33 protein-coding genes and 1 riboswitch (1 of these 34 only partly in view) are annotated in these 52,434 nt (G+C 61.3%); of the genes, 20 read left to right on the top strand and 13 right to left on the bottom strand.

The features are described from left to right. Positions 1-1,580 (bottom strand): fibronectin type III domain-containing protein (locus BUB62_RS16775; protein WP_200799943.1); only part of this gene is annotated, 1,580 nt, incomplete at its 3' end. 314 nt (positions 1,581-1,894) lie between these two features. On the opposite strand from BUB62_RS16775, the gene BUB62_RS16770 reads away from it, so the two are divergent. Beyond that, a complete protein-coding gene (locus BUB62_RS16770) occupies positions 1,895-4,489 on the top strand; it encodes a T9SS type B sorting domain-containing protein (RefSeq protein WP_084539153.1) in 2,595 nt (864 codons plus the stop codon). A 216-nt stretch (positions 4,490-4,705) separates the two neighbouring features. Here BUB62_RS16770 and BUB62_RS16765 read toward each other — a convergent pair whose 3' ends face one another. Further along, positions 4,706-5,698 (bottom strand): cation diffusion facilitator family transporter, encoded by a 993-nt coding sequence (locus BUB62_RS16765; RefSeq protein ID WP_073112091.1) that lies wholly within the window; start codon positions 5,696-5,698, stop codon positions 4,706-4,708. A gap of 166 nt (positions 5,699-5,864) precedes the next feature. On the opposite strand from BUB62_RS16765, the gene BUB62_RS16760 reads away from it, so the two are divergent. The 3 genes from BUB62_RS16760 to BUB62_RS16750 all read left to right on the top strand — a co-directional run bounded on the left by BUB62_RS16760 (position 5,865) and on the right by BUB62_RS16750 (position 10,774). Further along, entirely contained in the window at positions 5,865-7,229 is a 1,365-nt protein-coding gene (locus BUB62_RS16760; RefSeq protein ID WP_073112089.1) for an Nramp family divalent metal transporter, read from the top strand. A gap of 90 nt (positions 7,230-7,319) precedes the next feature. Next, positions 7,320-9,830 carry a TonB-dependent receptor gene (locus BUB62_RS16755; protein ID WP_073112087.1) on the top strand — a complete coding sequence of 837 codons (2,511 nt, stop codon included), beginning with the start codon at positions 7,320-7,322 and terminating at the stop codon, positions 9,828-9,830. An 89-nt stretch (positions 9,831-9,919) separates the two neighbouring features. After that, positions 9,920-10,774: a transporter gene (locus BUB62_RS16750; protein WP_073112085.1), complete on the top strand. Its 855-nt coding sequence runs from the start codon at positions 9,920-9,922 to the stop codon at positions 10,772-10,774. Between the two features lie 132 nt (positions 10,775-10,906). Here the strand turns inward: BUB62_RS16750 and BUB62_RS16745 are convergent, their stop codons facing one another. The 3 genes from BUB62_RS16745 to BUB62_RS16735 form a co-directional block, all read right to left on the bottom strand. After that, positions 10,907-12,118, bottom strand: coding sequence for a DUF1501 domain-containing protein (locus BUB62_RS16745; RefSeq protein WP_073112083.1), 1,212 nt, complete (start codon positions 12,116-12,118; stop codon positions 10,907-10,909). Positions 12,119-12,252: 134 nt separating this feature from the next. Continuing rightward, positions 12,253-13,710 (bottom strand): DUF1800 domain-containing protein, encoded by a 1,458-nt coding sequence (locus BUB62_RS16740; RefSeq protein WP_073112081.1) that lies wholly within the window; start codon positions 13,708-13,710, stop codon positions 12,253-12,255. Positions 13,711-13,906: 196 nt separating this feature from the next. Continuing rightward, a complete protein-coding gene (locus tag BUB62_RS16735) occupies positions 13,907-17,317 on the bottom strand; it encodes a lamin tail domain-containing protein (RefSeq protein ID WP_143164237.1) in 3,411 nt (1,136 codons plus the stop codon). Positions 17,318-17,497: 180 nt separating this feature from the next. Between BUB62_RS16735 and BUB62_RS16730 the strand changes: the two genes are divergently transcribed. Together BUB62_RS16730 and BUB62_RS16725 are read left to right on the top strand one after the other, a co-directional pair. Beyond that, entirely contained in the window at positions 17,498-18,499 is a 1,002-nt protein-coding gene (locus BUB62_RS16730) for an aspartate-semialdehyde dehydrogenase (protein WP_073112077.1), read from the top strand. Between the two features lie 169 nt (positions 18,500-18,668). After that, on the top strand, positions 18,669-19,346 hold the full coding sequence (locus BUB62_RS16725; protein WP_159437484.1) for a TonB family protein: 678 nt from the start codon (positions 18,669-18,671) through the stop codon (positions 19,344-19,346). Between the two features lie 63 nt (positions 19,347-19,409). On the opposite strand, the gene BUB62_RS16720 is transcribed toward BUB62_RS16725, so the two are convergent. Beyond that, entirely contained in the window at positions 19,410-20,165 is a 756-nt protein-coding gene (locus BUB62_RS16720) for an alpha/beta fold hydrolase (protein ID WP_073112073.1), read from the bottom strand. A gap of 138 nt (positions 20,166-20,303) precedes the next feature. Then, entirely contained in the window at positions 20,304-20,837 is a 534-nt protein-coding gene (locus tag BUB62_RS16715; RefSeq protein WP_073112071.1) for a YceI family protein, read from the bottom strand. Positions 20,838-21,172: 335 nt separating this feature from the next. Here BUB62_RS16715 and BUB62_RS16710 point away from each other — a divergent pair, with 335 nt between their 5' ends. The 3 genes from BUB62_RS16710 (at position 21,173) to BUB62_RS16700 (ending at position 26,494) form a co-directional block, all read left to right on the top strand. Then, positions 21,173-24,583 (top strand): PAS domain S-box protein, encoded by a 3,411-nt coding sequence (locus tag BUB62_RS16710; protein ID WP_073112068.1) that lies wholly within the window; start codon positions 21,173-21,175, stop codon positions 24,581-24,583. Positions 24,584-24,674: 91 nt separating this feature from the next. Continuing rightward, the gene (locus BUB62_RS16705; protein WP_073112066.1) at positions 24,675-25,958 is read left to right on the top strand and encodes an AAA family ATPase; all 1,284 of its coding nucleotides are present in this window, start codon (positions 24,675-24,677) and stop codon (positions 25,956-25,958) included. Then, entirely contained in the window at positions 25,958-26,494 is a 537-nt protein-coding gene (locus BUB62_RS16700) for a hypothetical protein (protein WP_073112064.1), read from the top strand. The genes BUB62_RS16705 and BUB62_RS16700 overlap by 1 nt, the downstream gene beginning before the upstream one ends. Positions 26,495-26,553: 59 nt before the next feature. Here the strand turns inward: BUB62_RS16700 and dxs are convergent, their stop codons facing one another. Next, positions 26,554-28,494 (bottom strand): 1-deoxy-D-xylulose-5-phosphate synthase, encoded by a 1,941-nt coding sequence (gene dxs / locus BUB62_RS16695; protein WP_073112062.1) that lies wholly within the window; start codon positions 28,492-28,494, stop codon positions 26,554-26,556. A 329-nt stretch (positions 28,495-28,823) separates the two neighbouring features. Between dxs and BUB62_RS16685 the strand changes: the two genes are divergently transcribed. Then, positions 28,824-29,942, top strand: coding sequence for a lysylphosphatidylglycerol synthase transmembrane domain-containing protein (locus tag BUB62_RS16685; protein WP_234988794.1), 1,119 nt, complete (start codon positions 28,824-28,826; stop codon positions 29,940-29,942). On the opposite strand, the gene BUB62_RS16680 is transcribed toward BUB62_RS16685, so the two are convergent. Beyond that, positions 29,923-32,508 (bottom strand): erythromycin esterase family protein, encoded by a 2,586-nt coding sequence (locus BUB62_RS16680; RefSeq protein ID WP_084539148.1) that lies wholly within the window; start codon positions 32,506-32,508, stop codon positions 29,923-29,925. The genes BUB62_RS16685 and BUB62_RS16680 overlap by 20 nt on opposite strands. A gap of 211 nt (positions 32,509-32,719) precedes the next feature. Next, complete coding sequence (locus BUB62_RS16675) at positions 32,720-33,133, bottom strand: hypothetical protein (RefSeq protein ID WP_073112054.1); 414 nt, start codon at positions 33,131-33,133, stop codon at positions 32,720-32,722. 230 nt (positions 33,134-33,363) lie between these two features. Between BUB62_RS16675 and BUB62_RS16670 the strand changes: the two genes are divergently transcribed. The 6 genes from BUB62_RS16670 to BUB62_RS16650 all read left to right on the top strand — a co-directional run bounded on the left by BUB62_RS16670 (position 33,364) and on the right by BUB62_RS16650 (position 41,247). Further along, a complete protein-coding gene (locus tag BUB62_RS16670) occupies positions 33,364-33,654 on the top strand; it encodes a LysM peptidoglycan-binding domain-containing protein (protein ID WP_073112052.1) in 291 nt (96 codons plus the stop codon). A gap of 429 nt (positions 33,655-34,083) precedes the next feature. After that, entirely contained in the window at positions 34,084-35,712 is a 1,629-nt protein-coding gene (locus BUB62_RS19180) for a hypothetical protein (RefSeq protein WP_143164236.1), read from the top strand. Positions 35,713-36,056: 344 nt separating this feature from the next. After that, positions 36,057-36,169, top strand: a riboswitch (SAM riboswitch). 377 nt (positions 36,170-36,546) lie between these two features. Beyond that, complete coding sequence (locus tag BUB62_RS16665) at positions 36,547-37,926, top strand: O-acetylhomoserine aminocarboxypropyltransferase/cysteine synthase family protein (protein ID WP_073112050.1); 1,380 nt, start codon at positions 36,547-36,549, stop codon at positions 37,924-37,926. A 7-nt stretch (positions 37,927-37,933) separates the two neighbouring features. Beyond that, entirely contained in the window at positions 37,934-38,965 is a 1,032-nt protein-coding gene (gene metX / locus BUB62_RS16660; protein WP_073112048.1) for a homoserine O-acetyltransferase MetX, read from the top strand. After that, entirely contained in the window at positions 38,943-40,235 is a 1,293-nt protein-coding gene (locus BUB62_RS16655) for a homoserine dehydrogenase (protein WP_084539147.1), read from the top strand. Before metX ends, BUB62_RS16655 begins: the two co-directional genes overlap by 23 nt. A gap of 106 nt (positions 40,236-40,341) precedes the next feature. Continuing rightward, on the top strand, positions 40,342-41,247 hold the full coding sequence (locus BUB62_RS16650) for a S66 peptidase family protein (RefSeq protein ID WP_073112046.1): 906 nt from the start codon (positions 40,342-40,344) through the stop codon (positions 41,245-41,247). 72 nt (positions 41,248-41,319) lie between these two features. On the opposite strand, the gene BUB62_RS16645 is transcribed toward BUB62_RS16650, so the two are convergent. From BUB62_RS16645 to BUB62_RS16635, 3 genes are all read right to left on the bottom strand, one after another. Continuing rightward, positions 41,320-42,336 carry a M28 family peptidase gene (locus BUB62_RS16645; protein WP_073112044.1) on the bottom strand — a complete coding sequence of 339 codons (1,017 nt, stop codon included), beginning with the start codon at positions 42,334-42,336 and terminating at the stop codon, positions 41,320-41,322. Next, positions 42,326-43,828 (bottom strand): cysteine--tRNA ligase, encoded by a 1,503-nt coding sequence (gene cysS, locus BUB62_RS16640; protein ID WP_073112042.1) that lies wholly within the window; start codon positions 43,826-43,828, stop codon positions 42,326-42,328. Before cysS ends, BUB62_RS16645 begins: the two co-directional genes overlap by 11 nt. A 254-nt stretch (positions 43,829-44,082) precedes the next feature. After that, a complete protein-coding gene (locus BUB62_RS16635) occupies positions 44,083-45,216 on the bottom strand; it encodes an endonuclease/exonuclease/phosphatase family protein (protein ID WP_073112040.1) in 1,134 nt (377 codons plus the stop codon). A gap of 114 nt (positions 45,217-45,330) precedes the next feature. Between BUB62_RS16635 and BUB62_RS16630 the strand changes: the two genes are divergently transcribed. From BUB62_RS16630 to infB, 4 genes are all read left to right on the top strand, one after another. Further along, a complete protein-coding gene (locus tag BUB62_RS16630; RefSeq protein ID WP_073112038.1) occupies positions 45,331-48,801 on the top strand; it encodes a DUF7948 domain-containing protein in 3,471 nt (1,156 codons plus the stop codon). Positions 48,802-48,969: 168 nt separating this feature from the next. Next, positions 48,970-49,443 carry a ribosome maturation factor RimP gene (locus BUB62_RS16625; protein WP_200799942.1) on the top strand — a complete coding sequence of 158 codons (474 nt, stop codon included), beginning with the start codon at positions 48,970-48,972 and terminating at the stop codon, positions 49,441-49,443. Positions 49,444-49,542: 99 nt separating this feature from the next. Continuing rightward, positions 49,543-50,850 carry a transcription termination factor NusA gene (gene nusA / locus BUB62_RS16620; RefSeq protein WP_073112036.1) on the top strand — a complete coding sequence of 436 codons (1,308 nt, stop codon included), beginning with the start codon at positions 49,543-49,545 and terminating at the stop codon, positions 50,848-50,850. Positions 50,851-50,973: 123 nt separating this feature from the next. Beyond that, a protein-coding gene (gene infB / locus BUB62_RS16615) for a translation initiation factor IF-2 (protein WP_073112034.1) crosses the window boundary here: on the top strand, positions 50,974-52,434 show its 5' portion. 1,644 nt of this gene lie beyond the right edge of the window; 1,461 of the gene's 3,105 nt are visible here — the first part of the coding sequence; the start codon lies at positions 50,974-50,976; the stop codon falls past the right edge of the window.

Below are 52,434 nucleotides of genomic sequence, written 5' to 3'. Positions count from 1 at the left end.
GGGTTGGTGTAGCCGCTCGGCGTGGTAGTGGTGGCACTCACGTTAGAGCCCTGCGTGGGCGAAGTGCAGCCGGCTGCTACCGGAATCACAACGGCTCCGCAAGGGTCGTCGTTGGCCGGCGGTGGGGTGGGCGTGGTCACGCAGATGGTGAAGGCCGCCGCCGCCGTGGAAGGAATCGTGGCCGAATACGAGTACACCCGCACGTAGTACGTGGTGCCCGCCGTCAGGCCGAAGTAGGTTTTCACGTTCGGGTCCGAATAGGCCACCGACGTGAGGCCGGCGCAGGTGCCGGAGAGCAGCTCCTGCACGTAGTCGCCCGTGCCGGTGAGCGTGACGGTGTGGGCCGTGGAGGTGGCCACAAACTTGTACCACACGTCATCGTCGGCCGTGCCGACCGGCGTGGCCAGGCCTGTGGTGGCCGTGGCCCCGTCCAGCGTGCCGCTGGTGGCCGCCGTGCAGGCCGCGTTGATGGCGGCGGGCACCAGCGTGGGAGCCGCACTGCAGGCATCGTTGGCGGGCGGTGCCGGGCGCGTAGTAAACGAGGCCGGCCCGCCGACGGTGCTGTTGCCGTTGGTGCCGCCGCAGAGCTGCGTGACGTAGAACTGGTACTGTGTGCTGGCCGTCAGGCCGGTCAGGGCCAGGGTTGGAGTAGTGGACGTAACGGTCGTGCCCTGGCCGGGCGTGAAGCCCTGCGGGCCGTACTCGATACGGAACGTGCCACCGCCACCGGCTACCGTCCAGGTCAGGTCGGCGGTGGTGTTGGTCAGGTTGGTGGCGGTGAGGTTGCGCGGGGCGGGGCAGGCAGCAGGCGGGGCCGGCAAAAACGTGTACACCTGCCCGGTGGCGGGCTTGGTATTCAGCGTGGTGGTGGCCGTGGTGGAGCTGGCCGCGGGAGTGGCGGTCGTGTTGTCCAGCGTCAGGTACGAGCCGGCTCCGGTGCCGGTGCCCACCAGCCCGATAGAAGCGCTGCCCGAGTTGACGGGTGCCGCATCGGCGCGGTAGAAAAATTCTATTTTATTGGTGCCTTCATACAGCCGCGCCTGAAAGGAGATGACGGGGCCGGTAGCGTTATAATTCCATTCCCAGTTCAGCCACTCAAAGGTGAAGGTGCGGTTCGGGGCCGTGCCTTCTACCAGGTAAGAGCCCGAAGCAGTGGCCCCGGTCGGGCGGCCATCCAGGTCGTCCCAGAGCGGCGCTACCAGCGGCCGGTTGGCGGCGGCGGTAGCCGCCGGGTCATTGATAAGAGAGCTGCCCGTAGCCGTTCCGAAGGTGAGGTAGCCATCGGAAGAGGCCTTCACGCTCGTGTAGGGGGCACCATCCATCACGAAGGTGAACCCCAGCGGAATGCTCGGCGACAGGTAGGTATCGGCCAAAATCAGGGGCACCGCCGTGGCTCCTGTCAGCGGCGTGAACGTGGCCTGCCGGGCGCTGAAGGTGTAGGTATTAACCTGGGCCGCAGCCTTATGGCTCAGCCCAAGCCACAGGCTCAGGAGCAGCAGGGCCGTAGCCCGCCACCCGGCCGGCACGCGGCTCCGCGCCGGCTGGCCCTGCCCGAAATCAGTGAGTAAGTGTTGTTTCATCGGCAATAGGGTGGAAAAATGGGTGAAGAAAAACAGAGAAAAATTTAAGCGACGCCAACAAGGCCAAAGCCCGCCCGCCGGTCGTCGGTCACGGGCTCGCAGAAGTTAGCACGGTCCTAAAGCTATGACTCTGACGATAATAATGGAAGCATCTAAGAGAATTTAACACAGACTACCCGAAAATCCTGCGCCCTGAGGCGCTTGCTGGCGAACAGGCAACTTTCTTTACTTCACAAAAAGCAAAAGATTTATATATTACGGCTACGTTTTCCCACCACCCCGCTCCTCACTCCTCATCACACACGTCTCATTGTATGAAGAAACTCTTACACACCACTTGTATTCTGGTCATTGCCTGGTGCCTGTCGCTGGCCGGGATGCAAAGCGCCGCGGCCTCGCACTTACAGGGCGGGCAGCTCACCTACATTTCGCTGGGTGGCAATCAGTACAAGTTCCAGCTGACCGTGTTCCGCGACTGCAGCGGCATTGCGTTTTCCAACATTGCCCCAAAACTGGAATACCGCACTACGGGCTGCATTGGCCCATGGCCCGCACCAGTGCCCATGACGCTGGTGCCGGGCTCCCAGAAGATAGGCGACCCGTATTGTGCCACCGCGCCGGGCGGGGCCAGCCCCTGCGGCACGGGTCTGGCCACCAACTACGAAACCGGCATATTCGAAGCGACCCTCACGCTGCCCCCAGCCGCGGAATGGACGATGAGCGTATCCCTGAGTGCCCGCCCCGAAGTGGGCAACCTGGTAAGCGCCGACTCCAAGAACCTGTATTTTGAGGCCAAGCTCAACAACCTGGTGGGTGGCCGCACCATTGTTAATACGTCGCCCCAGTACGAGCAGCTAAACGCCGCCACGCCGTTTGTGTGCTGGAAGCAGGATACCCAGATTTCGTTCGCTACCACCGAGCCCGACGGTGACTCGCTGGTATACAGCCTGGAAACCCCACTGAATACCTGCAGCGACCCACTGACGTATGAGCGCTACACTTCCACCCGCTTCATTCTGGTGTCGGAGCCGCCCGTGTGCGTAGCCGACTTGGGTCCTAATACGAGCGGCCTCTACTCGTCCACATTCCCGCTGCCATCCTACTCCTTCACCGGTCCGGCCTGTCCAGCCATCCGGACCGCCGTGCCCACCTTCGCCTTCAACCCCACGCTGGGCACCATGACGTTTACGCCCGCGCTGTTTACGCCCGGCAACACCACGGCCCTGCAGGCCAAAAACAAATATGCCGTGGTGGGCAAAGTGACGGAGTGGCGGCGGCTCACCAATGCCAACGGCACCACCACGGCCTATAAAGTAGGGTCCGTGCGCCGCGACATGTTCATTGTAGTTATCGACTGCAACAGCAACCTGACTCCCGGCCCTCCAATCGCTACCGGCGGCCCCAAAACCGGCGTCACGATTGTGAACTCCCGCGACTCTACCTTCATCACGGCCTATACCTGCAACTACACCGAAGTGCGCCTGCGCTTCAGCGACCCCAACCCGACCGACCTGCTGAAGGTGACCTATCCGGAGCTGGACCCACCGGTGCCCACGCCGCTAAAGCCAACCTACCTGCCCGAAGACGTAGCCACGTTCCAGCTGTTGGGCAACAACACCAAAACGCCCGCCGCTATTCTGCGCATTCAGCCCGATGTGGCGTTCATTGGCCGCACCTTCCGGATTCCGGTTAAGATTGAGGACAACGGCTGCCCCGTTAAAGGCACTACGTACCGCACCATTGTGCTGAAGATTGAGAAGGGCAACTTTGCCAAAGTGGTGCCTTCTACTTCCAATCCGTTCGTCTGCGCGGGTTCCGGCGCGGCCGTCACGCTCAGCGCCTCGCCCTTCCGCCCTGATTCCGTGGGCAATATGCCGGCCCAATATGGCTACCGCTGGGCCGCCGCCAACGGCCTGAACCCCGCCGACAGCACCAAACAGACGCTCTCGGTGCGGCCCACCCAAACCACGCGCTACAAAGTGCGCATTCTGGGGTTGAGCTTCCGCGCCGGCACCTGTCAGGATACCGCTTCCGTACTGGTGCGCGTAGTGCCGCTGCCCGTGGTGCGGGCCGTAGCGAGCAAAACGCTGGTCTGCGCGGGTGAGCCCGCCGTGATTTCGGCCACGGCTACCCGCACCGACAATAATCAGGCAGTATACTCCTACCAGTGGCAGCCCGCCAATGGGCTCACGGCAGCTGATCTGGACAAACAGAACATCACGGTGCGCCCTACCGCCACCACCCGCTACAAGCTGACGGTGAGCAGCCTGAACAACCTGGGCTGCGGCGATACTACCTCCGTGGTGGTGCGCGTGGCCCCCACGCTGAACGTGGCTTTCAAAGCAGATTCGGCCGCTACCAGTGGCCGCAGCATCATGGAGCCGCCCATCCAGTTCACCTTCACCAACCAGTCGCGGGCTACGGGTGCTTTGCCGGCCGGCACTGTAAGCCAGTACAAGTGGTCGTATCAGCGCCTGTTCGATAGCAAGGGGCAACCCGTTTTCGATAAGGAAGTTACCTTCTCGACCGATGCCGCCCAGGCCCCGCTGCTGCTGAGCATTGCCGGCGTGTACCGCATCAAGCTGACGGCCGCCGTGGCGCTGGGCACCCAGACCGGTGCAGAAAGCTGCAAGGAAACGGTGATGATGCTGAACGTGCGCGTGCCCGACGTGAAAACGCCCAATGTCTTCACGCCCAATGGCGACGGCCTGAACGACACCTTCGTAATTCAGACCGAGCAGACCGGCAACAAGATGCAGATATTCAACCGTTGGGGCCGCAAAATCCGCGACTACGAGAACTACAAGAACGAGTGGAACGGCGACGAGCAGCCGGCCGGTGTGTACTATTATCTCATCACCGACCGCAACGGCAACACGTCTAAAGGCTGGGTTGAGCTGGCCCGCTAGATTCTAGGCGTATTCACCCACAAAAAAAGCGCTGCCGGATCCGGCAGCGCTTTTTTAGTGGGTGCTAATCCTGGAGCGTGTTTGCAATTTGTCGTGCTGAGCGAAGTTGAAGCATCTCGCGTGCTGACTTCTGATTACTACTTCAGCAAAGCGGGAGAGATGCTTCGACTTCGCTCAGCATGACACGTTCTGATTGCTTACCTACTCCCCCATTTCTCAGCCGGGGGGCAGGCGGTGGCGCTCGTTTTTCACGGCGTTGGCTACCGTCCAGGGCACTTCGTGATTGAAAGCGTGCTGGCGCACCGGGCAGTCGGGCAGCTGGCACAGGGAGCAGGCCGCGAAGGTGCAGGGGTCGGCGTGCACGAACATTTCCACTTCCACGTCGAAGCGGTTTTTGATGAGGCCCTCAATGGCATTCAGCTCGTTGTGGGTTTCCTCCAGGCTGAAATAGTAGGGCATCTGCATGTGGCAGTCGATGTGCAGATTGGCCCCGTAGCGCAGCACGCGCAGGTTGTGCACGTCAATCCAGGCGGGGCGGCGCTGGCGCTGCAGCTCGGCAATCACCTGCTCCACCGTGGCCACATCCGACTCATCCATCAGCCCCGACACCGAGCGGCGCACCATCCGAAAGCCGTTCACCACGATGAAAGCGCCCAGCACCAAAGACGCGCCGGCATCAAACAGTACGTTGCCCGTGACGAGTACCAGCACCAGGGCCACGCACGAGGCCACCGTGCTCAGCGCGTCCAGGTACAGGTGCTGCCCGTCGCCGACCAGGGCCACGGAGTTGAGCCGCTTGCCCGAGCGCACCAGCACAAAGCCCACCGCCAGGTTGATGAGCGCCGTGAGGCCCAGCAGAATCATGCCCGAATCGAGCTGACCCACGGCGTGCGGATGCAGGAAGGCAATGATGGCGCTATAGAAGATATACACGCCCGCAAACAGAATCAGCGCCCCCTCAAACCCGATGGACAGATATTCGATCTTGCCGTGCCCGTAAGGGTGGTTTTCATCTTTGGGCAACCCAGAAAGGTAGATGCTGTAGAGCGCGAAGCCGCTGGTGAAGACGTTGATAATGGACTCCAGCGCATCGGTCAGCACGGCCTGCGAGCCGGTGAGATGGTAGGCGTAAAACTTGATGGCGACCAAGCCGACGCTTACCGCCAGTGATAGAAGGGCGAGGCGATTCTTGGTTCTAGTGATGGACATACGCGGGGATGCAAGCAGGAAAAGCCCGTAAAAATCCGGCAAAAAAAATCGGCACGGAATAAAACGAAACCTTTTCGCCGGAAAACGGTATTTAAGTTGCCTTAAAAAAATATTTAGACTAATCTAAAAAATAGCGTTCTTTGTGAATACGTTTCCTTCTGAGTCTATGTCACCTGCCGTTGCCCAAGCGCCGTCTGCCCCGCCCGTAGCCGAACCAGGCTGGCGACAGCCGCGCCGGGCTCCTTCCCTGAGCGAGGTCCACGCCAGCATCAAGGTGCCGGCGGCCAATGCTTCCTTCTGGCGCAAGCTGCTGGCTTTTTGGGGGCCGGGCCTTATGGTGGCCGTGGGCTACATGGACCCCGGCAACTGGGCCACCGACATTGCCGGTGGAGCCCGCTACGGCTACACGCTGCTCTCAGTGGTGCTGATTTCGAACCTGTTTGCCATGCTGCTCCAGCACCTGGCCGCCAAGCTCGGCATCGTGACGGGCCGCGACCTGGCCCAGGCCTGCCGCGACCATTTTTCCAAGCCCGTGGCCATGGTGCTGTGGGTGCTCTGCGAAATTGCCATTGCCGCCTGCGACCTGGCCGAAGTCATCGGCTCGGCCATTGCCCTGAACCTGCTGTTCGGCCTGCCCCTCACCTGGGGCGTGAGCCTGACGATATTAGACGTTTTCGTGGTGCTGCTGTTTCAGAGCCGGGGCTTTCGGGTGATTGAAAGCATTGTGGCGGGCCTCACGGTGGTTATTTTCGGGTGCTTCGTTTACGAAATCATCATTTCGCGGCCCGACTATTTTGGTATTCTGCAGGGCCTAGTGCCCCAGCCCAAAGTGGTTACCAACCCCGGTATGCTCTACATTGCCATCGGCATCCTGGGCGCTACCGTGATGCCGCACAACCTGTATCTGCACTCCAGCATCGTGCAGACCCGCCAGATTGAGCAGACCGAAAGCGGCAAGCGCATGGCTATCAAGTTCGCCACTATCGACTCGACGGTGGCGCTGTTTCTGGCGTTTTTCGTGAATGCGGCCATTCTGATAACGGCCGCCGCGACTTTCCACCGCAATGGCCTGTTCCACGTGGCCGATATCGGCGACGCGCACAAGCTACTGGCCCCGGTGCTGGGCGCGGGCGCGGCCAGCACATTTTTTGCCATTGCGCTGCTGGCCTCGGGCCAGAATTCGACCCTGACCGGCACGCTGGCGGGCCAGATTGTGATGGAAGGCTTTCTGCACCTGAAGATGAAGCCGTGGTTCCGGCGGCTCATCACCCGCGGCATTGCCGTGGTGCCGGCGCTGGTAGTAACTATCCTTTACGGCGAAAAAGGTACCAGCGAGCTGCTGGTTTTGAGCCAGGTCATTCTTTCCATGCAGCTGAGCTTTGCGGTGGTGCCGCTGGTGATGTTTACGGGCAGCCGGGCCAAAATGGGCGTGTTCACCAACGCGCCGGTGGTGCAGGCGCTGGCCTGGTTCGTATCAGGCGTTATCATTCTGCTGAACGCCTACCTACTATTCCAGACCTTTTTCGGGTAGCCTTTTCGCGCAACGACTGCCGTAGTCGTTGCGCTTTTTTGTAAACGAATATTTAGATAAGTCTAAAAATAATTTTAAACGACACTTAAAATGTTTGACTCTACACTATCCTCTTGGCTTCAACGGCTGGCGCTGAGCATTTGCCTGCTGCTCAGCTTCGGCCCGGCGCTGGCCCAGACCGGCCCAACCGCCATCCTCCGGGGCCGGGTGACGGCGGCGGGCGGCCGGCCGCTGGAGTTGGTGAGCGTGGCCCTTGCCGGCACCACTAGCGGCACTACTACCAACGCGGCCGGCGCGTATGAGCTGCCGGCCGCCGCCGGCCCGCACGAAGTGGTGTTTTCCTTCGTAGGCTTTGGAGCGAAGAAAGTAGCGGTGATGCTGCAGCCCGGCCAGCCCACCACGCTGAACGCGGTGCTGCAGCCCACCGCCGCCAGCCTGCAGGAAGTGGTAGTCACGGGCATGTCGCGGGCAACGGAGCTGCGCCGGAGCCCGGTGCCGGTGGCGGTGCTGAGCCGCCGCGAAATCAGCCTGAACAGCGGCGGTAATGTGATTGACGCGGCCGTGCGGGGCGTGCCCGGCCTGAGCGCCGTGACGACGGGCCCGAACATCAGCAAGCCCTTCATTCGGGGGCTGGGCTACAACCGGGTGCTCACGCTCTACAACGGCCTGCGCCAGGAAGGCCAGCAGTGGGGCGACGAGCACGGCATCGAAATCGACCAGTACGACATTGACCGCATTGAGGTGGTGAAAGGCCCCGCCAGCCTGATTTATGGCTCCGATGCCGTGGCCGGCGTGATAAATATGCTGCCGCGCCTGCCCTCGGGCCCGGCCGGTCAGCTGCGCGGCGAAGCGCTGAGCGAGTACCAGACCAACAACAACCTGATTGGCAACTCACTAGCTCTGAATTACAACCAGCGCGGCTGGCAGTACGCCGCGCGGGCCTCCTACCGGCTGGCCCAGGCCTACCGCAATGCCCTGGACGGGCGCGTATTCGGCACGGCCTTCCAGGAGCTGAACCTGACCACGATGGCGGGCGTGGAAAAGCCCTGGGGCTCGACGCATATCTACGCCACGCTCTACGACAACCGGCAGGAAATTCCGGACGGCAGCCGCGACTCGCTGAGCCGCCGCTTCACCCGCCAGGTGTTCGAAGGCGACCAGGACGACCTCAAGAACCGCCCCATCGTGCCGCAAAACGGGCTTTCTACTTACCGCATCAACGTGCTGCACCAGCGCATTCAGCACTACCGGCTGCTGAGCCGCACCCGCGTGCGGCTGGGCGCGGGCGGCGGCGAGCTGAACGCGCTGCTGGGCGGGCAGCACAACGTGCGCCGCGAGTACAACCACCCCACCGCATCCCGGCAGGCGGGCTTGGCCGTGGCCCTGACCACCTACAACTACGACCTGCGATACGCCGCGCCCACCTGGCAGTGCCTCGAAACCACACTGGGGCTCAACGGTATGCACCAGGCCAACCAGAACCAGGATGCCACCGACTTCCCGATTCCGGACTACACGCTGTTCGACGTGGGCGGTTACGTATTCGTGAAGCGGAATTTCGGCAAGCTCGACCTCAGTGGGGGCCTGCGCTATGATACCCGCACGCTGCAATGGGCTGATTTCTACGTGGAACCCAACCCGGCCACCGGCTTCGACCGGCGAGGCCGCGCGGCTACGGCGGGCGGGGCAGCCCCACAGTTTGCGGCGTTTCGGACCCGCTACCGGGGGCTTTCGGCGAGTGTGGGGGCGGCCTATAACCTGTCGGAGCGGCTGGTGCTGCGGGCTAATGTGGCGCGGGGCTACCGGGCTCCGAACATCACGGAAGTCGGCTCCAACGGCCTCGACCCCGGCGCGCACATCGTGTACCTGGGCAACCGCAGCTTCGGACCCGAGTTCAGCCTGCAGGAAGATCTGGGCCTGAGCGCCTACCTGCCCGACGCGGAAGTGAGCGTGAGCGGGTTCAACAACTACATCGACAACTACATCTACCAGGCCCGCCTTACCGATGCCGACGGCCAGCCCGTGGTGATTGTGCCGGGCAATGCCACCTACCAGTACCAGCAGGGCCGGGCGCAGCTTTACGGGGCCGAAGCCACCGTGAATCTGCACCCGCAAACGCTGCCGGGACTCGAATTCAACAACAGCCTTGCCTACGTGACGGGCCTGAACCGGGAGCCCGCGCTGCTGGAAACCAACGGCGCGGCGGCCCGGTATCTGCCGTTTATTCCGCCGCTACGCACCCGCTCGGAGGTGCGCTACAGCCCCGCGCGGGCCGTAGGGCCGCTCACCCAGACCTACGTGCGGGCCGTGCTGGACTACAACGCCGCCCAAAGCCGCTTCTACGCCCTCGACAACACCGAAACCCGCACCGCCGGCTACGCTCTGCTGGGCTTGGGCGCAGGGGCCACCTTCACGGCCGGCACGCAGCGCCGCGAGCGGTGCCAGCTGTTTGTGCAGCTCGATAACGTACTCAATATCAGCTATCAGTCGCACCTGAACCGGCTGAAGTATTTCGAGTATTACGCCGCCTCGCCCAACAGTCGCAGCGGTATTTATAACATGGGCCGCAACCTGAGCGTGAAGCTGACGGTGCCGTTTTAGGTGGCAGAAAGCGACGCAGCGGCGGCCCGGCGCATCCCGGCGGCGCGGGGCTGCGTAGCAGGACCAGCCCGACACTAACCGGGTTTCCATTGCGCTTCTTTACTCTTCTGCTGCTGGCTACGGCTGGCTTGTTTCCCTTGCTGGCCGCGGGCCAAAGCGCCACGCACACCCTGGCCCGCGGCTGCTTCTACTCCCTGTTCCGGCCCGTGCCCCGCGACTCGCTGCAGGAGCTGCGCCCCGACCGGCCCGGCGTGAGCGAAAGCCCGTTCACGGTGGATGCCGGGCATTTTCAGCTCGAAACCGACCTGCTTCGTCTCGTAAACAACGACCAGCAAGCGCACCACGAGCGGGACTTCAGGGTCAATCAGGCGCTGCTCAAAATCGGGCTCAGCACGCGCACCGATCTGCAGATCGGGCTCGACTCCTACACCTGGGAAAAGCAGTGGGACGATGACCGGGAACCGGAGCGCCACCAAGGCTTCGGCGACCTGACCGTGCGCGTGAAGCGCACGCTGCTGGGCGGCGCGCCTAACCAACCCGCCGCTCTGGGCATCATTGGCCTAGTGCATCTGCCCGTGGGCCCGGAAGTGGGCCTCAAAGTGCCCGAATACGGCCTTGTTGTGCCCTTTAGCTACGATTTCAGCAAGGAATTCAACCTCCAGGTGCAGGTGCTCAGCAACCTGAACTACGACGGCGAGCAAGGCCACCGCTTTCTGCTGCTGGCCCCCAGCACCGCCATCGACTACGAGTTTTCACCCAAGATTTCGGCCTTCGCCGAGCTGGCCAGCTTCTGGGATACGCGCCAGCAGGCCTGGCAGGCTTCCTTCAACCTGGGCCCGCAGCTGCATATCGGCGACAACGTGATTCTGGATGGCGGCACCCACCTGGCCCTCACCCGCGACACCGACCAGGAGTATTTTCTGGGCCTGAGCTTCCGCATCTAGCCGTTGATTCCAGCTGTCATCTTGAGCTTGCGAAGGACCTTATTACGCCAGCACAAGGTATTGCAACGAAGGTTGTTCAACTGGAATTAGGTCCTTCGCAAGCTCAGGATGACAGATGGAGCCGCTACCGCGCTACACCAGCCCGCTTAGCCGCTCGAAGCTGGAGCCCAGAATAGCCCGGTCGTCGGCCCCGAGCCAGTCGTGGAGGATGGTGGCGTAGATGCGGCGGAAGTCGAGCTGGTGCTTCAGGTCGCCTTGGTCGAGATTTTGCAGGTCGGGGGCGGCGTTGAGGATGCCCTGGCGGCGCAGCCCGCCGCCGAGCAGCAGCACATTGTTGGCCGTGCCGTGGTCGGTGCCGTTGCTGGCGTTTTGCTCCACGCGGCGGCCAAACTCGGAGAACACCAGGATGAGCGTATTGTCCAACTCCCCGCTTTTGCGCAGGTCTTCCACAAACGAGCCCAGCCCCTCCGAAAGGTCGCCGAGCAGCTTGCCCTGCTGCTCCTGCTGCCGTACGTGCGTGTCGAAACCAGCCAGAGAAACATAAAACACCCGCGACCCGACGCCCGAATTAATCAGCTCCGCCGTCGTTTTCAGGCTCTTGCCAAACTCCGTGTTGGGGTAAGCCGTGGCTGATTGGTAGACTTTCGACTTCTGGTACAGATAATCGGCCGACGACGCGGTTTCGGCCAGCGTCTTGTACAAATAGTCCAGCTCCGAGCCGCCGGCCGGGGCGGTTTGCCGGCTCACCTGGCTTAGAAAGCGGTTTTGGGTGAGCTGATGAAACTTCTCCGGATTCTTCAGGGCCAGACCTTTGCGGGCGGCACCTTTCATGGCCAGGCTCAGCGTATCGTCCACTTCTAGGCCGTTGTAGGGCAGCGGGCAGGTGGGGCAGCTCGAATCGAGGTAGCGGCCGAGCCAGCCGGTGGTCAGGTACTCCTCGGCCGCCGAGCCACTCTGCCAGATATCCATCGAGCGGAAGTGCGAGCGGTCGGGGTTGGGGTAGCCCACGCTGTTGAGCACCGCCACTTGGCCCTGGTCGTAGAGGCCCTTCAGGCGCGTCATGGCAGGATTGAGGCCCAGGTCTTTATTCAAAGTCAGAATGCCGCTCTGGGGCCGGATGCCGAGCGTGGGCCGGGCCTTGTAGTACAGGTCGTCGCGGTACGGAATGATGGTATTCAGGCCATCGTTGCCGCCACCGAGCTGCACCACTACCAGGCGGCGGCCGTTGGCATCGCGCAGCGCGGCCAGCTCCTGCCGGTCCAGGGCGTGCAAAAATTTGGGCACAAACAGCAGGCTGCTGGCCAGCACGGAGGTTTTCAGAAAATCGCGGCGAGTGGTAGGCATAACGGTAGTTGTTTAGTTGGAACGTCATTCCGAGCGCAGCCGAGGAATCTCGCGTGCTGATGTCTGATTAGTAATCCAACGTCAGCCCGCGAGATTCCTCGGCAGGCTCGGAATGACGTTCTTTTTCCTTCAGCTTACATCAACTGGTACTCGGGCAGGCTCAGCATACTGGTTACCATCGTGCGCAGGCGGCTGTCGGCGGGGCCGGCGGCGGCCTGCTGCTGAATCAGGGCCAGGTTTTCGGGCCGGATGGGAATTTGCAGCAGCAAGGTGCTGAGCTGAGCGGCCTGGGAACCAGGGGCGGTTTTGGCCAGCAACTGGCTGATGGGCGCCAGCTGCACCCGCGCTTTTACCCCTTGCCGAAACGTGCGCTCGGCTTTGGAAACGGACGGCGCGAGGTCGTTTTCGTCTTCTTTCAGGGCAATGCTGAACTCGGCATTGCGCAGCAGCACCTGTGGCAGCTGCAGCCGCAAAACCAGCGACGAAGAGTCGATCCAGCTGCGGCCGCCGGGCCAGCCGGCCACGTTTGGCGGCTGAAACAGCGTCTGGCCCAGCGCTTTCTGAAACACAATCAGCGGCTGCTGATTCTCCAGCTCCAGGCCCAGCGTGCGCCGCATCCCGGTCAGCAGCTCAATGGGCGACTTAATGCGGGTGCCCACGTTGGCCGCATCATAAAACCAGGGAGCCGAAAACAGCCGCTCCAGCAGGTCGCCGATGTCGTAGTGGCTTTGGAAGAACGCCCTGGCCAGCGGCTGAATGTGCGCCGGATCGGGCGTGTCGTTCACGAAGAAGCGGTAGATTTTGGTGGTCAGAAACTCGGCCGTGCGCGGCTGTTCCAGAATGATGCGCAGAATATCCTCACCACCGAAATTGCCGGTCTGGCCCAGAAAGGTTTTGGAGCCGTCGTCGTGCTGGCGCGCCCGAAACACAAACCGACCGGCCGCATCGTAGCCCCAGCCGGTGAAAGCGCGGGCCGCCTCCTTAATGTCCTGCTCCGAATACTGACCCCGGCCGATGGTGAACAGCTCCATTACCTCGCGGGCGAAGTTCTCATTGGGGTGCTGGCGGCGGTTCTGCTGGTTGTTGAGAAACTGCAGCATGGCCGGCTCCTGACTCACGGACAGCAGCAGGTCGCCGAATTTGCCCAATGCTCCTTGGCGCAGCGTGTTGTTGAGCTGCAGGGCGGCATCGGGCCGGCGCACGCGGCAGGCAAAGTGGCCGTGCCAGAAGAATGTCATCTTCTCGCGCAGCTGGGCTGGCGAAGTGGCCATGCGCGCGAGCCAGCCGCTGTTCATGGCGTAGAAAGCCTCCCGAATCTGCCGGTTCTGCAGCTTGCGCTGCTCGGCCGTCATCGCCTTGCTTTTCAGCGCTATAGCCTGCGGGTCCATCGTCAGGTCGGGCGTGGGCGAAGGGCTCAGGGCCAGGGTTTCGGTGACGCGCATAGCCGCCGAATCGAGCGGCTCAAACCGCGCCGAATCCTGAAAAAGCTGCCGCAGGGCTTTGCGCGGGGTCAGACCGGCGGCCACATCAGCCGGCCGCGGCCCAAACCCCGCCCGCCAGTACAGGTGCTGCAATTGATGTTGCGTCGTCATGGAGGTTGGACGACGAATAGGCGTACGGGTTTAAGCCTGTCATTGCGAGCAAAGCGAAGCAATCCGTCCTCTGAAATGTAAATAGCTCCTTTTCACCACAAAGCCCTGACGTAATGTGCTACGTCAGGGCTTTGTGGTTAATCAAGGCTCAGCTCATTATCCAGGACGGATTGCGTCGCTTTGCTCACAATGACAGCTAGAATCTGGCGCCCAGCACCACGGTTTTCTTGTATTCCTGCTTGCGGCCGCTGTTGGGCTGAAAGAGCTGAATATGCAGCACATAGTAGCCTACTGGTGCTTTACGGCCCTGATCAGTAAGGCCATCCCACTGGAAAAAGCCGCTGGTGGCCATCGTTTCGTTGCGCACCAGCTGACGAGTGAGGCGGCCCTGCGCATCGTAGACGGTGATGCTGGCGGCGTAGCCGGGTTGGTCGAGGGTGTAGTTGAGGGTGGTGAAATCCTGCTGGCCGTCCTCATCGGGCGTAAAGATTTCGGGCTCGACGCGGAACATCTTGTCGCCGCCGGGGTCGTCTTGGTACTGCGAGTTGGGGCGGCCGGGCGTGGCGTAGCCCACGGTGCCGGCCGCCGAGTGGAAGTTGGCCGCCATGCTCGGCCCGTCGGTCCGAATGCGCTCCAACGACACGCCGTTCACATCGCGCAGCAGCGCCAGGTGCTGCCCGGCCGAATACGTCACCCGGTCGAGCGGCCGGCCCATGGCATCCAGCAGCACCACGGTGCCCGCGTCGTCGGGGAAAGTAGGGAAGGCGGGCATGGCCAGAAAGGCGCTGGGGTCGTGGGTGGGGTAGCTGCTCTGCACGAGGTCGGGGCGGGTGGTGAGCACCAGCAGCTGGCCGGGGGCCAGCACCAGCGGGCCGGTGCCCACCGGGTTGGCATCCTGGGTGCCGTCGGCTTTCTCACTGGCCAGCTGCCAGTTCTGCACGTTCAGGTACTTGGCGGAGCGGTTCAGCAGCTCCACAAAATCGACTCCACCGGTCCGCGGATTGAACAGGATTTCGTTGATAACTACATCATTGGCCGCCACCGCAGAAGGCAGCGCAAAGGTGGTGGAGGTAGCCGGGCCGGCGGCATTGCCCACGCAGTCGGTGGCGCGCTGCACGGTGAGGGTGCGGGGCTGATTGGGCAGCAGCGGCATGGTCAGCGTCAGGTCCACGGCCCGGAAATCGGGGCCGAGGGGGCTGGCCTGGGCAATGGCATTGGCGGGATTCAGGCTGTAGAGGGCCGGGTTGGCGGCCTGCACGCTGTCGAGCTTTTCGGCAAAAAACACCCGGACCAGCGTGGGATTCAGGGCCAGGGCGCGGAGCAGCGCTGGCGGATTGCGGTCGGCGTTGGCGGCCCGCACGCTGTTGGCCCGGCCGGGCGTGCCGCCGCTGGCATCGGTGCTGGCCGTCCAGTTTTCGATGCCGCCGCAGGGGTTGGCAGTGTCCACTATTTCCAGCGCCCAGCCGCCCTCGGCCTTCGTGCGGTCCTTGTACCAAGTGCTTGAATACGTGACCTCGAACAGTGTGCGGCCAGTGCGGCTGCGCAGCACCAGCTGGTCGCCTTCGTTGCTGAGGCTGGGGAAGTTGCTGAGGGCGTACACCGTGCCGTAGCGGGCAAACAGCGCTCCGCGCGTGCTGCCGCACACCACCGCATACTGGCCCGGCAGCAGCCGCGTAGTATCCGGAAACACGGCCGAAGCCGTAGTGCTGCCCGGTTTGAACAATTGCACGCCGCCCAGATCCAGAATATTGGCCGATGGGTTGTGAATCTCGATGTACTCCGAAGCCGGCAGGCCAATAACGGGCGTTTCATCGGGGAAAATCTCGGTGATAATGACCTCCCCGACTTTCGGGGCCACGGGCAGCGCAAACGTGGCCGAAACCGCGCCGCCCGTGGCGTTGCCCACGCAGTCGAGGGCGCGCTGCACCGTCACGGTGAAAAGCTGGTTGGCCGGCACGGCCGCGGCTAGCGTCAGCTCCACGGCCCGAAAATCGTAGGGCACGGCGCGCACGCTCTGCACCGCCAGCGCGGGCTGAATGCTGTAGAGCGCCGGCGCCGAAATCTGCACGCTGTCGAGCTTTTCATCGAACTCCAGCCGCAGCAGCGTGGGGCTGATGATGGTGGCGCGGCGCAACGCGGGCGGCGTGCGGTCGGCGTTGGCGGCCCGCACGCTGTTGGCCCGGCCGGGCGTACCGCCGCTGGCATCGGTGCTGGCCAGCCAGTTGGCGGCCCCGCCGCAGGGGTTGGCGGTATCTATCATCTCCAATGTCCAGCCGCCGTCTTTCTTGGCCGCGTCGCGATACCAGGCATCGGCGTAGCGCACCTCAAACAAGGTGCGGCCGTTGGCTCCGCGCAGCAGCAGCTGGTCGCCGGCATTGTTCAGCGAAGGGAAGTTGGTGAGGCCGAACACTTTGCCGTAGCGGGTAAAATTGGAAACCTGGGTGGTGCCGCACACCACGGCATATTCGCCGGGCAGCAGCACGGCCCCAGCCGGAAACACGGCCGCCGCGCTGGTGCTGTTGGGCCGCAGCAGCCGCACGCCGCGCAGGTCCAGCGTCAGGGTAGCCGAGGGGTTATGAATTTCCAGAAACTCGGCCGCCGGCAGCCCCACCACCGGGGTTTCGTCGGCCAGTATCTCCGTTATCAGCAGCTGCGCAAAAGCCGGAACGGTGGCCGGAGGCGCGAAGGTGAGCGTGGCCGTGAGCGGACCGGCGGCTACGTTGCCATACACGTCGGCCACGTTGCGCACGGTCAGCGTGTTGGAGCCGGCGGCCAGGTCGGCGGCCAGCGTGAGGTGCACCAGGGCCGGATCGGTAGCGTCGCGCACGGCGCTGAGCACGGCGGGCGCGCCGCCATTGAGCTGGTAGCTGCCCACGGCCTGGGCGGCGGCCACGGCCTCGTTGAACGTCACATCGACCTGGCGGGCCGCTACCGTGCTGGCCCGCACCAGCGCCGGCGCAGTGGCATCGGTGATGCGGAAATCGTCGAAATAGAAGCTGCGGTTGTTGGCCGACGAGTAGAGCAGCGACACGCCGCACCAGCCGCCGCGCTGGTAGGTGGCATCGGTGCCGGTGCCCTCGCTCACGAAGGCGGTGCCGCCGTTCAGGTCGCGCTCCAGCGTCCAGACGTCTTGTAGGCTGCGCGTCACGCGCACCCGCACGCGGTTGTCGGTGGTGCCGATGGTGCCGTTTGTGCCGTTTACCACGTACACGGGCGTGGCGGGCGTGTCTTTGCGGTACAGCGCCACCTCGTCATCGGCCCCGCCGATGCGCACGAAGTAGCCTTTGGTGCCGGCGGCCTTCAGGCTGGGCTGATCGGCCAGCAGCCACACGTCGGCGTAGTTGCCGCCGCTGGTAGCCAGCTTCAGATTGGCCCAGAATTCCCAGGTGGTGCCGGGGCTGGCCGTCACGGGCGTAACCAGCTCCAGGGTGGTGCCCGTGACGGCGGGGCCATTGCTTTGCAGCTGCTGGGCCGTAACTTGGAACCCCGAAACGTCGCCGGTCCAGGTGGGGTTTTGGGTAAAGTCGCCGTCGGTGAAGGACTCGGTGAGTTGGGCACGCACGGGCCCGGCCAGCAGGAGCAGCAGGCAGAATAATAGATGTTTCACGCGGATGGAAGTAGTGGTTTTTCGCAGAGCAGGCGGCAAAAGGCGGAAGTAGTCAAACGAGTCTGCCACCGACAACCCGATGCCAGGGGCGGAACTCAGCGGGAATATAAACACAATTCAATTCCTTCCCTTCATATTATCCTTTCCCGGCCTTTTTTGGCCTTTTGAACCCATACCAAAATGAAAGTAGCTGTCGTTGGGGCCACCGGCTTAGTGGGTGGCGAAATGCTGAAAGTATTGGCCGAGCGCCATTTCCCGGTCACCGAGTTATTCCCCGTGGCCTCGGCCCGGTCGGTGGGCCAGGAAATTGAGTACCAAGGCAAGAAGTATCCGGTGGTGAGTATGGAAGCGGCCCTGGCGGCCCGCCCCGACGTGGCCATCTTCTCAGCCGGCGGCTCCGTATCCAAGGAGCAGGCCCCGCGCTTTGCCGAGGTCGGCACCGTGGTGATTGACAACTCCTCGGCCTGGCGCATGGACCCTACCAAGAAGCTGGTGGTGCCCGAAATCAACGCCAACGACCTCACGCCCCAGGATAAAATCATTGCTAACCCCAACTGCTCCACCATTCAGATGGTGCTGGCCCTGCATCGCCTGCACGCGGCTTTTCAGATAAAACGCATTGTGGTGAGCACCTACCAGAGCGTGACGGGCACCGGCAAAAAAGCCGTGGACCAGCTCATGGCCGAGCGGGCCGGTCAAACGGCGGCCAATCCCGCCTACCCCCACCGTATCGACCTGAATGTGCTGCCCCACATCGATGTGTTTGAGCCCAACGGCTACACCAAGGAGGAAATGAAAATGGTGAACGAAACCAAGAAAATTCTCGGCGACGACACCATTCAGGTAACGGCCACCGCCGTGCGCATTCCCGTGCTGGGCGGTCATTCCGAAGCCATCAACGTGGAGTTTGCCCGCGAATTTGAGCTGGAGGAAGTGTATCGCCTGCTGCGCGAAACCGACGGCGTGGTAGTAGTGGACGACGTAGCCCAGAACCGCTACCCCATGCCCCAGGAGGCCCACGGCCAGGATGCCGTGCTGGTCGGCCGCATCCGCCGCGACGAGTCGCAGCCCCGCACCCTGAACCTGTGGGTGGTAGCCGATAACCTGCGCAAAGGCGCGGCTACCAATGCCGTACAGATTGCGGAGTATATGGTGCGGCTGGGGCTGCTGCCAGGAGCTTAGACTAAATTTAGGGTATGTTTGCCCGCAAATCTATTCACTTTATTCTCCCTTGCTAATGCGAAGTATCCAGATTTATAGCGGCCTGCTATTGGCCTTTTTTTGCTCAGCACAGCAAAGCCGGGCCCAAGCCCCTTCCGAACCCCAAAAGACGTACACGCTGGTGGACCACATGCCCCGTTTCCGGGCCGCAGACAGCACCAGCACCAGTATGTTGAACTACATCGGCCACAATGTGCGCTACCCCGTGGAAGCCCTCAAATCGAGAGCTTCCGGCACCGTCTTCGTCACGTTTGTGGTGAACAAGCAGGGCCTGGTGGAGCAGGCGCAGGTAGCGCAGGGCGCTCATTACGCCCTGAAGGATGCGGCACTACGTGTGGTGCAGGCCATGCCGGTGTGGGAGCAGCCCGGCCGGCAGCAGGGCCAGCCGGTAAATGTGCGGCTTACCGTTCCCGTCCGTTTTGCCATGCAAACCGGCTCGCTGGCGGCCCTGCAAAAGGCCCAACAGCCGCAACAGCTTACTGCCACGAATGCTACTGCCGATGCTACGCCGGCGGCCGGAGTACAGCCCCCGCGGTTTGAGCACGACCCGCTGGGAGCCGTGCATTATTTACAGCTAGCTACGCAAAGCGTGAAGGCCCGCAAGGCCAGCGTAGCAATGGTATCCTTCACGGTGAAAGCCGATGGGCAGGTGGGCGATGTGCTGGTAGCGCCGGGAATCTCGCCGGAGGTAGACGCAGCCGTGGTGCAGGCTGTGCAGCAAATGCCCGCCTGGAAGCCCGGCACCCAGCAGGGCCAGCCCGTTGCGGTGCCATTCACCAACATTCCCATTCGCATCAGCGGCAAATAAACCTCTGATCAGTAGCAGCATAAAGAAAAAGGCTCCAACACTGGAGCCTTTTTCTTTATGCTGCTACTCGCCAAACGCCCCGGCCGCCAGTTCCAACACCGCCCGGCGCGTTTCGGCGGGCCGCTCATAATATGCCAGGTGCCCTACATCGGCCAAGAATAGCGCGTGAGCCACGGGGGCCAGCGGGGCCAGCGCCACCGACTGCTCCAGCGGCACGGCCACGTCTTCCTTGCCCGCCACCAGCAGCACCGGAAACCGCGCCTCGCGCAGCACTTTGGTGCGGTCGGGGCGGGCGGCCATGGCCTGCATCCCGCCGATGATGGTTTCGGCGGGCGTGGCCTTGCCGATTTCCTCCAGAAACTCGCGCCGCGCCGCCAGCGTCTCGCGGTTAGCGGGCGCAAAGAGCGGCCGGATGAATGATTCCATAAACTTTTCGACCCCGTGACGCTCCACGAACGCCACGTTTTTGGCGCGGGCGGCTTTTTTCTCCTCGTTGTCGGCGTAGGCCGAAGAGTTAATCAGGGCCAGACCGGCTACGCGCTCCGGCCACCGCTCGGCGAAGGCCAGCGCCACGTAGCCGCCCATGCTGTGCCCCACCAATACCGCTTTTTCGATGCCCGCGGCCTGCATTTTTTCGGCCACATAGCGGGCCTGGGCCTCCATCGAGTAGTCGCGCACGTCATGGATGTTGGTGCCGTGGCCGAGCAGGTTCAGGCTCAGCACCCGGTAGTGCGCCGGAAAGCCGTGCAGCAGATCGGACCAGATTTCGCGGCTTTCGGCAAAGCCGTGAAGGAAAACGAGGGTGGGTTGGGTAGGCATAGGCCGGTAAAGTTCGCCGGATAAATTGGTTTGAAACGCATGAAAGCCGAAGCGGCCTGGGCTGCTTCGGCTTTCATGCTATCGGCGCAACGCTACGCCGGCGGGGCAAAGCCGCCAGGGTGCGGGCTGCGCGAATGGCTAGGCCTGCTTGGCAAACTGCAGGCTGGCCAAGAGCTTTACCTCTTCGCTCACCACAATGGAGCCGGCTTCCGTCACACCATTCCAGTTCAGGCCGAAGTCCTTGCGGTTGATTTTGCCGCTCACCTCGAAGCCGGCTTTGGTGTTGCCGTAGAAGTCGCCGGCCACGCCGCCGTATTCTACGTCGAAGGTCACGGGCTTGGTTACGCCGTGAATGGTCAGGTCGCCGGTCAGTTTGTAGTCGTCGCCGCTCACTTTGCTGAAGGCCGTGGAAACGAACGTGAGCTGCGGAAACGCGGCGGCATCGAAGAAGTCGGCGCTTTTCAGGTGCTCGTCGCGCTGCTCCTGGTTGGTGTCGATGCTGTTGATGTCGGCCGAGAAGCGCACGGAGGCGTTTTCAAACGAGTCGCCCTCCGTCTCGGCTTCGCCCTCAAACTTTTTGAAGGTCCCCGTTACGGTCGAGATAACGAGGTGCTTCACTTTGAAATGAACTTCGGAGTGGGTTGGGTCAAGCGCCCATTTGGTAGTGGCCATGAGAAAGGAAACGATTGAAAGTGAATGAAATGAAAAAACGCGGCCGCCAAGCTGAAGCTGATTTTGTGAGCTGACCAAGACAAAGATACAATTTATGTACATACATACATGTACCTACACCATTTTAGCTTCGAAATAGATTGTCGCCATTTCCTTTGGCGCGCCGGGCATTCGTTTTGACGGGCTGGGGCTGGTAAGCGTGGCAAATAAGCGGGCAATTGCTACCTTACTGGCCGCTTGTTCCCGTTGGTTGCTGCCCCCACCTGTCCTTCGTAGATTCTGTGAGTCTGACCGCCGCCGCCTCTTGGTCTGCACCCGGCCTACCGCCCCTTGCTTTGCTGGAAGCCGCTTTTGATGCGGTGGTACTGCTCAGCCCCGAAGGCACTATCACCTGGGCCAACCCAGGGTTTGAGCGGCTGACCGGCTTCGGCCGCACGCAGCCGGTGCCCGAGCTGCTGCTCGGGGCGCTGGCAGAAGCGGGCTACTCCCTCCCCGAGTTTCGGCAGCAGCTGGCTGCCGCCCAGCCTCTGCGCCTCGACCTGCCCCTGCGCCACGCCGACGGCCGCCGCCTGTGGGTGCGGCTGAAAGTGGTGCCCCAGCCGGCCCCGGAACCCTGCTTTGGGCTGCTGGAAGACCTAACCGCCAGCCAGCAAGCCGCCCAGGAGCAAAACGCGCGTTTCAGCTACCTCACCGAGCACGTGCCGGGCGTGCTGTTTCAGTGGCACCGACGCCGGCGCATAGGTTCCGGCCTCACCTACATCAGCCCCCAGCTCACGGCCATGTTCGGCATTGCCCCGGAGCAGGCTCACCGACTAGCCGATTTTATCCATCCGGACGACCGGGCCGCCTGGCAAAGCTCGTTGCGGCAGATGCTGCGCCAGGGCACCGACTGGGCCTTCGAGGGCCGGCTGGTGGTGCCGGGCCAGCCCGAGCGCTGGTGCCGTGGCAGCGCCCGGCTCTCCTCCGCCGATGCCACCCACGGCCAGCTCTACAGCGGTATCATCACCGACATCACCCCGCTGAAGCTGGCCGAGGAAAGCGTGCAGGCCCACGAGCAGCGCTGGCGGCTGGCCATCGAGCGGTTCGGCGACGGGGCCTGGGAGTTCAACTACCAGACCGGCGAAGAGTATTTCTCGGCGGCCTACCGCGCCATGCTGGGCTACTCCGGCCGCCAGCCCCTGCCCGCCACCTGGGAGCAGCACGTGCACCCCGACGACCGCCAGCTGAGCCTGGATGCCGCCAACCGCTATCTGCGCGGCGAAGCGCCCATTTACTCGGTAGAGCGGCGGCTGCGCTGCGCCGATGGGCACTACAAATGGGTGCTCACCCGCGGCCTCGTCACGCTGCGCGACGAGCAGGGTCAGCCGCTCATCATGACGGGCGTGCACACCGATATTTCAGCCATGAAACAGGCTGTGGCCGCCTTGGAGGCCAGTACGCTGCGCCTGTCCACTACCATCGCCAACTTTCAGGAGGGCATTCTGCTCGAAGATGAAAACCACCGGGTAGTGCTGGCCAACGAGGCGCTGTGCCGCATTTTTGCGCTCGATGCCACGCCCACTGAGCTGGTGGGCTACGATACCAGCCTGCTGGGCCAGCGCGTGCAGGGCCGCTTTCGCCACCCCGAAGAGTTTGCCCGCCGCTACGATGCCATCGTGCAGAATCAGCAGCTGGTGACGGCCGAGACGTTTGAGCTGGCCGACGGCCGCACCGTGCAGGGCGACTTCGTGCCCATCTTCGTGGCCGAGCGCTACATCGGGCATTTATGGAAATTTGAAGACGTAACGGAGCGCCTGAACAGCGAGCAGGCCCTGCGCCGCCGCGAGGAAAAGTACCGCGGCATCATCGACAACATGAAGCTGGGTCTGGTGGAAATGGACCTGGAGAGCCACGTCACGTTTACCAACCAGGCCTTTTGCGACATTACCGGTTACTGCGACGACGAGTTTGCCACCCAGCACATTATGAGCGTGCTGGTGAGCCCCGACGATCTGCGCCTGACGCAGGAGCGTGCGCAGCGCCGCCGGGCCGGTGAGTCGGAAACCTACGAGCTGGCCATCCGGACCAAGGGCGGGCAGGCTAAGTGGCTGCTGGTGAGCGCCGCCCCGCTCTACAACGACGAGCGGCAAGTGGTCGGCAGCATCGGCATTGCCCTCGACATCACGCACCAGAAACAGCTGGAAAACCACCTGCGGGCGGCCAAGGAACAGGCCGAAGACTCGGCGCGGGTGAAGGAGTTGTTTCTGGCCAACATGAGCCACGAGATTCGCACGCCGCTGAACGCCATTCTGGGCATGGGTCAGCTGCTGGCCAAGACGCCCCTGGATAGCAGCCAGCAGACGTATCTGCGGGCCATTGCCACCTCCGGCGAGAATCTGCTGGTTATTCTCAACGACATTCTGGACCTCTCCAAGATCGGGGTTAGCCAGCTGCTCATTGAGCGCATCGGCTTCAGCGTGCCCGAGCTGCTGCGCCAGATTGAAAAGAGCCTGCATTTCAAGGCCGAGGAGAAGAGCCTCTCCTTTCTGGCCCAGGCCGATGAGCGCCTGCCCGCCGTGCTTCTCGGCGACCCCTACCGCATCACGCAGGTGCTGCTGAACTTAGCCGGCAACGCACTGAAATTCACCGAAAAAGGCTCCGTAACCATCAATTGTATGCTGGAACAGGCCACCGCCACCAGCGTGGCGTTGCGCTTTGAGGTGGCGGATACCGGCATTGGCATCGATGCCGATTATCTGGTGGATATCTTCAAGGAATTCAGCCAGGAAGACTCTTCCGTGACGCGCAAGTTTGGCGGCACCGGCCTGGGCCTGAGCATCAGCCGCCAGCTGGTGCAGCTGATGGGCGGCGAAATCCGCATCGACAGCCGCAAGCACCACGGCACCCGCAGCCACTTCACCCTGCGCCTGCCCATCGGCACCGCCGCCGACCTGCCCCAAAAAACCCTCGTGACGGCCAGCATCCGCGCCCGGCTGCAGGGCCTGCGCATTCTGCTGGTCGAAGACAATCAGTTCAACCGCCAGATTGCCAGGGGCTTTCTGCACAATGCCGGCCTGCTGGTGCAGGAAGCCGAAAACGGGGCCGTGGCCGTGGAGCTGGCCCGCCACTACGCCTTCGATGCCGTGCTGATGGACGTGCAGATGCCGGTGATGAACGGCCTGGAAGCCACTGCCCGCCTGCGCGAGCAGCTCAAGCTGGCCACGCCCATCATTGCCCTCACCGCCAACGCCATCAAAGGCGAGCGGGAGCGGTGCCTGGCCGCCGGCATGAACGACTACCTGGCCAAGCCTTTCCAAGAAGATGACCTACTAAAAACCCTCGCCCGCTGGACGCTGGGCGAAATCACCGCCGAAACGGCCGTCGGGCCAGCCACCCCGGAGCCGCCCGCCAAAGCTGCCCCGCTCTACAACCTCGACCTCGTGCGCCGGGTCGGGCAAAACGACCCAGCCTTCACGGCGCTTATGCTGGAGTCGTTCATTGAGGGCTGCGAGGAAGCCATTGCGGAGCTGCAAACGGCCGTAAGTCAGCAGGATACCATGCAGCTTCGCGCCGCCGCGCACAAGCTCAAGCCCAGCCTCGACCACCTGCACGTTCACCACATCCTGCCCGCCGTGGCCGCGCTGGACACCTGGCGCGCACCCTTCGACGCGGCCGTGCTTTCGCCACTGGTGACGCAGACGGTGGAGCTTCTCGGGCAGCTAGCGGCGCAGATGAAACAGGAGCTGCGGGAGTTGCAGGGGGAGTAAGCCCGCGCCGGGCAGCGAAGGGCGTTGCGCAAGATCAGCGCAGCGCCCTTTTGGTTTGTTTATCTTTGAGTATCCCCTTTTCCTTTGCGTTATGAACGAGCAGCTAGTAGTCAAGAATTTCGGCCCCATCAAGGATGCCACGGTAGACTTCAAGAAGGTGACAGTATTTATCGGGCCGACGGGTGGCGGGAAGAGTACGCTGGCGAAGCTGGCGGCTATTTTTCGCAGTCACTCATTTCTAGGTGAATATGCTCCAGCAAGAAAAAATCATTTTAGGCAATACTCAATTGACACCTTCTTAACCAACAAAACGCAATTCCAGATAAATTCAGGAAGTGACACAATAGACATAAACGAATCGATGAACTTTGCCACACCTACAATTGTACATAAAAATGCCAATGAAATATCCGACAAGGTTATTGCGTCCAATGAATTTACCGATGAACAAGTAAAAATACTATCAGAACTAATACTGTTTTCACTTGCAAAAAAAAGGGGGGCAGATAAAAACAATAAACTAGAAAGCACAATAGACAAACACCTAAAAAACAAAGACAAGGATTTCTATTATGCAATGCATGTAATTGACACTCTAATAGAGGAAACAAAAACTTATGAGCCGAGCTATATTCCTAGTGAAAGAATATTCATCCCAGCGATTGAATATTCTTGGGCTGGCTTAATGAGAGATGATATTAGTCTTCCTAAAAATATTTTAAATTTTGCCAATTTTTTCAATGCCAACAAATCAAAAATAAATCGATTAAATATACCTTTTCTTAATGTAGAATACATTCATGAAAATGGGAATGATTTCATAAAAAACCATCAATCAGAAACGCTAGTAAGACTATACGAAGCTGCCAGCGGTATTCAATCCGTGACACCGCTTCTTGTCGTACTAGAATACTTACAACAGAGAACTAAATCCAACCAAAGTTTTATAATCGAGGAATTGGAATTAAATTTATTTCCAATAGCTCAATTTGAATTAGCAAAGATTTTGATTAGTAAATGTGCTCAACTGAATACTGCCAATGACCTCATATTAACTACCCACAGCCCCTACGTTCTCACTGCCCTCAACCTAATGTGCTACGCCTACCGCATTGCTCAGCAGGACGAAGCAACAGCCAAGAAAGTAGCCAAACTGATTCCACGCGACTGCTGGATAGACCCCGCGCAGTTTGCCGCTTACTATGTGGATTTGCCCGGCACGAAAAAGAAACAGCAGGTGCGTTCCATCATTAACAAGAAGACGGGGCTTATTGAGGAAAACGAGTTAGATACAGCTTCCCTGGAATTGGGCGACATCTTCAACAAGCTCGTGCGGCTCCGGCAGCCGGCTAAAGCTCCTGCCAGCGCCAAGTAATGGAGGCGGAAAAGGTGAGCCGTCACCCGCGGGTAGCGGGCCGGTGTCTTACGTCGCACACCGGCCGCAAAGCTGTTATTTACGACAATGCCGTGGATGGCTGCTGCTACCTGCGTGGCCGGGGCGAAGAGGTCAGCCCGTTTGATTTCACCGTCCACAATGTCAAAGGCCAGATTTTCCACTTTGTGCAAGTGGATAAATGCATGTTCTCAGATAGGGAAGAAATCAGGCGGTGCGACTGTCTGGTGTTCAATGACACAGTTTCTCTGTTCATTGATTTCAAGGGCAACAGATCTTACAATTCCCGGAAGAAAGGGCGGAAATCAGCCCTGGAACAGATAGCCACTTCCGTTGCCTGGTTCATGAATGAGGGGCTCTTGCAAGAGCAGGAAAGCGTTGAGGTTATCGTGGCCAACGGTACGCACAACCGCCACCCACGCTTCAACGACAACATTATCGACAAGACTCTGGAGCTGCAAAACCGCTTCCCAACTTTACGCATTCAATACAATGAGTTGCCGTTCCGCAAGCTCTGATTGAAACCAAAAAGCCCCGCCGGACGAATCCAACGGGGCTTTTCTATGCTTATCTAAACCTACCGAATCACCGTCTCCACCGCCGCCTTCGCGGCTACCTTGCCACTCAGCGTCCGCACGGCGGCGGCGATGCCGGCCGCATCGAAGCCACACTCTTTGTACAGCTCATCCTGGGTGCCGTGCTCCACTACCCGATCCGGGATGCCGAGGCGCTGCACGGGCAGGTGGTAGCCGTGGTCGGCCATGAACTCGAGCACGGCCGCGCCGAAACCGCCCTGCAGGCAGCCGTCTTCCACGGTCACGATGGCCTTGTACTTACTGCATACGGCGGCCAGCATTTCCTCGTCCAGCGGCTTGCAGAAGCGCATGTCGTAGTGGCCGGCCGAGAGGCCTTCGGCGGCCAGCTGGGCGGTGGCTTTCACGGCGTAGTTACCGATGTGGCCGATACTGAGAATGGCGACATCGGTGCCTTCGCAAACGACGCGGCCGGTGCCTACGGTAATTTTTTTAAATGGTAGGCGCCACTCGGGCATCACGCCTTCGCCGCGGGGGTAGCGGATGCTAAACGGGCCCATATCGGGCAGTTGGGCGGTGTACATCAGGTTGCGCAGCTCCTCCTCGTTCATGGGGGCCGAAACCACCATGTTCGGGATGCAGCGCATGTAGGCCAGGTCGTAGCAGCCGTGGTGGGTGGGGCCGTCGGCGCCGGCGAAACCGGCACGGTCGAGGCAGAATACCACGTTCAGGTTTTGTAGGGCCACATCGTGCAGCACCTGATCGTAGGCGCGCTGCATGAAGGAGGAGTATATATTGCAGAACGGCACTAGGCCCTGCGTGGCGAGGCCGGCGGAGAACACCACAGCGTGCTGCTCGGCAATGCCCACGTCGAAGGCACGGTCGGGCATGGCATCCATCATGATGTTCAGGGAGCAGCCCGAAGGCATGGCCGGCGTTACGCCCATCACCTTGCCGTTCTGCTGGGCCAGCTCCACCATCGTGTGCCCGAATACATCCTGATACTTGGGCGGCTGGGGCTTCTCGTGGTGCTTTTTGTAAATCTCGCCCGTGATTTTGTCGAACAGGCCGGGGGCGTGCCACAGGGTCTGGTCCTTCTCGGCCAAGGCGTAGCCTTTGCCCTTTACCGTTACGCAGTGCAGAATTTTGGGGCCCGGAATGCTTTTCAGGTCGTTCAGAATCGTGACCAAGTGCTGCACGTCGTGGCCATCGACGGGGCCGAAGTAGCGAAATTTCAGAGCCTCAAACAGGTTGCTCTGCTTCAGCAGCGTAGCCTTCATGGCTGCTTCCACCTTGCGGGCTACCTGCTGGGGGTTGGGGCCGAATTTGCTGAGCTTGCCCAGTACATTCCACAGCTCGTCGCGCACTTTATTGTAGGTGCGGGAGGTGGTGATGTCGGTGAGGTATTCCTTGAGCGCGCCCACGTTGGGGTCGATGCTCATGCAGTTATCGTTGAGGATAACCAGCAGGTTGGAGTTGGTTACGCCGGCGTGGTTGAGGGCCTCGAAGGCCATACCGGCCGTCATGGCGCCGTCGCCGATAACGGCAATGTGCTGACGGTCAAACTCTTTCTTATAATCGGAAGCTACGGCCATGCCCAGGGCCGCGCCGATGCTGGTGGAGCTGTGGCCCACGCCGAAGGCATCATACTCACTTTCCTTGCGCTTCGGGAAGCCCGACATACCGCCGTAGCGGCGGTTGGTGGGGAACCGGTCGCGGCGGCCGGTCAGGATCTTGTGGCCGTAGGCCTGGTGGCCCACATCCCATACCAGCTGGTCGTAGGGCGTATTGAACACGTAGTGCAGCGCCACCGACAGCTCGACCACGCCTAAAGAAGCCCCGAAGTGGCCGCCGTAGATGCTGACCGTATCGACGATAAACTGGCGCAGCTCCTGGCTTAGTTGAACCAGCTGGTCTTCGCTGAGCTTCTTGAGGTCGTCGGGCGAGTCAATGGCCGCCAGCAGTTCACCGGGTTCAACAATCATCTTCAGATGGGGCAAGGAGGGAATTATAGCACGCAACAAGCGAGTAGCTCAAAAGGTTAGTCCGTTTGGGGCCACTCCATGGGGCTGGCAAAGTTACGATTTTTCTCAGGCGGCGGTTGTTGCGGTTGGGGCGACAGGAACGGGTCATGCTTCATCTGGCGTCCGCGAAGTCGAAGCCTCTCGCCCACATCGTTGTAATCTCATTGAATACCATTGCACGCGAGATGCTTCGACAAGCTCAGCATGACCCGCTCTTTTCTCAGCAACGGCAGCAGCAACCCTGCTCCTTAACTCCGCTTTAACATCGCCGGGGCGAATAATAGCTACTTTTGCAGCCGCTCACCTCTCCCCTGCCCATGCCGCTCACCCAGCAGAACAATCAGGAAAAACAGCTGCTTCAGAAGCTGCGGCCGTCGCGCATCGTGCTGCCGGTGCTGATTGGCCTGAGCGTGGTGGGCTTCATGTTCTGGCGCAGCTACCGCCCCGGCGACCTGGCTCCGCTGGCCCACGCCAAGCTGCACTGGCTGCTGCTGATGGTAGCGGTATTGCTGGCCCGCGACCTAGGCTACATCTACCGCATCCGCCATATTGCCGAGCGCGCCCTAAGCTGGCGCGCCAGCCTCGACGTGATTATGCTCTGGGAATTCGCCTCCTGCGTGCTGCCCTCGGCGGCCGGCGGCACCTCCGTGGCTCCTTTTATTCTCAACAAGGAAGGCATCAGCCTGGGCAAGTCGCTGGCCTACGTGATGGTGACAGCCCTGCTGGATAACTTATACTACGTCATCACGGTGCCGCTGGTGGTGCTGCTGGCGGGCAATGCGCTGTATCCGCACGAGGTGCTGCAGGGCGGCCTGATTACGACGCTGCGGGTGGCTTTTGTGCTGAGCTATATTTCGGTGAGCCTGTACGCGGGCCTGATGCTGTACGCACTGTTTATCAACCCATTGGCGGTAAAGCGGCTGATGGTGCGGCTGTTTTCCATTCCGGGGCTGCGGCGCTGGCGGCCCAAAGCATACCAGCACGGCAACGAGATGGTGTGGGCCTCGGCCCAGCTGCGCGGCAACGGCCCGGTTTACTGGCTACGGGCCGCGTTGAGCACGGCCTTCGTCTGGACGGCCCGCTACGCGGTTATCGGCTGCATCATCGCCGCTTTCGTCGAGGTCAGCGCCAGCGAGTTTGCCCTGATTTTCGGCCGCAACCTGACCTACAAAGTCATTCTGCTGATTGCTATTACGCCCGGCGGCGCGGGCATTGCCGAAGGCGCTTTCCCCACGTTCTTCGGCAAGTTCATCGGCACGCCCACCATGACCAATTTCATCGTGCTGCTCTACCGCATCGTCACGTATTACCTGTATCTGGTGCTGGGAGCCATCTTCCTGCCCCGCTGGATTACGCGGGTATTCGGCCACAAAGCCGCGCCCGACGAGGCTACGGCTGCTTTGCGTTGAGCACGGGCGCGGGCGCGGCGGGGGCCGGGCGCTGGTAGGTTTGCCAGAACTCCGGGCAGGGCTTCACAAAATCAAGCTGGTACGTTTCGTGGCCCGCAAACCGTGGGTCCAGCTCCGGATTGGGCAGCGGCGGCGCGCCGGCCGGCAGCATAGTAAAGTGTTCTTCGCAGGAAGTCTGGGAGAAAAAGGGCGCTTTGCCCAACACCCGGCCTACGCTCACGGCCCGGGCCACGCTGGTGGCTACGTGGTAGCGGCCGGTAGCAGCCCGCTGGTAGGTCACGACGTGGGAGGTGCGCCCATCGGAATATACGCTGGAATAGAGCCGCGCCGTCAGGTTCTGGCGGCCGAAGTATTTGCGGGCGGTTTCGTTCATCTGTACCGTGTCGGCTTGCCAAAGCGCCTCGTAGCGCAGCACCGCGTGGTCCTGTTGGCGGATGTAAACGCGGCCCGAGTAGCCGGCCTGCAGGTAGGTGCCGGTGGTGCGGTGGTTGGCCCGCTTAGCGGTGAAACCGATAATGTACGTGGTTTCGTCGCCCTGCTGCAGCACGCTGTCGAGGCGCAGCACGAACTTGCCCAGCGTGCGGCTTTTGAACAGCGGCGAGATGCGCACCGGATCGGCGGAGGCCGTGAAAAAGCCCTGCCCGCCGCCGCCCAGATCAAACGGGCCCAGGGGCCGGGGGCTTTGCACCAGCACATTCAGCTCCTGCACGCGGTGCTTTTGGATGGGCCCCAGCATCATGAAGCCGCCGCCCCAGTGCCGGTAGCCGGCCGGCTCAAATATCTGGCTCACGTATTCCACCGCGTGGCGTAGCGTGTCGAAGTTGCTGAGCTGGCGGCGGGTGTACACCTGGGCCAGGTAGTCATTCTGCTCGTAATTGGCCGGGGCCGCCGCCAGCACTTTCTTCATAATCTTGCGCGGATTCAGCGATTCGCCGCTCACCCGCACGTCGCCCAGCGCGTAGGCCTGCGGCTCCAGCGCCACGGCCAGCGGCTGCGGCCCCACCGCGGCCGTAGCCGCTCCATACCCCATACTCGACACCTGCAGCACCGCGCCCAGGGCCGTGCGGGGCACAGCCAACGTGAAGCTGCCGTTGGCATCGGCCATCACTCCCAACCCCAGCGCCGGCAGCGCCACCGAGGCAAAGGGCACGGCGGCGCGGGTTTTGCGGTCCGTTACCCGGCCGCGCACGGTCAGGTTGCCGGCGGCCGGCGCGGCCCGGCGCAGCATCAGGCCCGGCGTAGAGGCCGCAGCTTTGCCCGCAGCGGCGCGGGCGGCTGGCCCGACCGAATCAGACACAGCCGCCAGCCCGGCGGACGACTGCACCCGCGGGTGGGGCGGCCGGGTGGCTTTCAGAAACAAAACCCCATCCACCACTTGCGCCCACTCGGCCACGAGCGGGGTATATTCCATGATGGAGTAGGCCGGGAAGCGCCGGCTGCCGAAATTCTGCTTCAGATTCAGAAACAGATAATCGGCCCCCAGACTATCCAGGCGGGCTTCCAGAGTGCCGGCGGGCGGGGAAGCAATGGGGCGGGCCGTTTCGCCCACGGCCGCGTAGGTGCCGCCGGCCGTAGCCGTGCCCAGAATGTAGGCCTGCGCCCCCAGGGCATTTTTCACGTGCCAGCCCATAGGCCGGAATTGCTGAATCTCGACGTTATCGATCAGCTGCGTCTGGTTGGCGAAATGGGCCGTGGCACCCCAGCAAATTACTTTTTCCTGGGGATGCTGGCGTAGATACCAGAGCAGATTATCGGCCATTTGCGCGTCGCGCGGGTTGTTGTCGCGGGCCTGGAAGGTTTGGTGGTCCTTCACGCTGGGGTCGTTCTGCACGTAGTCGCGAGCCAGGGCCTGCAGGCTGCGCAGGGTTTGCTGCCAGTGTTCGGCGGCGGCCCGGCGGGCGGGCGTGGTGCCGGCTTTGGCCAACAGACGGTCGGCTAGCTTCACGTTCCGCTCCCACTCGCCCAGCGTGTGGCCGGCCGGGAAGCCGTTGAAATGCTGCATAAAGCCCAGCACCTCGTCCAGGTAGTCGTAGTTGATGGCCGCGCTGGCTTTTTGGGGTTCCAGAAAAACCTCCAGATCATCCACCAATTCCTCGCCGTAAGTGCCCGTCAGCTGGGGGTCGAAGCCGGTGACGCGCAGCTGGTGGGCCGCCACCAACTTTTCCACGGGCTCAAACTCCTGCGTGGCCGCCCAGATACCGAATACGCTGCTGCCCAGGGCTTCCCGCGCCGGCACGCCGGCTTCCAACTGCTGCTGGGCTTTGTTCACCTCGTAAAAGCCACTCTCAAAAGCCAGCGTGGTGAAGCTCATCCGCTGCTGCAGAAAGCGCACCAGCCGGGCTTTGGCCTCAAACACGTTGCCCTCGCCGTGGCTGGGCTCGCCCAGCAGCACCACCCGCGCCCCGCCGATTTCCTGGGTCAGAAACTCCAGATCGGCGAAGCTGGTATCGGCGGCGCTGATGCTGCGGACGGGGTGCACGACTAGTTTGGGAGTGGTGGTTTGGGCGGACGCGGCCAGAGCGCAGCCGAGCAGGCCGGCCGTAAGCAAACGGGAAAGCAGAGACATCGGGTAAGTATTGAGGTAAAAGCAATAAGCGCCGGCAAGCTAAAGGCTTTCCTCCGGTCAATCATAGTAATCTGGTAATATTCTGGTATCGGCAAGCCGAAATGAGAGTCCCTAAAGAGCCCAGCCCCTGCCCAAGCAGCCACAAAAAAGCCCTTCCGCACGGGGCGAAAGGGCTTTTCAGGTTTTTCAGGCAATTTTTCCGGCCGCAGCCTTAGTCAGCTTCCAGCATCATAGTCGAGCCGTCGGTGCCTTTCAGCGTCATCTTTTTCTCGGTCAGGTTGGTCACGTCGAAAGCCATGCTGGTGGTGCCGCCGTCGGGAGTCATCGTGATTTTCTTGCCGGCCTGGTCGAAGGTGTATTTGCCCTGCATGGTCTGGGCGGCCGAGGTCATATTGAAGGTGCCGTTGGCGAAGAAGCGCAGCTCCGTGTCCTTGTCGGCGCTGGTCTGGGCCACTTTGTCGCCGGTGGCGGTGGTTTCCTTGTCGGTTTTCCACACTTTGCTGTCGGTGCCAAAGAGCATGTTGGTTTCGCCTACTTTATCGGGCTGGCTGCAGCTCGATACGAACAGGGCAACCAGCATCAGCAGGCTGGCTAAGTAGTGGAGGGGTGTGGTTGAGCGTTTCATGGAACGAGTGTAAGGGTTGAAGGAGGGAGAGGGTGAGCAGGATGCGCGGCGGCGGGAAAAGCCCGCAGCCGGCGTTTCTTACGGGGCGCGGCCAAAAGAGTTAAGCCGCTATATTCTCTTTCTGAAGCAGACAACCTAATCAAAAGCCCGGCGTAAGTACAGCCTGAAACCGTGAGGCTTAGGCTTCTACGGCGTACCCTCTCTCCTTTCACCCTAACCGACACACAACCATGGGACTGTTCGATTTCCTGACCAATAAAGGCGAAGAAAAACCCGTTGAACCCGCTAATAAGCCCGCTGCGGGCACCGATTTCTTCGGCAACAAAGATGCCGCCAAGCCCGCCGCCGCTACCGGCACCACATACACCGTAGTAAGCGGCGACTCGCTCTCCAAAATTGCCAAGCACCACTACGGCGACGCCGCCAAATGGCACCAGATTTACGATGCCAACAAAGCTACCATTGGCTCCGACCCCGATAAGATTGAAGTAGGCCAAGTGCTGACTCTGCCGACACTGTAAGAGAATTGCAGCTGAAAAAAGCGCTGTCCTGATTGGGGCAGCGCTTTTTTTTGGCCTAAAACTTACGCCTCATCACTGATATAGTCTAGTTGATACCCATAACCTATCCATCCGTGATAACCGGATGCTAAAAGGCTTGACTTAACTTTGCTTTGGAACACGGTTTGTATGTAAAATTGTTCTAGGTCGGCTAGTTAGATGATACTCCAGCAATACTTCTTTCTTGTGGAATCTCAGTATACGTAGTGGAAATCATTAGCATCTAATACCCCTTGCATGACGCGACGCTACTACTGCTTAATACAATCCATTGGGCGATGCCCATAGAAATTATTCTCTTTCGGGTGATTCTTCGCTCATTTCTGTCTTATGCACCAAAACGTATTCTAGATATCTTATAATTTAACTTCTGTCTAATCTGTTGACAATATGAGAAATAAACTCCTATTTGTTTTCGCTGCCTTCTTCGTTTGGGCAGCAGCAACGAAAGCTCAGTCACCTGCTTATACCTTTAATAAAGGTAACATCTCGCTTGATGTTACCAAAAACTACCTGAAGCGGTCAGCTATGGTTACTGGTCTGTTGGAGATGTATCCTCAGCGCTGTGGTGAAGCACCAACCCCTGCTTCTATGGAAGAGAAAAATGCTTTCCACAAATTTGTTAAAGAGGTCAGACCCAAAATGGTAATGGGAATCAATTTGTGGACACACGCACAATGGAAGCTAACCAATTCTTGTAATACACATTTTGCCAGTTGCGCGGAAGCTGCAACTGCACTTCATAAAATTGACAATGACATTATTCTCAGTGCCAGCCTAGACGAAATTATTTCTCAGGACATTGGCGGCAAATGGCAAGTAAAAGTACCTGTTGACCTTCTTAGAAGCTACAATGAATGTGTGGCCAAGGTGATGGTAGCCAATCCTGAGTATGGTTGCAATCCACTTACTATTTCTCCTCCCACTTCTTTCAAAGCCCTAGAAATTGCAGCAGACTCTGCAATTCGGATGGAAACGTATGGCTATGAAGTAGACATCACAAAACCGATGGCGCAGTTATGGTATTTCTATCTGGCTAAAAGATATATTGATAGTGGTTTTGAAATGCTACGGCTGGGGCAAATCAAGCTTACAGCCAAACACGATACAGGGTATTTAAAATCGTTTCAGTTAACGAGGGTCATTCGAGAATATGCCAAGCAGCATGCTCGTCGCGGCATCGTGCTATTTGAAGAGCAATCAAAAACCACTTATTTCACACCACAAGGACCTGCGGCAGAACAGATTTGTATTTTTGATGTATGTGGGCTACCTACGAGATTATATTCTCGGGAGACCGTTTTACCTGGCCAAAACTTAGACCTGAATGGTGTGCCTAATCCGATGCCAGAACAGGACTACGACGTTCTTCTTTCTAAAAATAGTAACGGCAAGCCGGAGTGGGCTGACTGTGGTGGAGGACAGACTGCTTATTGGGGCAATATTGCTCAGATTCCAGTTTACGCGGAACTGGATAATATAGGAGATGAGGCGATATGGGCTACCAAAGCATTCGGTAATCCAAATGCCCACGCTCCTCAGCCAAATAAAGATGACACCCCCGGCAATGGATTTCCTTGGGGTTGGGATGAGTGCTCCTGGTTCTACAAGCAGTCACTAATTTTTGAGCAGAAATGGCTCGCTTCTATTTACGCACAGGTGAAATACCTGAGCAATGAAGCCGGCGTATTTTGTATGCCTGTTCGGCGGCCCTTCGTTTATCACGACGCGAACGGGCAACCTCATAGCGGCATGTTCAATGTCTACAACAGAGCTAGTGCTAATTTCAAGGATGTTGGCGCGACCATAAAGAACATTTGGGACCAAAACGCGCCTATTATTTCCGTTAAAACTTCTCCTAGGGCCAATAGATTACCTGTCAGAAAGCATTTAAAAACGCGTAAACTTAACCCCCAAACGGTAAAACTGGCGCATGTAAATTCAAGTAGCCGACAAGCTATACGTGGTAAGGGTTCGTTGACTGTTGCGCCCTCAACTGCCCCCACCAAGCACAAGTAAGTGTCATCACTATTATTCACAGTTGGGTACTAGTGTGCTTATTCCCGTGACGGGCTATCTGCTCGTAGCGGGTCTGCAGACGATGTAAGCAATCGGGCTGCAAACCTGTTTGCAGTGCCCTCTCGTTACACATCTGACGCAGAATGTTCGCGGCAGATCCGCTCCGGTGTCATTGGTACTCAACAGCGCGGCTGCACTAGACAAGATTGTGTGATGATGCGTATATTCCCTTATCTTAAAAAATACCGCAAAACTTTCCGCCGGATTTGCGCTTGTCGATTCCGGGTGTACATTTGCACTTACTAATCCGGTACTCCCCCGCTAACGGTGGGGCGAATTTTCAGAATTTATACAGAAGTGGCGAGAGAACAGGCTCCGTGACCCACTGGCAACCTTCGGTAAAGCGAAAGGTGCCAATTCCTGCCCGCCCGGCCGTTGCCCGCGGGACAGATAAGTTGAGTGCCATGAAAAACTTCCCCGCTTCCGCTTCTTTCTACCCATCCGCCCCGGCTGCCTTGCTGCACGCCGGCCTGCCGATGGGTTTTCGCGTTTCGGCACTGCCCGCTTCCGGCGCGACCCGAATGCGAATGTGCTGTTGCTGCGCGTGTTGTTGCTAGCCTGATTCCGGCGTAGCGCCCCTCCCCTCTCCTCCTGCTTTTTTTGGCTCACTCTGCGTTTGGCGGCCACTTTTTGTGCGCTCCCCGCAGGGCTTCGTCTGGCTCATGGCCGCGCTTTCGTGGCTTCGGAGCCGCCGCCGCAAATGGCCCTTTTGGGGCTCCGGCCTGCTCAAATCCTGTTTTTTCTTCCCGAAACTTATTTCAAACCCGCACCATCATGTCCACGCCAAGCCTTCACTTCGAAACCCTGCAGCTCCACGCCGGCCAGCAGCCCGACCCGACCACCGGCTCCCGCGCCGTGCCCATTCACCAGACCACTTCCTATGTGTTCAAGAGTGCCGAGCACGGGGCCAACCTGTTTGCGCTGAAGGAGTTCGGCAACATATATACCCGCCTGATGAACCCGACCACCGACGTGTTTGAGCAGCGCGTGGCGGCCCTGGAAGGCGGCGTGGCGGCTCTGGCCACCGGCTCGGGCCAGGCCGCGCAGTTTATTGCCCTGAACAACATTCTGCAGGCCGGCGACAACTTCGTGAGCAGTGCCTATTTGTATGGCGGAACTTATAACCAGTTTAAAGTGGCTTTTAAGCGCTTGGGCATTGAGGTACGCTTCGCCGACGGCGACAATCCGGCCTCGTTTGAGCCGCTGATTGATGCCAATACCAAAGCCATTTACCTCGAAACCATCGGCAACCCCAGCTTCAGCATTCCGGATTTTGAGCGGATTGCGGCCCTTGCCAACAAGCACGACCTGCCGCTGATTGTGGACAACACGTTTGGGGCGGGCGGCTACCTGTTCCGCCCCTTGGAGCATGGGGCGCACATTGTGGTGGAATCGGCCACAAAGTGGATTGGCGGGCACGGCACCAGCGTGGGTGGCGTGATTGTGGACGGCGGCACCTACGACTTCGGCAACGGTAAGTTTCCGCAGTTTACGGAGCCGAGTGAGGGCTACCACGGGCTGGTTTTCAACGACGTGTTCGGCAAAGGCGGGCCGTTCGGCAACATCGCCTTCATCATTCGGGCGCGGGTGGAAGGGCTGCGCGACTTCGGGCCGGCCATCAGCCCGTTCAACTCATTTCAGCTGCTCATCGGTCTCGAAACGCTGAGCCTGCGGGTGGAGCGCACGGTGGAAAACGCCCTGCGCGTGGCTACCTGGTTGGAGCAGCATCCGCAGGTGGAAAGTGTGAAGTATCCGGGGCTTAAAAGCAGCCCTTACCATACCCTGGCGCAGAAATATCTGAAGCGCGGCTTCGGCGGCGTGCTCAGCTTCCAGCTAAAAGGCAGCAAGGAAACGGCCACCAGGTTCATCGATAATCTGAAGCTAATCAGCCATCTGGCCAACGTGGGCGACGCCAAAACGCTCATTATTCAGCCTTCGGCCACCACGCACCAGCAGCTCCCCGAAGCCGAGCAGCTGGCGGCCGGCGTCACGCCCACATCATTGCGGCTATCGGTGGGCATTGAGCATTTCGACGATATCCGGGCCGACTTGGCGCAGGCATTTGAGGCCGTGCGCAACGCCGCCACGCCCGACGAATCGGGCAGCACGCTGCTACAACCGGAGCTGAAACACGCCGCACCGCTGGAAGTGTAACGAAGTGATGAGCAACTCATCGGTATTCGTACTGCCGGAGCCCCTGCCGCTGGAAGGCGGCGCGGTGCTGCCCACGGTGCAGGTAGCGTACCAAACCGTGGGCACGCTGAACGCGGCCCGCGACAACGTGGTGTGGGTGTGCCACGCCCTGACGGCCAACGCCGACGTACTGGGCTGGTGGCCCGGCCTGTTCGGCCCCGGCTGCCACTTCGACCCGGCCGACTGGTTTATCGTGTGCGCCAATATTCTGGGTTCCTGCTACGGCTCTACCGGCCCGCTTACGCCCGTGGAATCCGGCGCGGAGCCGCTGTACCACGCGTTTCCGCTGCTCACGGTGCGCGATATGGTGGCGGCGCACGAGCAGCTGCGGCAGCACCTGGGCCTGGCCCGCATTCATACCCTCATCGGCGGCTCATTGGGCGGGCAGCAGGCGCTGGAATGGGCCGTGCAGCAGCCGGCGGTGTTCGGGCATTTGGTGGTTTTGGCCACCAATGCCCGGCATTCGCCTTGGGGCATTGCCTTTAATGAAGCCCAGCGGCTGGCCATTTTTGCCGACCCAACTTACCACGCGGCGACGCCGGCGGGCGGTCAGGCCGGATTGAAAGCCGCCCGCGCCGTGGCCCTGCTCAGCTACCGCAGCTACAATGCCTACGGCAACAGCCAGGCCGAGCCAGATGCAGCCCGCCTCACCGATTTTCGGGCCAGCTCCTACCAGCAGTACCAGGGCGACAAGCTCGTGGCCCGTTTCGATGCCTACAGCTACGTGGCCCTGAGCCGGGCGATGGACTCGCACAACGTGGGCCGGGGCCGGGGCGGCCCGGAAGCGGCGCTCCGCCAGATTCGGGCCCGCACGCTGGTCATCGGCATCAACTCCGATGTGCTGTTTCCGCCGGTCGAGCAGCAATTATTGGCCCGCCACATTCCCGGCGCGCAGTACGCCGAAATGGCTTCCGGCTTCGGCCACGACGGTTTTTTGATTGAAACCGCGCAAATCACGCACGTACTCGAACGGTTCTATGTCCAGTCTTTCGCCCATTAATTCCGGCGCTGCCTTCGCCCGCGCTTCCCTTGTGCCACCCGCGCCGCTGCGCGTCGGGCTCATCGGGTTTGGCTGCGTGGGGCAGGGCTTTTATGACATTTTGTGGCGGCTGCCCGGCTTTGGGGCCGAAGTACGCCGCATTGCGGTGAAAAACCCGGCTAAACCCCGGACGCTGCCGGCCGAGCGTTTCACTTACCACGCCGACGAGCTGCTGGCCGACCCCGAGCTGGACGTGCTGGTGGAGGTAATTGACGATGCCGCCGAAGCTTTCCGGTTGGTAAGCACGGCGCTGCGCCAGGGCCGCCGCGTGATTACGGCCAATAAGGCGATGGTGGCCCAACACCTGCCCGAGCTGGTGGCGCTGCAGCACCAGCACGGCGGCACGCTGCTCTATGAGGCGGCCGTGTGCGGCAGCATCCCGATTATTCGCACGCTGGATGCCTATTTCGGGCAGGAGCCGTTGCGGAGCGTGAGCGGCATTTTCAACGGCTCCTCCAACTACGTGCTGACGCGCATGGGCCTCGATGGCACCGACTACGCCCCGGCGCTGGCCGAAGCCCAGGCCAAAGGCTTCGCCGAATCCGACCCCACGCTGGATATGGCCGCCTTCGACCCGCGCTCCAAAGCCGTGATTCTGGCCGCGCATGCCTACGGCGTACTGCTGGCACCCGAGCAGGTTTTGAATCTGGGTATAGAGAACATCAGCGCTACGGATATTGCCTACGCCGGGCTGGAGGGCCAGAAAATAAAAGTGGTGGCGGGCCTGTACTTGCTGCCCAATGGCCAGCTTACGGTGCTCGTTACGCCCCAGTTCGTGGGCCGCGAGTCGGCGCTGTACGGCGTCGATGAGGAATTCAACGGCGTTATCATTGAGGCAGAGTTTGCCGGCCCGCAGTTTCTGCGGGGCCGCGGGGCCGGCGGGCACCCCACCGGCTCGGCCGTGCTGGCCGACCTGGCCGCCCTGCGCGGCGACTTTCGCTACGCCTACGCCAAGCTCCGCAATGCGCCCTTGGCTTACACCACCGATCTGGAGCTGGAAATCTACCTGCGCACCACCGATGAGCTGCTCCTCGACCAGCTCGGCTTCACCGACATCACGGAGGAGGCCGATGAGGACGGCTACATCGTGGGCTACGTGCCGCTCGATGCCCTGCTGCAGCACCGCGACGCGCTGCGCCAGGCCAGCGCTTTCGTGGCCCGCACCGGCAATGTGCGCCCGGCCGCGGCGCATTCGGAAGAGCAGCCGACGGTGGAAGAGGTGAGTTATTGAGAATACATCGGAACGTCATTCCGAGCGCAGCCGAGGAATGACGTTCCGATGTGCAGCATCCCTGCCCGGTTTGTTGCGTAAGTTCGCGGCTCTCAACTGCTGCTGTATGCCCATCACTCCTCCCGCGCTTCGCCCCGGCGACCAGGTTGCCATCGTCGGCACGGCCCGCAAGGTTTCGTCCGAAGAAATGGCCGCGGCCGTGGAAATCCTGACTGGCTGGGGGCTGCGGGTGGTTTTGGGCGAATCCATCACCGCCGAGCACCACCAGTTTGCCGGCTCCGACGAGCTGCGGGCCCGCGACTTCCAGCGCCAGCTGGATAACCCCGAAATCCGCGCTATCGTCTGCGCCCGCGGCGGCTACGGCACCACCCGCATCATCGACCGGCTCGACTTTGCGGACTTCACCCAGCACCCCAAATGGATTGCCGGCTTCAGCGACATCACGGCCCTGAACTGCCATTTGCTAAGAATGGGGTACGAAAGCATCCACGGGGTCATGGCGTTCATCTTCAACCAAGAGGGCGGCGAGGAGTCGTTGGAAAGCCTGCGCCGGGCCTTATTTGGTGAACCGATAGCCTACGCCGCCCCGGCCCACCCGCTGAACCGCCCCGGCGCAGCCACCGGTGAGCTGGTGGGCGGCAACCTGAGCCTGCTCCAGAACCTGACCGGCACGGCCTCCGACTGCCCTACCGCCGACCGCATCCTGTTCCTGGAAGACATAGCCGAATACCTGATGAACGTGGACCGCATGCTGGTGCACCTAGACCGCACCGGCAAGCTGCGCGACTTAGCCGGCCTGCTCGTAGGCCACTTCACCGATCCGCAGGATAACGCCATTCCCTTCGGCCAGACCTCCTACGAAATCATCGACACCTACGCCCGCAAATACGGTTTCCCGGTGGCCTATGGCTTCCCCGTAGGCCACGAGCCGCAGAATATGGCTCTGATCTGCGGGCGGGCGGCGCGGATGGTGGTGGATGCGGAAGGCGTTCGGCTGGAATACGAACAGTAGATTATTTCTTCATGCAAAGAGCCCCGACTGCAGCTGCAATTGGGGCTCTTTTGAATGCGATAATACGCGCCGCTACTCCCCGTAAATCACCTGCAGCACCGTCTGGCCCACCGCTTTGAGCGTGCGCCGGTCGATGATGCTCATGTTGTCCTGGGTGGTGTGGTGATAGGCGGGAAATTCGCCGGCGGGCGAGAAGTCGATGATGTCGGCGGTGCGGATGCCGGCGCGGTTGGTGTACACGTGGTCGTCGTCGATGCCGGGGCTGTCCTGGAAGATGAAGTAGTCGGAGTAGCCGATCTGGGAGGCCGTGTTCCAGATTTTGGCCACGATGTCGGGGGCTTTTTCGCGCGACAGGCCTTCGCGGCTGAAGCGGCCACCTTTGGCCCCCACCATATCCAGCAGGATGCCGTAGCTGGGCTTGTAGTTGGCCGGCAGTAGGTGCTGCGACCAGTACTGCGAGCCCAGACACCAGCTATCCTGGCTTGCCAGCTGGTTTTTCAGGTCGCTTTGGGTCGAAGAATCGTAGCCGTAATCTTCCGAGTCGAATAGGATGAAATCGACGCCGACGGCGGGCTGCAGGCTGTCGGGCTGCAGGGAAAGCTGGCGGGCCATTTCCAGGGCAATGGCCACGCCGCTGGCCCCATCGGAGGCTCCGTCGATGGGCGCGTTTTTGTTCACCTTGTCCTTGTCGCCGAACGGGCGGGTGTCCCAGTGGGTGAAGATGGCAATGCGACGGGCGGCCTGGGGCGCAAACTGCGCCACGATGTTGCGCGAGCGGAGCATTTTGCCATCAAAGGCCATAGCCTCGAACGGCTGCTCGCGCACGCTTAGGCCGAAGCCTTTAAACTTCTGCACCAGCCAGTCGCCGGTGGCTACGTGGGCTTTGGAGTTGGGCACGCGCGGACCAAATGCCACCTGTTTCGCCGTGTAGGCGTAGGCCGAGTCGGCATTGAACGACGGGGCGCCGGGCAGCTTGGGCGCTTCAGCGGTAGTGGTTTCGGTAGCGGTTTTGGTTTTATCGTCGCCGCAGCCGGTGGCCAGCAGCAGGGCGGCCAGTGCGGGGGCCAGCCAGATCCGGTTATTCTTCATATGCCCAGTCGATACCGGTTTTTAGGTCTTTGATAACAATGCCCTGGCCCTTCAAGGCGGCCCGGATCTGGTCTACTTTGCCGTAGTCTTTGGCCGTTTTGGCTTCCTGATAAAACGTCAGCGTGAGGGCCAGCAGGTCTTCGGCGTTGGCGCGGGGCTCATCCACGAGGCCCAGCACGTCGGTTACCAGCGTGCGGTAAGCGGTAGTAGCTTCCTGCAAAGCGGCCGGGCTCACGGCGGCCAGCGTGGCGAGGTTGGCGAAGAAGCCGTTGAACTTGCGCAGCAGATTGAATAGGCTGGCCAGGGCCTTGGCCGTGTTCAGATCGTCGTTCAGGCCTACAAATACGTCGGCCACCAGCTTGCGCAGCTCGGCATCGGCGGCTGTGGTGTCGGCTTCGGGTGCCAGGCCTTCCGGCAGCTGCAGCTTGTCCAGCAGACGTAGGCCGTTCATCAACTTGCGGTAGCCTTTGCGCGAGGCTTGCAGCGCATCATCGGAAATATCGATGGGGCTGCGGTAGTGCGCCTGCAGCAGAAAGAACCGCGCCACCATGGGCGAGTAGGCCTGCGAGAGGGTTTTATTCGTGCCCTCAAACAGCTCGGAGATGGTGATAAAATTGCCCAGCGACTTGCTCATCTTGGCCCCGTTCACCGTTATCATGTTGTGGTGCATCCAGATGCGGGCCTCGTCGGAGTGCGAGTGGCTGCCCTGGCTCTGCGCTATTTCGCACTCGTGGTGCGGAAACATCAGGTCCAGTCCGCCGCCGTGGATGTCGGAGAGCTGGCCCAGGTATTTGCGGCTCATAGCCGAGCACTCCAGGTGCCAGCCGGGAAATCCTTCGCCCCAGGGCGAAGGCCAGTGCATGAGGTGCTCGGGGGCAGCCTTTTTCCAGAGGGCAAAATCGACGGAGGAGCGTTTTTCGTCCTGCCCGGCCAAGTTGTCGCGGGAGCCGGAGAGCAGCTCCTCCACCACGCGGTTGGAGAGCTTGCCGTAGGCACGGCCGGCGGCGTTATAGGCTGGCACATCGAAATATACTGAGCCATTCACCTCGTAGGCGAAGCCGTTGGCAATGATTTCCTCGATCAGCTGAATCTGCTCGGTGATGTGGCCAGTGGCGCGGGGCTGAATATCGGGCGGCAGGCAGCCCAGCACCTCAATGTGACGCTGGTAGAGGTTGGCGTACTGCTCGGCAATCTGCATGGGCTCGACGTGGCGGACGCGGGCAGCCTTGGCCATCTTGTCCTCGCCCTCGTCGGCGTCGCTTTCCAGGTGGCCCACGTCGGTGATGTTGCGCACGTAGCGCACCGTGTAGCCCAGGTGGCGCAGGTAGCGCGTGAGCACATCGAATACCACCGGACCGCGTGCATTGCCGATGTGGGCCTCGCTATACACGGTGGGGCCGCACAGATATACGCCGGCAAACGGCGCGTGCACGGGCGTAAAAGGCTCCTTCTGGCGGGTAAGCGTATTGTAGAGGGAAAGCGGATGCTGCATGGAGCAAAAGTAGAAAGATTTGGCGGGCGGCAGCGGACGAAACCGTGAGTCCCACAAAAGTCAGTTAAGCAGCTATGTACTCTAACGCGGCCCCGGTCAGCCGGGCTATATAGGGGCTTTGCAGAGCGGTTTAGTCAAAGCCGGCATTCCGTTGGCACAAAAATTCTTCCAGCCAGTATATAAAGTTCATTGGCCAGTATAAGCCGCATGACTGTGCGGGGCCGCTGGCGGCAAGACCCGCACAGTCATGCGGCTTATTTGAGCCGGTACACTGCCGTGGTGGGGAAATGGTCGGAGTATGGCACGTCGTAGTGCACCCGAAAATCATCCACAATCCACTGCGGGCCTACAAACTGGTTGTCGATGCGCACGAAGGGCAGGCGGCCGTTGTAGGTGCTGCCGATGCCGGTGCCCACGGCGGCCCAGGCATTCTGGAAGCGGTCGGCGAGTTGGTCGTAGCTGTAGCTGTAGGGAAGGTCGTTCAGGTCGGCGCAGAGCAGCAGCGGGTAGCGGCACTGCTCGAAGCGGCGCGTGAGCGTGTCCATCTGCACGCTGCGGGCCACCAGGCCGCGCTTGAAACGGCGCATCAGCCCCAGGCCCTTGGCCTTGAGGCCGTCCTTGCTGGAATAGCTGTCCACGATGTCCTGCTCCTCCATGCTCATACTTTGCAGGTGGAAGTTGTACACCCGAATCGTGTCGCCGCCGGGCAGTTTCAGGTCGGCGTACATGGCGTGGTTCTGGGTGAGCTTGTCGAAGGTGATGGTGCCGCGGCCCACGATGGGGTAGCGCGAGAAAATGGCCATCCCGAACTCGGCCCCTATCCAGTTGGTCAGCGACTTGGACACGAACGCCTGCCGCCCTGTCTGCCGCCCGATGCGGTCCACGGAACTCAGCACATTGCGCTTGCCAGCCTTGCGGGGCTCATTGTAGAACTCCTGCAGGCAGATAATATCAGCCTGCTGGGAAGCCACCCACCGGATCAGCTTGTCTGGCGACTCCGGGTCTTTTTCGTGCAGCTGCGGATACACGTTGAAGATGCGCACGTTGGCGCTCAGCACCCGCACGCGCTGGCCGGGCGCGGCTCCGGCCGCGGGGGCCCAATGCAGCGGATGCAGCGCCAGCCCGCGCTGAAAGTGCGGCCACGTGAGTACCAGCACCAGCAGCGGCAGCACAGCCACGCGCCAGTTGCGCAGCAGCCAGTAGCCGGCCGCCGCCCCGTTCAGCCCCAGCGCCACGGGCAGCGTTAGCGTGATGAACGACGCGGGCCAGAACGCGCGGGCAGGAATCTGGGTGCAGGCAATGGCGGCCAGCACCCACCCGATAACGAGCAGAGTACACTTGAAAGCAAAGGAGCGACGCACGGCAGCAAGGCCCGGTTGAGCGGGCATAAGGAAGCGGGCAAAGGTAGAACTTACGACCGGAACGCGGCTGAAACGCGCCCGGCTATGTGCAACCCGCCGGGCTTTCGTTGTATCTTGCCTTTCGACTTCTCTCCTTAGTATATGCTTGTTTCTACGATTCGCTATTGCCTGTTTCTGGCCGCCACGCTGGCCGCCCTGCGCACCACGGCCGCCCGCCCCGTGCACGTAGCCCCGGCCCAAACGCTGGAGTTCATCGAAAATAAAGGTCAGTGGGATGCCCGCGCCCACTACGTGGCGGCGCTGCCCGCCGGCCGGCTGTTTGTGGCCCCCACCGGCTTCACTTATTCCTTCGTGAGCCCCGCCGCGCTGCGGGCCCATCATGAGCACGCCGCGCAGGTTTCCGACCGAATTCCCGCCCACGCCTATACCGTCACGTTTGAGGGCGGCAACGCCCGCGCGGCCCTCAGCCCCGAGCAGCCTACCACCGAGCACCGCAACTATTTTCTGGGCAAAGACCCGCAGCACTGGGCCAGCGACGTGCGCGGCTTCCGCCAGCTTCAGTACGCCGATATCTACCCCGGCATCGGAGCCCGGCTCTACGAAAACGCCACCCAGCAGCTCGAATACGACTTTACAGTGGAACCCGGTGCCCGGCCCGAGCGCATCCGACTGCGCTACTCAGGGGTCGAAAGGCTGGTGCTGAAGGATGGCAACCTGCTTATCAGTACCTCCGTGGGCTTCGTGACGGAGCAGGCCCCGCGGGCCTGGCAGCTGCGCGGTACCCGGCGCGTGCCCGTGGCCTGCCGCTTCGAACTGACCGGCACCACCGTCTCATTCCACCTGGGCCGCTACAATCCCCGGCTGCCGCTGATTATTGACCCCACGGTCATTTTTTCGTCCTTCACCGGCTCTACGGCCGACAACTGGGGCTTCACGGCCACCTACGATGCGCAGGGCAACATGTATTCCGGCGGCGTGGCCTTCGAGCCCGGCTACCCCGCCAGCCCCGGCGCGTTCGATCTGAGCTTCAACGGCAACGTCGATATTGCCATCATGAAGTACAACACCAGCGTGTCCGGCCCGGCGGCCCGCCTCTATGCCACCTACCTGGGCGGCTTCGGGTCGGAAGCTCCGCACAGTCTGGAGGTCAACTCGCAGGATGAGCTGGTGATTCTGGGCTCGACAAGCTCCTCGAATTACCCCGTCACGACCAATGCCTACGACGTGACGTTCAACGGCGGACCGTCATTCGAGCCGCTGTCAGGCATCAGCTACCCGGCTGGCAGCGACTTGGTCATTACCAAGCTGCGATCCAACGGCTCGGCGCTGCTGGCCTCTACGTATCTGGGCGGCACCGGCACCGATGGCCTGCTGGCTACGCCCGCCTCGGTGAATTCCGGCAGCCTGGTGCAAAACTACGGCGACCAGTTTCGCGGCGACGTGATAACCGACGGGGCCGGCAACGTGTACCTGGCTTCTTCTACCAGCAGCTTCAACTTTCCCGTGCCCAACGGCTACCAGACCACGCTGCGCGGCGGCACCGATGCCGTGGTGTGCAAGCTCTCGGCCGACCTGCGCACGCTGGTCTGGAGCACGTTTCTGGGCAGCAGCAGCGCCGATGCGGCCTACTCTATCCAGATTGATGCGGCCCGGAGCGTGTATGTGAGCGGCGGCACTCAGGGCAATAACTTTCCCACCACGGCCGGCAGCTTACACCCCACGTCCCAGGGCGGCACCGATGGCTTCGTGGCCCACCTGAGCAGCAGCGGCAACGCCCTGCTGCAGAGCTCCTACATCGGCACCTCGGCCACCGATCAGGCCTATTTTCTGCAGCTCGATGCCGGCAACAACGTGTACCTGCTGGGCCAGACGGCCGGTACCTACCCCGTCACCACGGGGCTGTACGCGGTGCGCGGGGCCCGGCAGTTTATTCAGAAGCTGAACCCCACGCTTTCTGCCAACCTCTACTCCACCACGTTCGGCGTGGCTGTTCCCACTGGCCTCGCGCCGCACATTTCGCCCACTGCGTTTCTGGTCGATGACTGCGAGCGGATCTACGTGTGCGGCTGGGGCGGCTCGGTGAACTACGATCCGCAGAGCATTGCCGGCTTCCCGGTCACGGCCAACGCCATTCAGCGCACCTCCGACGGCTCCGACTTCTACTTGGCTCAGTTCACGCCGGGAATGCTGGCGCTGGAATACGCCACGTTTTTCGGCGAAAACGGCGGCCGCAGCGGCGAGCACGTCGATGGGGGCACCTCCCGCTTCGACAAGCGCGGGCTGGTGTACCAGGCCGTGTGCGGCGGCTGTGGCGGCAGCTCGGGCTTCCCGGTGCCGCCAGGGGCGGGCACGTATTCCAACACCAACAAAAGCTCGAACTGCAACAACGCGGCCTTCAAAATCGACTTCGGCCAGCGCCTCGCCGACCCCGGCCCCAACCGCTACGTGTGCGTGAGCGCCGCCCCCGTGGTGCTGGGCGGCACGCCGGCCGGCGGCACCTGGAGCGGCCCCGGCGTGAGCGTCATTTCGGGCGGCGGCTACCAGTTTACGCCCTCGCCGGCGCTGCTCGGCCGCCAGGTGCTCACGTATTCGGTGGCCTCTACCGGCACCTGCGTCAGCACCCGCCCGCTACGCATGACGGTGCTGCCCGAAACGCCGGCCACCTTTGCCCCGCTGCCCGCCGTCTGCATCGATGGCGCGGCCATCACACTGGTAGCCTCGCCGCCGGGCGGCACGTTCAGCGGGCCGGGCGTGGCGGGCAGCACGTTCAGCCCGGCCACCGCCGGCGTGGGCACCTTCACGCTGCGCTACTCCCTAAACGATACGGTGAGCTGCAATGCGGCCACCCAAACGGTGGTAGTGAAGAAGCTGCCTGACGTGACGGCCGGCAACGACACCACGCTCTGCGCCGACCAGCTGCGGCCCTTCCAACTGCGCGGCATGCGGCCGGCTGGCGGTACCTGGAGCGGCCCCAGCGTATCGGCCGCGGGCCTTTTCACCCCGCCCAACACCAATAACAAAGGTGCTATTCTGACGTTGCGCTACTCCATAGCCGAGAATGGCTGCCTCAACTCCGCCCCCCGCCAGATTGTGCTGGCCCCAGCCTCGGTGGCCAACGTGCGCCTGAACGTGCCCGAATGCCAGTCGGCCCCCGAGTACACGGGCCTCGCCCCCTTCACCTGCACCTTCGAGCCCGTGCTGCCCGGCGGCACCTACCAGTGGAGCTTCGGCGACGGCACCCCTACCTCTGATGAAGCCGGCCCCACGCACACCTTCACCGAGCCCGGCACCTATCTGGTGCGCCTCACGGCCCGCTACGCTGGCTGCGAGGTGCTCACGCAGTTCGCGCCGGTGGTGGTGGGCGAAGTGTTCGTGCCAAACATCATCACGCCCAATGGCGACTCCATTAATGACAGGTTCCAGCCGCGCTTCAGCTGCCGGCCCGCCCGGCTCCAGGTATTCACCCGCTGGGGCAACAAGGTGTTTGAAACCGCCGACTACCACAACAACTGGCGCGGCGAAAACCTGCCCGACGGCGTGTACTACTACTATCTGGTGGATGCCGACGAGCGCAAAGCCCGCGGCTGGGTAGAAGTGAAGCGGCAGCTGTAGGCGGGCTGCTCATTCAGCGCACCGGAGCCTGCGTGGTGCGCGAGTGCGGCCATCGCCCCGCTGCGGGCTTGCTTTCGGCAATTCCGCGCCGTATATTTGCGCAGTAATCTGATTGTGAAGAGGGGACGTAGCGTCCCCTCTTTCTTTTATCACCCGGTTCAACTGTAGATGAAATTCGACCGTGCCCGCCTTGCCGAAATGCTCCAGGACAGTATTACTGACCTGAGCGTATTCGTCATCGACCTCACCATTTCCGACTCGGCCGTGCGGCCCAAAGTCACGGTTATTCTGGATGGCGAAGACGGCCTGGGCATTGATCTGTGCGTGAAAGTGAGCCGCCGTCTGGCTCACCGCATCGATGAGGCCTACGGCGAGGAAGCCAGCTACACGCTGGAAGTAACCTCGCCGGGGGCCGACCAGCCCCTGAGCGACCCGCGCCAGTACGCCCGCCACGTGGGCCGCACGCTCAAGCTGAATCTGGCCGATGGCACCGAGAAAACCGGTATTATGGAAGCCGTGGAAGCCGAAGGCATTCAGCTGGCCGAAGAAGTGAAAGTCAAAACCAAAAAGAGTATGCTGCCCGCCGTGCTGGTGCCGTTCGCCGACATCAAGGAAGCACGGGTCGTCATTTCGTTTAAATAAGCTAAAGCCTCAGCTGCCGGCTGCCAGCCTTTTAGCTTCCTGTTATTCCCACCAGCTTGAAGCTTGCGGCTTGAAGCGTGAAGCTCAAAAACCAACCCTATGAACAGCAACGTCTTAATCGAATCGTTCGCCGAGTTCGCCCGATCCAAGAACATCGACCGCCCCACGATGATGAGCATCCTGGAGGACGTGTTCCGCACGATGATCCGGAAAAAGTACACGACCGACGAGAACTTCGACGTCATCCTTAACGTGGACAAAGGCGACCTGGAAATCTGGCGCAACCGCGAAATCGTGGACGATGACTCCGAGGACATCTGGGATTTCGACAAGATTCCGCTGGCCGAAGCCCAGAAAATCGAGGCCGACTTTGAAGTAGGCGAGCAGGTAGCCGAAGAGGTGAAATTGGAGGATTTCGGCCGCCGCGCCGTGCTCATGGCCCGCCAGACGCTGATTCAGCGCGTGAAAGACTTGGAGCGCGACAACCTGTATCAGCAATACAAGGATCAGGTGGGCGAAATCGTGACCGGCGAGGTGTACCAGGTATGGAGCCGCGAGGCCCTGATTCTGGACAAAGAGGAAAACGAGCTGGTACTGCCGAAAGGCGAGCAGATTCCGAAGGACCGCTACCGCAAGGGCGACACCGTGCGGGCCGTGGTACACCGCGTCGAAATCATCAATGGCACCCCCAAAATCATCCTTTCCCGCGCTGCGCCGGCGTTTCTGGAGCGGTTGTTCGAGCTGGAAGTGCCCGAGATTTACGATGGCCTCATCACCATCAAGAACATCGTGCGTGAGCCGGGCGAGCGGGCCAAAGTGGCCGTAGAAAGCTACGACGACCGCATCGACCCCGTGGGGGCGTGCGTGGGCATGAAGGGTTCCCGGATTCACGCCGTGGTGCGGGAGCTGGAAAACGAGAACATTGACGTAATCAACTACACCGATAACCTAGAGCTGTACATTCAGCGGGCGCTGTCGCCGGCCAAAATCGGCTCAATGCGCATCAATGAACAAACCGGCCGCGTGTCGGTGTTCCTCAAGCCCGATCAGGTAAGCCTGGCCATTGGCCGCGGCGGCGCCAACATCAAGCTGGCCTCGCGGCTGGTGGGCATGGAAATCGACGTGTTCCGCGAAGCCGGCGACTACGACGAGGATATCGCGCTGGACGAATTCCAGGACGAGATTGAACCCTGGGTACTCGAAGAGCTTAAGAAAATTGGCTTGGACACCGGCCGCGCCGTATTGGCCGTGAGCAAGGAAGATATCGTGCGGCGCACGGAGCTGGAAGACGTAACGGTTGAAGACGTGTTCCGCATCATCCGCAACGAATTCGACGACACCGACGCTGAGGCCGATGGAGAAGCCGAACCAGAACAAGAAGCACCAAAGTCCGGCGACGCGCAATGAATGCGCGGCGGCCGGTACGGCAAAGGCGCTGAATCATGCTAAACCGGCGTGATTTAGCGCCGGCTGGCAAGATTTAATGTAGTACCTTTGCATCTGAATAAGAGTATCGTTCGCGAGCATAGAATGGCGGAAGCAGCACCTAAACGGCTCCAACAGGCAGCCAAAGACCTGAATATTGGAATGGCTACGGTTGTGGAAACCTTGGCCAAGAAAGGGCATCAGGTAGAAAACAAACCTACCACGAAGCTGACTGCCGAACAGGTGGGCATGCTGGAAAAGGAGTTCGCCTCCTCGGCGCAGGATAAGATGGAAGCCACCAAGCTCACGCAGGCCAAGCGCCAGACGGAGCTGGAGGCGGCCCCCGCTCCCCGTCCCGAGCCCGTGGTTCCCAAAGCCAGTACGCCAGCGCCGGCCCCCAAGCCCGTCGTCGAAGAGCCTAAAGCTGCCCCGGCTCCCCAGCCGGTTGCGGCTCCGGCCGTCGTGGAGGCCAAGGTAGCTGCCCCGGCTCCAGCCCCCGCTACAGAAGCGCCCAAAGTACCGGGCCTGAAAGTATTGGGCAAAATTGAGCTGGATGCCAAAGGCCGGCCGGTAGCACCTAAGCCGGCTGCGCCGGTAGCGGCGGCTCCCGCTGTTGCGGCCCCCGAGCCCAAGGCTGCTCCCGCCCCGGCTCCTACTCCCGTTGCGGAGGCCAATCCGGCTGAAGCCGCGCCTAAGCCAGCCCCAGTAGCCGAAGCCAAGCCAACGCCTCCGGCCCCGGCTCCGGTAGCGCCCGCTCCTCAGCCCGTTGCAGAGCCCGTAGCCACTCCGGCTCCCGTAGCCGAAGCCAAACCTGCTGCTCCGGCCGCCCCAGTAGCCCCAGCCGCCCCAGCCGCGGAAGCTGCTCCGGCCGCCGATGCGTCCACGCCTGCTGCCTCCACCGGCGACGCGCCGACGGAAGATGCCGGCACCATCGTTGCCAAAGCCGATCAGCTGAAAGGCCTTACGGTACTCGGCAAAATCGAGCTGCCGCTGGATTCTTCGCGCCGCGGTGGCCGCGGGGCCCGGCCGGTGGCTTCTTCTGATGTGCGCAAGAGTGGCCTCGGCCCCGATAAAAAGAAACGTCAGCGTATTCCCGGTGCGGCCGGCACTACGCCCACTACGCCTACCACCGGTCAGCCGGGTACGGGCGGCGGCTACCAGGGCAACCGCCCCGGCGGCCCCGGCCAGCGCCCCGGTGGTCCGGGTCAGGGCCCGCGCACGGGTCCGGGCCAGCGGCCGCCAAGCACGCTGCGGCCTACCATTGGTCCCGGCTCGCCCGGCGCGGCCAACACGCCCGAGCAGAACGACAAGCAGATTCAGGAGCAGATCAAGGCCACGCTGGCGAAGCTTAGCGGCGGCCGCGGCGGCAACCAGAACAACCGCGCCAAATACCGCCGCGACAAGCGGGCCGGTGGCGCGGAGGACCGCGAAGCCCAGCGCGCTCAGAACGAGCTGGACTCCAAGACCCTCAAAGTGACCGAGTTCATCTCGGCCAACGACCTGGCCTCGCTGATGGACGTATCGGTGAACGAGGTAATTAAGGTGTGCCTGAACATGGGCATGTTC

The sequence above is a fragment of the Hymenobacter daecheongensis DSM 21074 genome, from assembly GCF_900141805.1.
Classification (GTDB): Bacteria; Bacteroidota; Bacteroidia; order Cytophagales; family Hymenobacteraceae; genus Hymenobacter; species Hymenobacter daecheongensis.
This window is presented reverse-complemented; position numbering and strand designations above follow the sequence as displayed.

Coding starts and splice junctions, on each gene's coding strand:
- BUB62_RS16645 (WP_073112044.1), bottom strand. CDS start 42,336: ATGAAGAATAACCGGATCTGGCTGGCCCCCGCACTGGCCGCCCTGCTG.
- BUB62_RS16770 (WP_084539153.1), top strand. CDS start 1,895: ATGAAGAAACTCTTACACACCACTTGTATTCTGGTCATTGCCTGGTGC.
- BUB62_RS16740 (WP_073112081.1), bottom strand. CDS start 13,710: ATGACGACGCAACATCAATTGCAGCACCTGTACTGGCGGGCGGGGTTT.
- BUB62_RS16745 (WP_073112083.1), bottom strand. CDS start 12,118: ATGCCTACCACTCGCCGCGATTTTCTGAAAACCTCCGTGCTGGCCAGC.
- nusA (WP_073112036.1), top strand. CDS start 49,543: ATGAACAGCAACGTCTTAATCGAATCGTTCGCCGAGTTCGCCCGATCC.
- BUB62_RS19180 (WP_143164236.1), top strand. CDS start 34,084: ATGAGAAATAAACTCCTATTTGTTTTCGCTGCCTTCTTCGTTTGGGCA.
- BUB62_RS16705 (WP_073112066.1), top strand. CDS start 24,675: ATGAACGAGCAGCTAGTAGTCAAGAATTTCGGCCCCATCAAGGATGCC.
- BUB62_RS16725 (WP_159437484.1), top strand. CDS start 18,669: ATGCCCCGTTTCCGGGCCGCAGACAGCACCAGCACCAGTATGTTGAAC.
- BUB62_RS16670 (WP_073112052.1), top strand. CDS start 33,364: ATGGGACTGTTCGATTTCCTGACCAATAAAGGCGAAGAAAAACCCGTT.
- BUB62_RS16765 (WP_073112091.1), bottom strand. CDS start 5,698: ATGTCCATCACTAGAACCAAGAATCGCCTCGCCCTTCTATCACTGGCG.
- BUB62_RS16760 (WP_073112089.1), top strand. CDS start 5,865: ATGTCACCTGCCGTTGCCCAAGCGCCGTCTGCCCCGCCCGTAGCCGAA.
- BUB62_RS16720 (WP_073112073.1), bottom strand. CDS start 20,165: ATGCCTACCCAACCCACCCTCGTTTTCCTTCACGGCTTTGCCGAAAGC.
- BUB62_RS16700 (WP_073112064.1), top strand. CDS start 25,958: ATGGAGGCGGAAAAGGTGAGCCGTCACCCGCGGGTAGCGGGCCGGTGT.
- BUB62_RS16655 (WP_084539147.1), top strand. CDS start 38,943: ATGTCCAGTCTTTCGCCCATTAATTCCGGCGCTGCCTTCGCCCGCGCT.
- BUB62_RS16635 (WP_073112040.1), bottom strand. CDS start 45,216: ATGCCCGCTCAACCGGGCCTTGCTGCCGTGCGTCGCTCCTTTGCTTTC.
- dxs (WP_073112062.1), bottom strand. CDS start 28,494: ATGATTGTTGAACCCGGTGAACTGCTGGCGGCCATTGACTCGCCCGAC.
- BUB62_RS16675 (WP_073112054.1), bottom strand. CDS start 33,133: ATGAAACGCTCAACCACACCCCTCCACTACTTAGCCAGCCTGCTGATG.
- BUB62_RS16665 (WP_073112050.1), top strand. CDS start 36,547: ATGTCCACGCCAAGCCTTCACTTCGAAACCCTGCAGCTCCACGCCGGC.
- BUB62_RS16630 (WP_073112038.1), top strand. CDS start 45,331: ATGCTTGTTTCTACGATTCGCTATTGCCTGTTTCTGGCCGCCACGCTG.
- BUB62_RS16625 (WP_200799942.1), top strand. CDS start 48,970: ATGAAATTCGACCGTGCCCGCCTTGCCGAAATGCTCCAGGACAGTATT.
- cysS (WP_073112042.1), bottom strand. CDS start 43,828: ATGCAGCATCCGCTTTCCCTCTACAATACGCTTACCCGCCAGAAGGAG.
- BUB62_RS16680 (WP_084539148.1), bottom strand. CDS start 32,508: ATGTCTCTGCTTTCCCGTTTGCTTACGGCCGGCCTGCTCGGCTGCGCT.
- BUB62_RS16730 (WP_073112077.1), top strand. CDS start 17,498: ATGAAAGTAGCTGTCGTTGGGGCCACCGGCTTAGTGGGTGGCGAAATG.
- BUB62_RS16650 (WP_073112046.1), top strand. CDS start 40,342: ATGCCCATCACTCCTCCCGCGCTTCGCCCCGGCGACCAGGTTGCCATC.
- metX (WP_073112048.1), top strand. CDS start 37,934: ATGAGCAACTCATCGGTATTCGTACTGCCGGAGCCCCTGCCGCTGGAA.
- BUB62_RS16755 (WP_073112087.1), top strand. CDS start 7,320: ATGTTTGACTCTACACTATCCTCTTGGCTTCAACGGCTGGCGCTGAGC.
- BUB62_RS16715 (WP_073112071.1), bottom strand. CDS start 20,837: ATGGCCACTACCAAATGGGCGCTTGACCCAACCCACTCCGAAGTTCAT.